Here is a 51,821-nt window from a genome sequence, read left to right as displayed (position 1 = left end):
GCGACGAACCCCTCCTCGGCCGCGCCCTCGACGCCGAAGCGAATGCGCTCTTTGGCGTCGACGAACTCGAGCGGGAGTTCGACGAACCGCTCCGCGCCGATACCGTTCGTCGGCGCACAGACGACCACCGAGACGTCCTTGATGTCTTTGCAGCGCTCGTAGTAGGCCGCGCTCGGCGAGAACAACACCACCGTCTCGATCCCTTCGACGAGTTCGCCGACAAGCCCGCGTACGTTCGCCATTCGTACTCGATAGCGCTCTCCCGGACCGCAAAAAGGTTGTGACACCGGCGTTCGTCTCGCCTATCACTAGTCCGAGCAGCCGCCGTGCCTGCCAATTTTCACCATCGTCCACAGGCTTTTGAGCGCCGCGTGTGAGTTCGGGGCATGCAACGACGCCGAGTGCTCGCCGGCGTGGGCAGCGGCTGCGTGGGACTTTTGGCCGGCTGTCTCGGCGCTGGCGAGGGAAAATATGCACGCCGCATCGCGGTCAACGGAACCCCGAACGGCTCGGGCGGGATCGATACCGCCGGCGACCCGCCGACGAGTCAGGGACTCCGCCTGCTCGACCACGAGTTCTACCGAAGCGGGTCGGGCGGCGTCCGTGGTCGCGCCGCGAACCGCGGCGATGTGGACCTCGACTTCATCGCGGCGTACGCCCGGTTTTTCGACCGCTCTGGCACCGACATCGGTCACGCCTCCGACAGCGAGAGCAACTTCGAGGTGGGCCAGACCTGGAAGTTCGACGCACAGGCGCTCGAAACAGCCCCCTCGAAGGTCGCACAGTATCAGCTCGTCCTCATCGACCAGCGCTCCTCGGAGGTCGACCCGTTCGCCGGCACGACCTGAATCGGAGTAGGATAGGGAGTAGCAAAAGTATCCATATATTCTCCGTGTCGGTTAATTCTGCGCCCTCGTTTCCAAAAGGACAATTCCGAGAAATTTTACTAATCCCTATATAAGGGGCCGCGATGACCCCGCCGAAGGCTTTTGGCTCGATGACTGGGTCATCGAGTATGGCTGCCCGTTCGCGCCTCGCCGCGCTCGGCTCGCGGCTCTCGCCGAGCATCGACATGACCGCGGTCGAGGGCGTCGTCATCGGCGGACTGTTCGGCGCGCTGCAGGCCGGTCTCGTCATGAGTCTCTATCGAACGGAGATGGTCTACGAGATCGGCGGTATCGTCGGTCTCTACTCGCTCAACGGCGGCTGGTACGTCCTGTTGGCGCTCGGGATCCTCTTCGGGATCCCGTTCGTCGCGTTCGTCTCCGGCTCCATCAACTCCTTTGCGAACACGGTCATCATGCTCTCGTCGCGGAGTTCGGCGCTCCAGAAACTGCTCGTGCCGCTGCTCAAGCGCTCGGCGCTCGGCGTCACCTGTGCCGGGGTGGGCCAACTGTACGGAGTGGGCGTCGGCGTGCTCTTCCAACTCGTCGCCCTGCCGGTCTGGCTGCGGTTCGTGATGGGGCTGTCGGTACCCGTCCCCTACCTGACGGTCGGTGGCGTCGTCGGCGTCGTGGCGTGGGCGCTCTACGGCGGGGCGATGGGACTGGTCTACGGGCTGATTCTCGAAAACTCCACAGGATGATCAGGCGAGGCGATTGCGTACCCAGCGGAGTGCGCTGCCGACCACACCGCCGATAGCGCCGTCGAAGCCCACGAGCGCCGGAAGAATCACAACGGTAGCAACGAGCACGAGCAGCGGTTGGCGCGAGAACACCGCCGAGATCGGGGGTGTGAACTGCCCGATTATCGTCGGCGTCTCGATGAAGACGAACCCCAAGAGGAGTGCCTGCCCCACGCCCAGACCGGCGAGGACGACCCCACCGATGACCGCCGCGACGACGCCGTGGACGGTCCCGCGCACCAACCCGCCGGCGGCGTAGGCCGCGATGAACCCGCCGACGACACCACCGGTGATAAATCCGAAAAACGGGATGATGGGGACGACCAGCGAGAGTAAGCCTACCAGAAACGTGGCGGCGATACCGGCGTAGAGCGCCTTCTCGTCGATGGTGCCCGCGAGCGCCTCGATGCGTTCCTCGACGGTGACTCTGGCCGTTTCGACGCGCCCGCTCATCCGTGTCCGGATGCTCATAATCCTCCCTACGACTCCCGAAGCATAACCGTCGTGACGGCGTGACAGGGGTTTTTAAGTCTATTTCGAGGCGAGAATTGGACCCCGCTCGAACGTCGAGAGATCGAAATGTTTCCCACCGCGGATCCAGTCGAATCCCATGAACGCGAGCGACCCGCCGCCGGCCACGGCACAGATGACGAGAAGAATGCCTTCGGTGCTGCCGTAGGGCGATGTTCCGTACACAATCGGCAGCAAGTACGAGGCGGTCATCCCGAGACCGATCAAGACGTCACCAGCGCCGACGAACTGATACCATCTACCCTGTGGCTGCACGCCCGCGCCGCCGATGGCCATCAGGACACCACCGAGAACGAGCACACTGTTCATCGCAGCGGTCGCTGGGTTGTCGAGAACCGTCGTATCGAAAGCGAAGAGAAATCCCAGATTGCTCACGATGATTCCGAAGCCAAGTATCAGGAACCAGCGCCGCTTCATACGAACGAATTTTACTACGATAACAAGTAGCTTACGCTGAGCGATTTCGTGCCGATTTCGATGGCCTGCTGCACGCGGGTGGCTGTTTGCGGGTGAGTTTACAGAACCGCGAACGAGCGCAGCGAGTGAGCGGGCCAAGGAACCCCGGAGGGGTGACGCCGGCTTTTTCCCCACGTTTTTGCAAGCGGGGGCGAAGCGACTGAGCGCAGCAAAAAGTGGATGCGCGGGACCGGATTTGAACCGGCGGACCCCTACGGGACAGCGTCCTAAGCGCTGCGCCGTTTCCAAGCTTGGCTACCCGCGCGCGGCCTGACTTCCGGCGAGTCGAAAAAGAACCTGTCGTTTACTGGCCCGTCAGCCGGCTCTTGATGGCGTCGGCCACGTCTTCGCCGTCGGTCTCGCCGAGCACTTCGAGTTCGTCGCCGACGCGGAGTTCGCCACCCCCGACGACGCTGACGCAGATGCCACCACGGTGATTTTTGAGTGCGCGGGCGACGCCCGACTCGTCGGCGACCTGCTCGACGTGGGCACACGGCGGGCGCGGGCGCGTTCCCTCGAAGGTCGCCTCGCCGATGCGGAACTCCTGGTCGAGCAGGTCCTGGACCGAGACGCCGCGCGTGACGATGTTGCGCCGGTGGCGACCGTCCGAGAGATCGATGTCGTAGTCGTCTCGAATCTCCTCGATGGCCTCGCTCTCGATGAGCGTCACCTCGCACTCGTCCATGCCCGAGTAGTAGCCCGTGCCCTTCATGTAGCGGTCGCCGCGCAGGCCTTGGCGTTCGACCGCCTCGATCCCCTCGACGGTCTCCATCGGCGCTGACCCCTCCGGCGTGGTGTATATCGTCTCGACGGCAGCCATGCCTCGGGTTGGCGAGCGCGCTGGATAATCCTTCGGCTCCGTACCCTGGTGGTTGAGTTCGGCGTCGATCGCATCGAGGGCGGACCGCGAACCCCTTTGTCGCCGGGCGTCCAAGGCGTAGTATGGACCACGACGCCGATAGACCTCGTGGCGTCCTCTCGCCGGCTGATCGGGCGTTCCTCCGCGGCGAGACCGAGATGACACACGACCAGTCGCGCCGGAACGCCGAGGCACGCATCCGCAAGCGCGTCGTCAACGCCATCCAGGACTTCACGCTGCTCGTCCATGCGCTCAAACCGAAAGACAGAGCGGGGATCTTCGACACCGTCGACGACCCGGCATTCGTCGACGGCGTGCTCTCGATGCTCTCGTTTACCTATCTCGGCCTGAAGGAGAGCGGAATGGACTTCGAGCGCGTGCTCGTCCCCGCCGTGCGCCGTGCCGAGGAAGTCCACGCCGCCGACACGCTCGGCAGCACCGCCGAGGTCGCCGTCGATTTCGACGTTCGCGCCGAGTACGGGACCTCCGTGGCCGATACCGCCGACCGCATCCGCTCGGACACGCCCGTGACCCCCGAAGAACTGTTCGCCGTCGCGATGGCCGACGACCCCGTCATCGGGGAGGTGGAGACGATTCCCGTCCGACTCCCCCACGGCACCGAAGCCGACGACGGCGTCCTCGAACGGCTCGCAACCTACCTCGATGCCGACGTTACCCACCGACCCCCGAACCGCGTCGAGCTGAATCTATAATCCATTTCAGATTATCACGTCGTCCATTTTTGCGATAGGCTTATACTGGTTGCGGGACAAGGGGTGGTATGTTCGTTGCAGCGAACCGATTCACGGTCGCGGACGGCTACGGAGACGAACTCGTCGAGCGCTTCACCGAGAGTTCCGAGGACATCGCCGAACAGCCGGGGTTCGTCCGGTTCGACTTCCTCGTGCCGCCCGAGGACGGCAACATCTACGTCGCACAGACCTACTGGGAATCGGAAGACGACTTCGAGGCGTGGACCGACAGCGAGCAGTTCCGGAACGCCCACGGCGGCGACGCGCCGACGGAGATGTTCGAGGGCCACCCGACCCTCGAAACCTACGAGACGGCCATCACCCACGAGTGAGCGGGCATGGCCGACGAAACCGACGGCGAATCGGGTAGCATCGATCGGCGACGGGCCATCGCCACGCTGTTTCTCGTCGTCTTCATCGACCTGCTTGGCTTCGGCATCCTCATCCCGGTCATCCCGCTGTACGCCAAATTCTTCGGAGCCAACGAGTTCATCGGCAGCCTGCTCATCGCCACCTACTCGCTGTTTCAGTTCGTCGGCGCGCCAGTCCTCGGACGACTCTCCGACGACCACGGGCGGCGGCCGATTCTCCTGCTCTCGCTGCTCGGAAGCGTCGTCGCGTGGACGCTGTTCGGCGTCGCGGGCGAACTCGGGCCGCTGCTCGGCGCGGCGAACGGACTCGTCGTGCTGTTCGTCGCGCGGGCGTTCGCCGGCGCGATGGGCGGCAACATCGCCACCGCCAACGCCTACATCGCGGACATCACGCCGCCCGAAGACCGTGCCCGCGGCATCGGGATTCTTGGCGCGGCGTTCGGTCTCGGGTTCGTCTTCGGCCCGGCCATCTCGGGCGTGATGTCGAGTTCGTTCGCGCTGTCGTTTTTCGAGGGTGTGCTCCCGGCGTTCGTGCCGGTCTCGCAGTTCACGATGCCCTCCTTCGCCGCGGCCGTCCTCTCGCTTTTGAATCTCGGACTCGCGTTCGTCGTCCTCCCCGAACCATCGCGCCGCAAGACAACCACGGAAGCGACCGCCGGTTCGCGGCTGCGCGGGCTGTACGAGGCGGTCACGTCGCCGGCCATCGGACCGCTCGTCGTCGCCTTCTTCCTCGCCTCCTTTGCCTTCTCGGCGTTCGAGAGCGAGTTCATCTTCCTCACCAACGACCGACTCGGGCTGGGCACCGCCGGCAACGCCGTCCTCCTCACGTACATCGGCGTCGTCATCGCGGTCGTGCAGGGTGGTCTCATCGGCCCGCTGACCGATCGCTTCGGCGAGCACCGCCTCGCGCTGGCCGGCGCGGCCATCCAGCTCGTCACGCTGGCGCTCGTCCCGTTCTCGATTTCGTGGTCGTTCGTGCCCTCTCTTGGACCAATCGGGTCGGGGACGGTGGGACTGGCGCTCGTTGCGACGCCGCTCGCACTCGGCAACGCGTTCACGAACGTTTCGCTGAACGCGCTGGTCTCGTTGAACGCCGATGCGGACGCACAGGGCGGGGCCTTCGGGCTCACCCAGTCGGCGGGCAGTCTCGCGCGGACGTTCGGCCCGGCCGCCGCCGGACTCCTCTACGTGGCGGTCGCCTACTGGTCGCCGTTCGTCGTCGCGGGGCTGCTCTTCGTGCCCATCCTCGCGCTGCTCTGGCGGATGGGTCGCGGAAGCGCCAGCGCCGTTCCGGGCTGACGCCAACGTTTAGTTCACGCCGTCCGTCCGGACGGTCGTGTACCGGGCGCGCGACGAATTCGCGAACGAGGAGTGGCTCGCCGAACTCGAAGCGGCAGCCACGGACCTCGCCCTCGACGCGGCGGCGCGCGAGCGCGCGGCCGACCTGTTCCTCTCGACGGTCCCCGACGAGGAGCGCTCGAAGCGGGCGGCGCTCGCGGCGAGTCTGTACGCCGGCGCGCTCATCGCCGGCGACCGGCGCTCCCAGTCGGCGGTCGCCGAGGCGGTCGGCGTCGCCCGACTCACGGTCCAGAATCGGTGGCGGGACGCGCTCGAAGAAGCAGGTCTCGAACCGCCGGCGTGGTGATCACTCCGGATGCGGGCGACCCTCGCGTTCGGGCGTGAGATTGCCGTGTTCGTCGATCTCGCCGTTGACGATGCGCGTACTGGAGACGATGCCGCCGTCGGCCGCGGTGAGGTGGTCGACGACCTCGATGTCGAGCGGGTCGAGATCGCGCTCGCGGCGGCGCTCGTTCACCCGCTGGCCGCCGTTTTCGGTCTCGGGTGAAACGACGAGGACGTCGAAATCCTCCTCGGCAGCGATGCCGGTCGGTTCCGTGAGTTCACGGATCTCGTACTCGCGGTCGTATTCCTCGGCGAGGGTTGCGAGTTCGCCGTCGAGGTCCGCCCGGCGCTCCGCGAACGGGCGGACGTAGCGCTCCTCGTGTCTGGTCTCCTGTGCCAAGGAATCGCTCGTCAGCCCCACGGTGACGTCGCCGCGCTCGAAAGCACGTTCGAACAGCCGTCGATGGCCGTCGTGAATCGGATCGAACGTGCCGCCGAGCGCGACCTTCATACCCGCCACAGACCCGCCCGTGGCTTAGTGGTGTCGCTCCGCAGCCGTTATCGTTCTTCCTCGACGGGTATCGTCACCGGTTCGGTGCGCTCGCCCCGGGACGACCGGCCGGTGTGGCGACGCGGGCTGAACATCTCTTCGAGTTCGTCGCGCAGTCGCCCGCTGGCGATGTCGAGGAGTTCGTCCGGTCGTGCGGCGGTGTACGTCGGGTCGTCCGTGCCGCGGCGCTCGACGACCCGCTCGTCGTGGAGGTCGTCGAGAACCCGACGGACGGCACCCGGATACAGCCCCGTTCCTTCCGCGATCTCCTCGACGGTCGAGTGCGGTCGGCGGCGGAGGAAGACGTACACCCGCGTGCGCGTGTCGGTGTCGAGCGCCCGTGAGAGCAGGTCGACGAGACCACCGTCCATCGGCTCGTCCCCGGCGTCCGCTCGCTGGCGGTCGAGTTCCTCGCGCACGTCGGCCGGTTCGACATCGTCGGCGTCGTCCATATCCATACCAATCGGTCGCCGGGCAAAAGCCTTCCTCACAGCACGAGCGCCGCACAGAGCGCGTCGAGACCCTCCTCCCGAAGCAGGCGGCGCTGCCGGGTCGCACCGCTCTCTGCATCCGCGACCGCACGGATCCCCTCGATACCGAGGCGCTCGCACTCACGTTCGACGACCTCCATCAGTTCGATCGTGTCGGTGCCCTCGCGGTCGATGAACGACGCCTCGTGGCCATACCTGAGCGCGCGCCACTTGTTCTCGTCGAGGAACTCCCGGCGCAGTCCATCCCCCTGTCCGGAGCGATACGCCGCCCACGGCTCCGAGCGCTCCTCGTAGCGCTCGGCGAAATCCATCACGAGCGCGTGGACATACTCGACGAACGCGAACACGTAGTCAGGATTCGACTGACCGTCGGGCGCGCGCACCTCGACGGTGCCGTGACCGGTGTGTGGGCGCACGTCGTACCAGAGCGCGCCGCGGTCGTCGATGGAGTCCAACTCAACCATCCGCCGCTCGAAGCGCCGGAACTCGTCGAAGCCACCGAACGCCGTCGGCATCCCCGTGTTGGGGAGGTTCTCGAATATTTTCGCGCGCGCGGAGGCGAGTTCGGTGTCGAACCCGTTCCAGAAGGGTGAGTTCGCCGACAGTGCGAGCAGGATGGGCAGAAACCAGCGGAGTTCGTTCGCTATCCACGTCGCTTTCTCGGCGTCGTCGACGCCGACGTGGACGTGAATCCCCGCGGTCGTGTTCCGATGCTGTGGATACCGAATACGGTCGAGTTGGGAACGGTACCGTGGCTTCTCGGCATGTTCGAGTTCGCGCCACCGGGCGGCGGGATGGAGACCGGCCGCCGCGATACCGTAGCCGTGGACGGCGGCGTGGTCGGCAAGCGCCTCGCGGACGGCGACGAACTGCTCGCGGGCCTCCGCCAATCCCTCGCAGACGGGCGTCTGCGTCTCGATGATGAACTTGAACAGTTCGTGGTCGAGTCGCTCGTCGAGGATTTCGGGTGGATCGGTCTCGTAGACGAGTTCGTCGGTACCCGCCGTGGGCCGGCCCGCGTCGTCGACGACGTAAAACTCCTCCTCCACTCCGAGAGTGCCCATCCGCGTGAAGCTGTCGGCCGAACCCACGTCCATTGCGCCGCGATACCCGCTCGCGCGATTAAAACCCACAGGTTTGCGCCGGCCGTGACCGGCGGTGGGTCCCGATGGACGAAGGGCGAGGCTGCGGAGTGGCCGGGCTTCGGCGGTGCGGTCGCGGCGAGTGACTGCTGTCCGCGCGCGATGTCGTTCGAGACGGCGAAACCGTCCCGTGAAGGCGAAAATCCCCGACGGAGGTTTTCAAACTCTCCCGAAGTGAAAAGCGAGCTACCGCGTCACGACCTCTATCTCGTGACCGTCGGGGTCTTTCGTGAAGGCGTACTGATGGTCGCAGGATTCGGGGTCGCGGTAGTCCGCAGCGCCGCGGGTCATCAGAGTGTCCCACGCCTCGTCGAGGTCAGAACACCGAACCGCGACGTGGCCCCACGCGTCGCCCAGGTCGTACGAGCGGTCGTCGTAGTTGTAGGTGAGTTCGACGCTCATCGCCTCGTCGGCAGCGCCGCTTGGCTCGACGAAGTAGTTCGCGAAGTCGTCCGATTCCCAGCGGCCCGCGGGGCGTTCGTCGTACTCGAACTTCCGGGTCCAGAAGCCGATGTGCGCGTCGGCGTCGGTGACACGCATCATCGTGTGGTCGATGCTCCAGCGCGCGCCGTGGTCGCGCTGGACGATCTCGATCTCGTGGCCGTCGGGGTCCTTCACGAAGGCGTAGCGCCCGCCGCAGGATTCGGGGTCGCGATAGTCCTCGACACCCTCGTCCATCAGTTCGTCGTAGGCGGCTTCGAGTTCGCCCTCGGGGACTCGAACGGCGATGTGGCCCCACGCATCGCCCATCTCGTAGGAGCGCCCGTCGTGGTTGTAGGTGAGTTCGAGCAGCGCGCCCTCGTCGTGAATCCCCTCGGGACCCATGAAGACGTTCGTGAAGCTATCGGCCTCCATGCGCCCTTTCTCCTCGTAGTCGAGGTGGTCTGCGTACCACTCGGTCGCCTCGTCCAGATCCTCGACACGCATCATCGTGTGGTCGAGCGTCGCGTCCATACCCGTCGTACTCCGTCCGGGAGCAAAAGCCTACGGAACCGTCCGGCGGATGGCCGGCCAGTACAGCCACCACGCGAGCGCGAACGCGAACAGCGACCCGAGCGGAACCGCCAGCCGACCCATGCGGAGGAAGCCGACCGCGAGACCCGCGTGGGCGAGGCCGGCGAGCACGAGCAGTCCACCGGTCACACGCCGGTCCTCGCGACCCATCACACCCCCGAACGCGCTGCCGAGCGCGCCGAGATAGAGCAACACGCTCGTCGGCCACGCCTGCAGGAAACTCGGGAGTGCGGCGAACCCGCCGGTGTAGCGGAGGTAATCGACGAGCGGTGTGAGATGCAACGGCGTCGTGTTCACGAGACCGAACGGGAAGACGAGCGTGAGTACACCCCCGGAGAGGAGCGTCCACGGCACGAGTGCCAGCACGAGAACGGCGAGCAGCCGTCGCCGGACCGAGAGACCCCTCATCACCGGCGCGCGACGATACGGAGCACGTCCTCGTCGCGGAGCTGGTGGTCCTTGCCCACCTGTTGGTCGTCGTGTTTCGCGCTCGGACCCGACACACGGGCGAAGCGGAATCGGTCTTCCAACTCCCCGCCGAGTTTCTCGCAGGCGTCGCCCACGGTTTGACCTGCCCGAAGCATCAGCGGCTCCTCGTAGTCGGTGCCACGACCGGGTTTGTCCATGTAGATGCGGATGAGTTCGAGCTCCTCCCAGATACGGTCGGTGAGCGCGTCGAGACCCTTCTCCACTTCGGCACTGATGAAGATCGCCCTCTCGGGGTCGATGTCCTGCTCGCGGAGATCCTCGTTGACGGTATCGAGATAGTCGCGCTCGATGAGGTCGGCCTTGTTCACGGTGACGAGCGACGGCAGATACACCCGGTTGTCGAGAATCCCGTCGAGGAGTCCGTCGAGGTCCACCGACTCGGTGATGGCGACGTCGGCGTTGACGTAGCCGCGCTCGCGAAGCACCTGCCGAACCGTGTCGTCTTCGAGGTCGACCTCGGGACCGGTCGTGACGTCGATACCGCCCTTTCCTTTGGGCGTGATGCGGACCTTCGGGGGTTCGGTATCGAGGCGGACCTTGTTCTCGTAGAGTTCCCGCGCGAGCGGTTCGTACTTATCGATTTCGAACACCGAGAGCACGAACACCACGAGGTCAGCGGTCCGAATCACCGAGAGCACCTCTCGCCCGCCACCGCGCCCGCCCGCCGCACCTTCGATCAGGCCAGGGACGTCGAGCAGTTGGATGTTCGCCCCCTTGTGTTTGAGCATGCCGGGATTGACGTCGAGCGTCGTGAACTCGTAGGAACCGACCTCGCTTTCGGCGTTCGTGAGGGCGTTGAGGAGTGTGGATTTCCCCGCACTCGGCATCCCCACGAGCGCCACGGTCGCGTCGCCGGTCTGTTCGACCGAGTAGCCCTGACCGCCGCCGGCGGAGGACTGGTTTTCGAGTTTCTCTTTCTTCTCGGCGAGTTTCGACTTCAGTCGGCCGATGTGGGCCTCCGTGGACTTGTTGTATGGCGTCTCCGCTATCTCCTCGCGGAGGTCTTCGATTTCGTCTTCAAGCCCCATCGGGTGAGTGTGAGAGGTGGGCGTCGAAAAGTCCTTCACATCCACTCGCTGATACTGGCGGTCGGAACTCGCGTGGCACTTTCACGACAACCGAGAGACAGCGAAACGCTCGCGCAGCAGAGTGGGAGATACTGCCGACCGACAGTAGAAAAGTAATCCTTAACCTCGCGGCGACGATTTGCCATTTCATGGCTGGAACCATCGAAGCACTCGTTCCCGGCGGGGAGGCGGACCCCGGTCCGCCGCTCGGCCCGGAACTCGGCCCGACGCCGGTGAACGTCCAGGAGGTCGTCGCCGAGATCAACGACCAGACCGAAGCCTTCGACGGGATGGAAGTCCCCGTCACAGTCGAATACGACGACGACGGCGCGTTCTCCATCTCCGTTGGTGTACCGCCGACCGCGGCACTCGTCAAGGACACCGCGGGCTTCGAGACGGGCAGCGGCGAGCCACAGAAGGACTTCGTCGCCGATATCACGGTCGAGGAGGTCAAACAGGTCGCCGAACAGAAAGGTCCCGACCTGCTCGCCTACGACACGAAAAACGCCGCCAAGGAGGTCGCCGGCACCTGTGTGACCCTCGGCGTGACCATCGATGGCGAGGACGCGCGCACCTTCGGCGAGCGCGTCGACGACGGTCAGTACGACGACGTGCTCGCCGAGGAAGCCGCCGCGTAGAGCGGTTAACCGGTTCTCGACGGCGTATCACACTATCGAACGGTACCGGTAGGTTTAGGGATTGCTCCGGAGTAGCCCCGTTGGCATGTCCGAAGAATACGAGAGCGAACAGGAGTTGAGCCGTGCGGCGATCGCCGACGTCTTCGAGAGTTTCGCCGAGGAGCTGCGCAGCGAGGGTGAACTCACCCTCGCGGTCGGCGGCGAGCACGTCTACATCGACCCGACCGACCCTTGCGAGTTCGAAGTCGAGGTCGAGGAGGAGTCGTCGCGATTCGGCTCGACCGAGCGAAGCGTCGAGTTCGAGTTGGAGTGGGACCGCCAAGACAGCGAGCGCGACCTCGTCGAGTAGTCGGTTCGCTTCGACGGGTTTAAACACACACGGCGGTGGTTTTAGGCCGAGACAGGCGTCGCCTGTTTCACGCCGTAGCAGCCGCGAAGGCGTACTACGGAGGTGGATAATGGCAGATCAGGACATAGAGGAGGCCGTGACACGCGCACTCGACGAGGCCCCACCGCGAAACTTCGGTGAGACGGTGGACCTCGCGGTCAACCTGCGCGATCTCGACCTCAACGACCCATCGAACCGCGTCGACGAAAGCATCGTTCTTCCAGCCGGCACGGGCCAAGAGACCCGTATCGTCGTGTTCGCCGAGGGCGAGACCGCCCTCCGCGCCGAGGAGGTCGCCGACGACGTGCTCGACGGCGACGACCTCGAAGAACTCGGCGATGACGACGACGAGGCGAAGGACCTCGCGGGCGAGACGAACTTCTTCATCGCCGAAGCCGGCATGATGCAGGACATCGGTCGCTACCTTGGTACTGTGCTGGGGCCGCGCGGGAAGATGCCCACGCCGCTCCAGCCCGACGACGACGTCGTCGAGACCATCAACCGGATGAAGAATACCGTGCAGCTCAGGAGCCGCGACCGACGGACCTTCCACACGCGGGTGGGGGCGGCCGACATGAGCGCCGACGAGATCGCCGACAACATCGACGTCATCGTCCGGCGACTCGAAGCCGACCTCGAAAAAGGTCCCCTCAACATCGACACGGTGTACGTGAAGACGACGATGGGACCGGCCGTGGAGGTGGCCTGATGGCCGCCGAGGGCGAAGCCGGCGACCATCGCACCGAGACGATTCCCGAGTGGAAACGACAAGAAGTCGCCGACCTCGCGGACCTCATCGGCGAGTTCGAGAGCGTCGGCGTCGTCTCCATCGCGGGCATTCCGAGCCGCCAGTTGCAGGCGATGCGTCGCGACCTCCGTGGCTCGGCTGAACTCCGCGTCGCGCGCAACACGCTGCTGGTGCGCGCGCTCGAAGACGCCGACGGCGGCGTTGAGGACCTCGTCGACGAGGTCGACGGGCAGGTCGGACTCATCGGAGCCGACGCCAACCCGTTCGGTCTCTACCGACAGTTGGAGGCCTCGAAGACGCCGGCCCCGATCAACGCCGGCGAGATCGCGCCGAACCCGATCGTGATTCCCGAGGGCGACACCGGCATCGACCCCGGTCCGTTCGTCGGCGAACTCCAACAGGTCGGCGCGGCCGCGCGCATCATGGACGGGTCGATTCACGTCACCGAGGATTCCACAGTCTTAGAGGAGGGCGAGGAGGTCTCACAGACCCTCGCGAACGTCCTCGGTGAACTCGAAATCGAACCCAAGGAAGTGGGTCTCGATCTCAGAACCGTGTACGCCGACGGCATCCTGTTCGAGCCCGACGAGCTAGCCATCGACATCGACGAGTACCGCGCAGACGTCGCGGCGGCGGCCGCTGCCGGGAGGAACCTCTCGGTCAACGCGGCCTACCCGACCGCACAGACCGCCGGGACGCTGCTCGGCAAGGGCAGTACGGAAGCCAAGAGCCTCGGGTTAGAGGCAGCCATCGCCAGCCCGGCCCTCGCCGACGACCTCGTGAACCGCGCGGACGCGCAGATGCGTGCGCTCGCGGCCAACATCGACGACGAGGAGGCCCTGCCCGAGGAGCTCCGCGGCGTCGAGGTCCCCACAGAAGCAGGCGACGAGGACGAATCGAACGACGACCAATCGGCCGACACCGAGACCGAAACCGAACCCAAGGAGGACGAGGACGACGATGATGACGACGCGGGCGGCGAGGGTCTCGGCGCGATGTTCGGCTAACGACTATCAGCGACTACCAACCCAACAACAATGGAATACGTTTACGCAGCACTCATCCTGAACGAGACGGGCGAAGAGATCAACGAAGAGAACGTCACGGACATCCTCGAAGCGGCCGGTGCGGACGTCGAGGAGTCCCGTGTGAAGGCGCTCGTGGCCGCCCTCGAAGACGTCGACATCGAGGAGGCCGTCGAGCAGGCCGCCGCGGTGCCCGCGAGCGGTGCTGGCGGCGCGGCAGCCGGCGGCGAGGCCGACACCGGCGCGGACGAGGCCGACGAAGCCGAGGCCGAAGAGGAAGCGGAAGCCGAGGAAGAAGACGACGATGACGACGACGCAGGCGGCGAGGGTCTCGGCGAGCTGTTCGGCTGAGCAGCCACCTCCCGACCCATCCAATTCTCGATTTATTTTTCGCGGAGAGCGGTGCGAGCGTTTACGTTGGATGACGCAGCCACCTCGTGATGGATGGTGTCGCTGACCGAGAGCGTGGTGTTCGCCCCGGAGTCGGGACTCGTTGCGCTCGGGTTCGTTCTCGGTGGGATCGTGCTCGGAACGGTGAGCGGTCTCGTTCCCGGCCTGCACGCGAACAACTTCGCGCTGTTGTTGGCGGCGGCCGCGCCGGGGGTTCCGGGTCCGGCGCTGTTCGTCGGGGCGGCGATGCTCGCCGCGGGCGTCACGCACACGTTTCTGGACGTCGTGCCGGCGCTTGCACTCGGTGTCCCGGACGCGGCGATGGCCGCCTCGGCGTTGCCGGGCCATCGGCTCGTCGTCGCGGGCCGCGGGCGCGAGGCGCTGCGGCTGTCGGCGCTCGGGAGCGCGCTCGCCGTGGTGCTGGCCGTGCCGCTCGCGCTCCCGATGACGGAGCTGATGATCGCGGTGTATCCGGCGGTGCGGGCGCGACTGCCGCTCGTGTTGGGTGGCGTCGCGCTCTTCTTGATACTCACCGAGCGCTCGAACCCGGCGCGTTTCGGAGGTCTGGTCGCCTTCCTTCTGAGCGCGGGACTCGGCTGGCTCACCCTCGACATTGAGCCGAGCGCGCCGCTCGCAAGCGGTGGGATGTTGATGCCGCTGTTCGCGGGACTGTTCGGTGCTCCTGTCCTCATCGAGGCCATCGACGGAGCAGGTGTACCGGAACAGGCCGATGCGGCGGTGACGACGCCCCGGCGGACGGTCGGGCTGACGGCGCTCGCGGGCACGCTGTCGGGTGCGGTCGTCGGCTACCTGCCGGGCGTGTCGGCGGCCGTCGCGGCGACGGTGACGCTGCCCGCAGTCCCGAACGACGATGGCGCACGCGGGTTTCTGGTCGCGACGAGCGGCGTCAACACCTCTAATACGATTTTCGCGCTCTTTGCACTCGTGGCGCTCGGGTCGCCCCGAACTGGTGTACTGGTCGCGCTCGATTCGACCGGCGTGCCGCTCGACCTTCCGTTGCTACTGTCGGGAGTCGTCCTCGCGGCCGGTGTCGGGTTCGTGCTCGTGCCGGTCGTCGGCGACCGCTATCTGCGGACGGTGGGGCGGGTCGATTACACGTTCCTCTCGGTGGGCGTGCTCTGCCTGCTGCTCGCGCTCGCGTACCTCTTTTCGGGATTCATCGGTGTTGGCGCGTTCTGTGCGAGCGCGCTGGTCGGGTTGGTGCCGGCAAAACTGGGTGCGCGTCGCGTGCATCTGATGGGCGTGCTGATGGGGCCGCTGATATTGGGAATTTGAGCGGTGCTGTCGGCCGTTTGCAGTATGGTGGCTGTGCGGTGTGGTTGCGGTGGCGGGTGGTGCGGGCGGTAGTTGCTCGGTAGGAGTGCCACGCGGCTGCGATGACGGTCATCGCAGCCGCACGGGGAGGGATGGGGGCTTGAGCGCGTGCCGGGCCACGCGCCCGGCGCGCGCAATGTGGTGCTGTGCGGGCCTGGTGGACATTGAAAGGGCGAGCGAGCGCGTCAGCGCGAGCCGAGGGCTTTCAGGGGAAGCGCCCGTTCTTCTCGGCGGCGTCGAGCACGCGCTGGATGGCGATGACGTAGGCGGCGGTGCGCAGGCTCGGGAGGTCGCGGTCCTCGAAGGTGTCGATGAGCGCCGCGAAGGCGTCCTCGATGACGGTTTCGAGTTCGTCGTTGACCCGTTCTTCGGACCAGTGGAAGCGCTGGCGGTTCTGCACCCATTCGAAGTAGGAGACCGTGACGCCGCCGGCGTTGGCGAGGATGTCGGGCAGGACGTAGACGTCGCGCTCCGCGAGCACGTCGTCGGCGGCGGGTGTGAGCGGGCCGTTGGCGGCCTCGATGACGAAGTCGGCTGCGAGCTGTTCGGCGATTTCCTCGTCGATGGCGTTTTCGAGCGCCGCCGGAATCAGGAGGTCAACGTCGAGGGTCAGCAGCTCCTCGTCGGTGAGGTCGTCGGTGTGTGGGTAGCCCGTGACACTGCCGGTCTCGGTCTTGTGGTCGCCGACCGCCTCGGTGTCGAGTCCGTTGGGGTCGTAGATCGCGCCGCTGGAGTCGGAGATGGCGACGATGGTCGCGCCGCGGTCTTCGAGCAGGCGGGCGGCGATCGCGCCGGCGTTGCCGTAGCCCTGTACGGCGACCGTCGCGCCGTCCATTTCGACGTCGAAGTACTCGAATGCCTCGCGGGCGGTGAGCATCACCGATCGTCCCGTCGCTTCGACGCGACCCTCGCTGCCGCCGACGGCGATGGCCTTGCCGGTGACGACGCCGGGGGCGGTCGTGTCTTCGAGCAGTTCGTAGGTGTCCTTGATCCAGTTCATCTCGCGCTGGCCGGTGTTGACGTCCGGTGCCGGAACGTCGCGTTCGGGTCCGACCAGCGGCCGGAGTTCGGCGGCGTACGCCCGCGTGATGGCTTCGAGTTCGGTTTCGGAGTAGTCGTGCGGGTCGATGACGATACCGCCCTTCCCCCCGCCGAAGGGAACGTCGACGAGCGCACACTTGTAGGCCATCCAGCCCGACAGCGCCTTCACCTCGTCGCGTGAGACGTTCGGGTGGTAGCGAATCCCCCCTTTGTAGGGACCGCGGTCGCCGTTGAACTGCGAGCGGAAGGCTTCGAGTGTCGCCAGCGAGCCGTCGTCGCGCTCGACCGAGAGAGTGGTTTCGAGCACGCGTTCGGGGTGTTTGAGCCGGTCGAGTTCGCCCTCCGAAATATCGAGAAATTCCGCGGCCGCGTCGAGTTGGGCCTGGAGGCTCTCGAAGGGGTTGACTGTCTCTGACATACCCCCACTTACTCAGACGGCAGTTAAGACCGTCGCATTTCACCGTTCCGGTCGATTTATCGTGAACTATCGCCAGCACGGGCATGGTCGAGGACGCGCTCGGCCTGCGTGATCAGTGGTGCATCGATCATCTCGCCGTCGACGCGGAAGACGCCCCGTTCCTCGCCGTCGGCTTCGCCTTTCGCGTCGAGCACGCGCTCGGCCCACGCGATGCGCTCGTCGTCGGGCGTGTAGGCGTCGTTGATGACCGCGACCTGTGCGGGATGGATGGCCAGTTTGCCGTCGTAGCCGAGTTCGATGGCGAATCCGGTGTCGTCACGGAGCCGCTCGGTCGCCTCAATGTCGGTCACGAGCGTGTCGATGGCGTCGACGCCGGCCGCGCTTGCCGCGAGCACCGTCTGTTCGCGCGCGTAGAGCACTTCCGTTCCCTCCTCGGTTCGCCGTGCGCCGACGTCGGCCGCGAGGTCCTCGGCCCCGAAACAGACCGCAGTCGTTGCCTCGGCCGCGGCGATCTCCTCGGCGTTGAGCACGCCTCGCGCCGTCTCGATCAGCGCGAACACCGGGTAGCTCGCGTCGCGTGTGGCGAGCGAATCCGCGAGCGCGGTGACGTCCTCGCTCGCCTCGGCTTTCGGGAGCATCAGCGCGTCGAGGCGTGGTTCGCCGTCGAGGAGCACGTCGAGGTCCGTGTGGAAGTCCCGACCGACGCGAACACAGACTTCGCAGTCGGGATCGAACTCGCCCGAGAGCACCTCGGAGACGGCTTCGCGCGCTTCGTCCTTTCTGGCGGGCGCGATCGCGTCTTCGAGATCGAACACGACGACATCGGCTCCGCTGTCGGGGGCTTTTCGCATCATCTCGGGCCGGTCGCCGGGCGTGAAGAGGACGCTTCGTCTGGCCATAGCGGGCAAAAAGCGGCGGGCGGCTTGAATCTACGGCCAGAGACCGCGGACCTCGTGGGCCTTGGCGACGCGGGTCAGACCGACGATGTAGGCCGCTTCGCGCCACGTCACGTCGTCGTAGGCGTTGTACGCCCCGCGGACGTCGTTCCACGCCGAGAGCATCTCGTCTTCCAACTCCTCGTTGACCTCTTCGAGCGTCCACGCGCGGCGATTGATGTCTTGGAGCCACTCGAAATACGAGACCGTGACGCCGCCGGCGTTGGCGAGGATGTCCGGAATCACCGGGATCTCGCGCTCGGCGAAGATCTCGTCGGCGCGCGTCGTCGTCGGGCCGTTCGCGCCCTCGACGATGAAGTCCGCCTGGATGTTGTCGGCGTTATCGACCGTGAGAACGTTGCCGATGGCGGCGGGGATCACGACGTCGACGTCGAGTTCGAGCAGGTCGGCGTTCGAGAGGTTGTCGGGGGCGTCGTAGCCCGAGACCATGCCCGGTTCCTCCTCGTGGGAGAGCACGTCGCGCGTGTCGAGACCGTCCGGGTCACGGATGGCCCCCTCGACGTCGGCGACGGCGACGACGTTCGCGCCGAGTTCGTCGAGCAGGCGGGCGGCGTTCGCGCCGACGCTGCCGAAGCCCTGAATCGCGACCGTCGTCTCCTCGACGTCCTTGCCGTAGTAATCGAGCGCCTCGCGGGTGATGATGGCCGTGCTCCGACCGGGAGCCTCCTCGCGGCCGTAGCTCCCGCCGATGACGGGCGGCTTGCCCGTGACGACGCCGGGGTGGCTCTCACCCTCCTGCATCGAGTAGGCGTCCATGAACCACGCCATCGTCTGGGCGTTGGTCCCCATGTCGGGGGCTGGAATGTCCCTCATCGGCCCGATGACGTCGCGCAGTTCCTCGGCGAGGCGGCGGGTGAGCCGTTCGTTTTCCTTCTCACTCAGTCCCTTCGGGTCGGCGACGACGCCACCCTTGCCGCCGCCGAAGGGGATGTCCATCACCGCACACTTCCACGTCATCCACATCGAGAGCCCCACACACTCCTCTTGGGTCACGCCGGGGTGGTAGCGCAGTCCACCCTTGAACGGCCCGCGTGCGCTGTCGTGGTGGGCGCGATACCCAGTAAAGATCTCCATCTCGCCGCTGTCGCGTTCGACCGGGATGGAGACTTGATGGACCGACTTGGGATGTTTGAGTCGCTCGACGACGCCGGGGTCGACGTCGATATGCGACGCCGCCCGGTCGAGCTGGTGGCGGGCGATCTCGGCGGCGGTCTCGGGCGGGTCCTCGGTTTCGGTTGGGGCTGTCGTCGTCATGATGATGGGATGTTCGGCGCTCGCCCCGCGACGGGACGGAGCGTCATCGACCGTGCCGTGCTGTTTGCACGCCCGGCCCTATAGGTATTGTTATAACCGTATCGGCGTCGCCATCATTTGCGAACCGCGACCGATGGCTTTTGGCCCCGGCGTGCGAGCGTCCGTCCATGACCGGACGCTACTACGAGGAATTCGAGGAGGGCGAGACCATCGACCACGACAAACGACGGACGATAAGCGAAAGCGACAATCAAGATTTCTGTGACATGACGATGAACCAGCAACCGCTGCATCTCGACGGCGAGTTCGCCGCCGAGACCGAGTTCGGCGAGCGCCTCGTCAACGGGCTCTACACGCTCTCGCTGGCCGTAGGGCTGACGATTCCCGACACCTCCGATGGGACCATCGTCGCTAACCTCTCGTACGACGACGTCGAGCACCCCAATCCCGTGTTCCACGGCGACACGATACGCGCGCGCTCGACGGTCGTCGAAAAGCGCGAGACCAGCGACGGTGAGCGCGGCGTCGTCACGATGCACGTCGAGGCGCACAACCAGAACGACGACCTCGTCTGCGAGTTCCACAGAACTATCCTCTCGCTGAAACGCCCCGAGGAATGAGTTCGGGGCGGTAGCACCAAAAAGAATATATCACGCTGGTGTATCGTATCCATCGACGACGAACGGAGCGACGGCGGTGGTGCCGGCGGACGGTTCGACGACCGAATCGCCGCCGACCCGCCCCGTCACACGACATACGAGAAACAATGACACAGGACACGACATATCGGAGCGTCGGTCTCGCCGCGCTGGTGGTGCTCGCCGCCGTCATCGGCAGCGTCGCCGCCGCGGGCACGGTCGCCGCACAGGACGCCGGCGAGAACACCTCCAACGAGAGCGCGAGCGAAGGGGACTTCTACAGTCCATCGGACGAAGAGCCGCTGAACGTCCGCTTCAGGGACGGCGCGGCGAACACCGTCGAGTCGGTCGCCGAGGGCGTGCTCAACCTCAACATCGTCTACGGGGCGTTCGACGGACCATACGACGTCGAGATCACTACGCCCGGTCTCAGTGAAGAACAGATCGAGGACAGCACCTTCGACGGCGAGGGATACGACACGGAGGACCTCGACCGGACGGCGATCGTCGGCATGGACTTCAGCGACGTGCCGGCCGGCGAGTACGAGTTCACCGTGAGCGTCGTCGGCGGCGACGCCGAGCGGACGGTCCCGCTCGAAGTCACCGGCGAGGGTGACGAAGGCGCGATGGGCAACGAAACGAACGCGACGACCGACACCGCCGACAACGAAACCGCCGCGAACGAGACGGAAACGACCACGACCGCCGCGAACGAGACGGAAACGACCAACGAGACCACCGAACAGACGACGAACGCGACCGCCGCGAACGAAACGACGGCCAACGAGACCGAGATGGGTAACGGCACGGCCGAGACCGCCACGCCGAACGGGACGGCGGCGAACGGGACGGCGGCGAACGGGACGGCCGGCAACGCTTCCATCGTGGCGACGCCCGCCGCTGCGGGCGCGAGCGCGAACTACACGGTCACGATCCCCGTCGACGAGGGATCGGCCGGCAATCTGAGCGCGGTTTCGGTCGACTACACCGGCTCGAACGCTACCGTCTCGCTCGGTCCGAGCATGGTCACCGCGGCGAACGTCTCCGGCGAGAACGTCTCCGGAAACGTCACCTCGGCCGGACTCGGTGCGGCGGGCGAAAGCGCACTCATCAGTTTCGACGGGACGCGAACGGTCGAGGCGGGCGACACCGTCACGCTCACCTTCGGTGGCATCACCAATCCCACCGAAGCGGGCGAGTACGAGGTCGGCATGGACGTCAACCCGGAGAACGGCTCCGGCGCGACCAACGCAACCCTCTCGATAACCGAAGCCACCGAGACGACCGGCACCGCCGCCACCGCGACGACCGGCGGCGAGACGGCGGCTGGTAGTGAGACGACGGCCGGCGGCGAAACCGCGGCCGGAACCGACGGCGGTGCGGGGACGAACGCGAGCGGACAGGGAACCGAGGCGGGCGGACCCGGCTTCGGCATCGCCGTCGCAGTCGTCGCACTGCTCGGCGCGGCGCTGCTCGCGACGCGACGCAGCTAATTACCACGATTTCTTTCGCAGAACGGTTTATCGGCGCAGCGACGGACGAACGACGAAGCTTCGAGTTTCGAGGCGCGTACCGCGTTTATCGAGGCCCGTGGCCGTCGACGAACACCGATTCGTGAAGGCGGCGCGTGACGGTGTCCAGCAGCGATTTGAGGTTCACCGTATCGGCACGATTGTACGCGACCAGCGTTTCGAGCGATTCCCGGTCGCCGCGTTCGTACTCGTGCCAGAGCCGGACCGCGTCCCGCCCGGAAATGTCTGGCCGGTCGCGCTCGATGCCGAGCGCCCGTTCGATGGGCTTCAGCCCACCCGTCAGGTCGAGTTGGCGACAGGGGTACATGGCGTCGAGATGCGGGTGGCCGATATCGAGGTCGAACGAGCGTTCGAGGAAGGGCACGTCGAAGCGCTTGCCATTAAAGGAGACCAGCAGGTCGGCCGCGTCGAGTTCGCGCGCGATGGCGTCGCGCGTGAGGTCCTCGCCGCGGACGAGCGTCGTCGTCTCGCCGGCACGGTGGAAACTCACGGTCGTGACCTCGCTGTGGCGGGCGTCGAGTCCCGTGGTCTCGATATCGAAAAAGCAGGCGTTCTCCCGGAAGTTCTCGTAGAGCCGCCAGCGACTGCCCGACGGGAAGGCACGGTCGAAGAAGGCACTGTCGTTCGCCGCGAGGCGGTCGCGGGCGCGCTCGATGTAGTCGTCGATGTTCTCGCCCTGCACCCGTCCGACGTGTGACGGCTCGAAGTCGTCCCAGTGAGTGATGCCCTCGTTCCAGAGTCGGCGTTCGGTCTTCTCACCGACGCCGCGCACGGGGACGAAGCTGTTCTCGATGCGCACGAGTAAAGCAGGTGACGACCGAACCTAAACGTTGCTTACGGCGACTTCGGCAAATGGGCCGGCAGTGTGTATTTCCGTCCGGCCCACCAATCGGAGGTGATGTCACACACGAAGGTGAACTACGACGAGACCGAGACCACGTACGGCATGCACTTCCTCCGAGACCCGCTCGACTGCGAGGACCACGGCGTCACCGTCGTCGACGCCGACCCGGGCTGGGAGGGTCCAGAACACGAACACGACGACGAGGACCACGAGGAAGTGTATCTGCTCGTCGACGGCGAAGCCTCGATGACCGTCGAGGGCGAGGAGCTGTCGCTCGAAAGCGGTGACGCGGTCCGAGTTGCGCCCGGCGCGACCCGACAGGTCACGAATGGCGACACCGAGAGCACGTTCGTCATCACCGGCGCGCCGTAGCGTCCATCGGAATCGGTATCGTCGGTCGGAACCGTCCTCGACCGTGAACGAGACGCACTTTCGCAAACTGGAGCGGATGTATCGGCGCGCGCCCATCAACGAAGACGAGGGGACGACTCTCACCGTCACCGAGGGCGCGGCGACGCTCGACGTCCCCATCTCGCCGGAGAGCTACCATCCGCTCGGAGCGGTCCACGGCGCGGTGTACTTCAAGGCGCTCGACGACGCAGCCTTCTTCGCGGCCAATTCGCTGGTCGAGGGCGTCTTCGTGCTCACGACGAACTTCAACCTCCATCTCGAACGCCCGGTTTCGGAAGGCACGATCCACGCCGAGGGCCGGGTCGTCAACGACAATCCGAACCAGTTGATCGCCGAGGCGGTCGCCCGCGACGACGCAGGCAATGAACTCGCGCGTGGCTCGGGCACCTTCCAGAAGAGCAGCGCCGAACTCACCGCCGACATCGGCTACGAGTGACCGAGTGGCAGGCGAGGCGGCTCAGAGTATCGTGCCGTGTTTCTTGTCGGGCAGCGATTTCTCGATGTCCTCGTAGAACTCGAATCGAGCGGCGAGTTCGTCGCGCAGTTCGCTCGGCGGCACGATGTCGTCGATGACGACTTCGCTCGCCATCCGGTGGGCGTCGATGTCCTCGCGGTACTCCTCGCGGAGTTCGGCCTCGCGTGCGGCGCGCTCGTCGTCGTCTGCGATGTCGTCGAGCCGGTTCCGATAGACGGCGTTGATGGCCGCCTCGGGACCCATGATGGCGATCTCGCCTGACGGGAGCGCGAGCGTCGATTCGGGGTCGTAGGCCGGCCCGGACATGGCGTAGATACCCGCGCCGTAGGCCTTCCGGACGACGACACACTGCTTTGGCACTGTCGCCGAGGAAGTGGCGTAGATCATCTTCTTGCCCTGTTCGAGGATGCCCTCCTTTTCGACCCCCGAACCGGCCATAAATCCCGGTGTGTCGCAGAGATACAGGAGTGGAATGTTGTATGCGTCGCAGGTCCAGATGAACTCGGCGGCCTTCTCGGCGGCGTCGGGGAAAATCGCTCCTGCTCGGTGGGCCGGCTGGTTCGCCACGATGCCCACCGGTCGGCCGTCGATCCGCGAGAACGCCGTGACGATTTCGGGACCGTACTGCTCGCGGAGTTCGAGCACCGAGCCTTGGTCAGCGACGCGCTCGATGAGGTCGTGCATGTCGTAGCCACGGTTCGGCCGCTCGGGCACCACCGAGTCGATACCGGCGGGCGAGCGCGACGGCGGGCGCGAGTCGGCTCGCGGAGGTTTCTCGTCGGCGTTGTCGGGGAGGTAGGTGACGAGTTGGGCAACGAGTTCGCGGGCGTGTTCTTCGTCTTCGGCCACGAGGTCGGCACTGCCGGATTCGGCGGCGTGGACCTGTGGTCCCCCGAGGTCCTGGAGGTCGATCTCCTCGCCGGTCACCATCTTCACCATCCGCGGGGAGGCGATGGCCATCGCCGACATTCCCTCGACCATCACGGTGAAATCGGCGAACACAGGCGTGTAGGCCGCGCCAGCGATGCAGGGCCCGTAGAGCACGCAGATTTGCGGGACGCGCCCCGAGAGCATCGAGTGGTTGTAGTAGTATTTCCCGATGCCCTCGCGGTTGGCGAAAAAGCCCGTCTGTTGGTCGATTCTGCCACCCGACGAGTCCATCAGATAGAGGACCGGGCGGCCGGTCTTGAGCGCGCGCTGTTGCATGCGGAGGAACTTCTCGACGCCCTTGCCGGCCATCGATCCGGCCTTCACCGTGAAGTCGTTGGCCATCGCGTGCAGCGTGCGGCCCTCGAACTCGGCGGCCCCAGTCAGGAGTCCATCGGCCGGTAGCCGGTCGTCGCTGTCGAAGTTGGCGAACTTGCCGTCCTCGAAGGCGAACCCGTCGTCGAACCAGAGGTCGAGGCGGTCGCGGACGAACAGTTTGCCCTGCTCGCTCAGGCGATCCTTGTACTTCTCGGGACCGCCCTGCTCGATGTCGGTGATCTCCTCGCGGAGCAACTCCTCGCGCTCGGTCGGTCCGAGTTCGGTCTCCGACCCCGGCGACTCGGTTGGCTGGTCCGCCGCGGACGGTTCGGCGTCTTCCGGTGGTTCGGCGGTCGCCGCGGGCGCGTCGTCGCCGCCGACGTACACCTCGATCTCCTCGCCAGTGTGTTCCGCGAGCGCGCTCCCGATGACGTGGGCCTCCTCCTCGCTCGCCCCCTCGCCGATACGGATTTGCATACCGATACTGCGCAATAATTGCTGAAAGACTTTTCCATGTGCTCGGCAGTACGGACAGCAGGGTAGATCCGTGCTGTCCGAACGGTTTTGTCGTCCGCCGACCGAGAAGTGATAAATGACGGCGCGAAAACACGCCATCAGGCGGGCGTACGACGACGTCTCCGCGGACTATCACGCACAGCGCTCCGAGGAACCAGCGGCAGTCGCCCACATCGACGACCTTGCGAAGCGCCTCCCTACCGATGCGCGCGTGCTCGACGCCGGCTGTGGGAGCGGCGTTCCCGGGGCGAAACGACTAGTCGAGACACACGAGGTGATCGGTGTCGATTTTTCGATCGAGCAGGTCCGTCGCGCCCGCGAGAACGTCCCACGAGCACGATCCGTACAGGGGGACATGAGTTCGCTTCCGTTCGCCACGAACACCTTCGGTGGACTCTGTGCGCTCTTTTCGCTGCTTCACGTCCCGTTGGACGAGCACCCACGCGTTGCGGCGGAGTTCTCTCGTGTGCTTCGGCCCGGTGGGATGGCGTTGCTCACCGTTGGTAACGAAGAGTGGAAAGGCAACAACCCGAACTGGCTCGACACCGGCGTCGAGATGCGCTGGAGCTTTCCCGATACCGAGACGAGCGTTCGCCACCTCACGGAGGTGGGTTTCGAGGTGCTCGAACGTGACACCGTCGATGACGAGTTCGGTGGCTCGTTTCCGTTCCTCCTCGTGGAAAAAGAGGAGGGCTAACCGTCGGTGGAATCGTCCCGCCGACTGCGCCCGCGGATGGCGCGATAGGTCTCGATACCGAGTGCCACCACGCCGACCGCCAGCGCACCGAGCGCAAGGAGCCACGGTCCCCGCTGGTCCGTTTGGTCGTCCATCACTACTCGTCGAGCGCCGTTTCCAATCGGTCGATCAACCCTGTGTTCCCGACGTAGACCGGCACCCGTCCGTGAAGTCCGTCGGGGTCGACGGCGAGCAGTGACCTATTCCCATCCGAGGAGCGTCCGCCGGCCGACTCGACGATGTACCCGATCGGGTTGCCCTCGAACTGGAGGCGGAGCTTGCCCTCGGGAGCGGATTCGAGCGCTGGATAGGCGAAGACACCGCCGTAGGTGAGCACCTGATTCACGTCACCGATCATCGCGCCGCCGTAGCGGAGTTTGAGCGACGAATCGGATTCGATCTCGCGGGCGTAGTCGGTGAACCCGTCGGGCCAGTCGGGTACACGCCCGCCGAAGCCGTATACCGTCGGGTCGTCGGGGAGCGTTACGTCCTCGGTCACCGTGTGGCGCTCGCCGTCCTCGACGACGGATTCGGTCACGGTGTCATCGACGGCGGTCATCATCGTCGTGATCGGCCCGTAGAGCGTGTAGGCTGCCCCAACGAGGTCGTGCCCGCCGGCCGGGAGCGCGGCGTCGTAGATCCCCACGATGGTGCCCATCGTGTTGTTCGGCTTGATGTTCGATGAACCGTCGAGCGGGTCGACCGCGACCGACAATCCAGAGCCGTCGCCGACGATCTCCTCGCGTTCCTCGCTCGCGTAGCTGCCGACGCCGTCGACCGCGAGCAGGCGTTCTTCGAGCAGTTGGTCGGCGTGGACGTCCGCCGCGAGCTGTTCCTCGCCGCTCGGGTTCTCGCCCTCCTGGTATTCGCGCCGGCCGACGAGTCCCTCCCGAATTTCGGGGGCCGTCTCCGCGAGCACCGCGAAGACCGCGTCGATGGTGTCCATCACGAGAGCGCGGCGTCGACGGACGCGCCCTCGTGGATGACCGCTTCGAGCGCGTCGAGTAGCTGAGTGGGGTTCTCGCGCTGCCAGACGTTCCGTCCGACGGCGAGTCCCGCACCGCCGGCGTCCATCACGGCCTTCACGTTCTTGAGGAAGTCCTCGTCGGACGTCTTCGACCCGCCGGACATGACGACCTTCGCGCCGTTCTCCCCGCCGGCGGCCTGGACGGTGTGTTCCATCGCCTCGCGGCTGCCGGGGTATTTGACCTTCGCCACGTCGGCACCGAGTTCGAGCGCCTCGCGGGCGGCGTAGGCGATCGTGTCGGGGCTGGTGTCGTTCTTGAGTCCCTGTCCTCTGGGGTACGACCACATCACCATCGGGAGGTCGTGGGCACGGGCCGACTCCTGGGCGTCGCGGAACTCCTCGGCCATCTCGATTTCGTTGTTCGACCCGCCATAGAGAGTGAATCCCACGGCGTCGGCACCGATGTCGGCGGCGTAGTCGACCGTGCAGTTCACGGAACTGTCGGGTTCGCCCATCCAGAGGTTCGAGGTGCCATTCAGTTTCGTCAGCAGCGAGACGTCGTCCTCGTAGGAGGGATAATACCCCTCAGCGAGGCCCTTCTGGACGGCGACCGAGGTGACGGCGTCGTGGGTCGCCACGTCGAAGACCGTCTCGGGGGCCATCCGTTCTGGATGCTCGGTGAAATCGGTGGGACCGTGTTCGAGACCGTGGTCGTAGGCGAGAATCAGGATCTTGCCGTCGCGTGCGAGCGGTGAGTCTTCGAGCGAGAGCATATCTCCATGTCCGTCGACAGCGACTAATAGTTTGCGTGAGCGCTCGCCGCCGACCCCGAAAGCGGCGAGAACGGACAGATTATAAGTCTCCCTGTCCCAGAACGGACGGACAATGAGCACCGGCATCACGATGGCCTCGATGTCCACCTATGCGATCCTAGGCTGTGGTAGCGTGGGCTACGCCGTCGCCGAGGAACTCGTCGACGAGGGCAAGGACGTCCTCATCGTCGACGTCGACGAGGGTCGCGTCGAGGCCCTGCGTGACCAGGACATGAACGCCAAGACCGCCGACATCGCGGACGAAGGGGTGCCCGAGGCGGTCGCGGATAGGGATGTGCTCCTCGTGCTCTCGACGGACATCGAGGCCAACGAGGCGGCCATCGAGAACGTCCGCGCACGCGGCGACGAGCAGTTCGTCATCGCGCGTGCCTCGGACCCGGTGACCGCCGACGAACTCCGCGAGGCGGGAGCCGATGCCGTGGTCAACCCCTCGGAGGTCATCGCCGACGCCGCGCTGCGCGCGCTCGAAACCGGCGAACTCGAACACAAGGCCGGCCTGCTCGCGGACGTACTCGACGACACCGAGAAGAGACTCGCCATCCTCGCTAACGACAACCCCGGCCCGGACTCGATCGCGAGCGCGGTCGCACTCAGAGCCATCGCCGAGGCGCGCGGGATCGAGGCGGACATCCTCTACGAGGGCGAGATCGGTCATCAGGAAGATCGCGCGTTCGTCAACCTCATCGGCGTCGAACTGCAGGCGCGTGCCGACGTCGATTTCGACGATTACGACACGCTCGCGCTCGTCGACCACGCCCAATCGATGGAGGAGACCATCGAACGGCCCATCGACGTGCTCATCGATCACCACGAACCGGAAGAGGGCTACGAGGCGACGTTCTCGGACGTGCGCGCGAACGTCTCGTCGACGTCGACGATCCTGACGAAATACGTCCAGGAGTTCGACCTGAGCCTCGACGACACCGTCGCGACCGCGCTGCTCTACGGTATCCGTGCCGAAACACTCGATTTCAAGCGTGATACCACCCCGGCGGACCTGACCGCCGCCTCGTATCTCTACCCGTTCGCCGACCACGACACCTTAGAACAGGTCGAGTCGCCATCGATGTCGCCCGAGACGCTCGACGTGCTCGCCGAGGCCATCGGCAACCGCGAGGTGAACGGCTCGTATCTCGTCTCGAACGCCGGCTACATCCACGACCGCGACGCGCTCGCACAGGCCGCCCAGCACCTCCTGAATCTGGAGGGCGTGAGCACGACCGCCGTCTTCGCCATCGACGACGAGCGGATCACCCTTTCGGCGCGCTCGAAGGACATCCGCATCAACATCCGCAACGTGCTCGAAAACGCCTTCGAGGAACACGGCGAGACCGTCGGCCACTCGACGGACGCGACCGTCTCGATTCCACTGGGAATCTTCACCGGCATCGAGACGACCGACGACAACCGCGAGACGCTGCTCGAACTCACCAAACAGGCCGTCCGGCGAAAGCTCTTCGACGCACTCGGCGTCGACGACAACGGGAATTAGACTGTGGCTTCGCTTTCGGACTCCTCGTCGGGTTCGCGCAGGCGCTCGACGGCCTCGTTGACGAGGACGATATCGCCGACCGAGCGCACCCAGCGGAAGGGAACGATGACGCCGCGAGCGCCGCGTGCGCGCCCGGCGAGCAACTCACGGTTCAACCCGCCGACCGCCAAGCCAGTGACGAGTTCGCGGTCGAGATCGAGGCGGACGTCCTCGATTTCGCCGACGAACCTCCCGTTGTTCGAGTAGACCTCGCGGCCGACGAGCGAGTCGATTTCGGCTTCCGTCGCATCCATACGCGAACGTACGCCGACGGGGACTTAACTGTTGGCGAGTTCGCCCGACTACCCCTCGAGGGGGTTGTACGAGCCGTTGATGTCCCACTCGTGGATGCAGTGTTGGGAACCGCTCTCGACGACGTGCCAGTTGTCGGCGTCCCAGACGTCCCGACGGCCACACAGTTCGCATTCACGCTCGGCGGGTGGGGTGAGCGTCTCGCCCATACCCTCCGTTCGGTGCCGGGGACATTAACCGCTCGGCCGACTCTCAAAAATCGGGCAGGTCGTCGGGAGCCTCGTAGTCGGCTTCCCAATCGATGTAGTCGTCTTTGAGCACCTCACAGACGAGCTGGCCGAGTTCGGTGAGTCCGGCGTTGATCGAGGAGACGGCCCCCCACGAATCGAGGTCGGGGTGAATCTCGCGCTCCTTCCAGTCTTCGGGCAATCCGGGAGCGTGATAGCCCACCCGATCGGCGAAGTCGTCCCAGAAGAAGTCGAAGCGGTCGACGAGGCCGAGATCGCGGACGATGGCGAACTCGCGGTCGGTCATCGCCGTCTCCGTGGCCCAGCGCTCGAACGCCTCGTCCCACGCACCTGCTTCGAGGAACGCTTCGAGTTCGTCGCGGCGGTACTCGTCGCCGCCCACGTCGGCGTCTTCGTAGGCGTCGGCGTCGACGCCGGCTTCGAGCGTCGGCGGTGGCGGCGTCTCGACGGAAAGGCCCATGCAACGGGATGGCAGCCGTGGCTGCTAAAGCGTTTCCCGGGGCGACGAAACGACCGACCGTCGCGACGGTTGCCACGAGCCCGCAATCTTTTGCCCGGGCGGCCACAACCGGAAGCGATGAGCGAGACGGCCGATGGAGACGACCGACCGAGCGTCGCGGTGCTCGCGCCCGACGGCGAGGCGGCCGACGTCGCCGAGACGGTTCGGGCTGCCGGCGGCGACGCCGCAACCGGCATCGACGCCGTTGGCGGTGCGGACCTCGCGGTGGCGCTCGGAAGCGCCGCACTCGCCGACCTCGCCGCCAGCGATGTCTCCACAGCCGTCTTCCCGGCCAGCGGCGAGATCGAGCTACGGGACATCGGGCGAATCCTCGACGGGCGATACACCGTCGAGGAGCGTCCGCTCGTGGCCGTCTCGACGGCCGGCGAATCGGTTCACGCGCTGTACGAGATCACTCTCACGACCGCCGAGACGGCCACTATCTCGGAGTTCTCGCTCGACAGAGATGGGGGCTCGTCGGTCGCACGGTTCCGTGCCGACGGCGTGACCGTCACGACGCCGGCCGGCAGTCGTGGCTACGCACACGCCGTCGGTGGGCCGGTCGTCGCCCCCGGCAGCGACGTTCTCGCCGTGGTACCGATCTCACCCTTCGCGACCGATCCCGACCACTGGGTGCTCCCGCTGACCGAGCTCTCGCTGACGGTCGAGCGCGACGACGCCGACGTAGAACTGCTGGCCGACGGGCAGGTGATCGAAACGGTCGAACCGAAGTCGGCGGTGCGGCTGACGCGGGCGGGAACGCTACCGGTCGCCTCGCTCCCCGAATCGGGCCGGGAATGAGAAACCTTCTAATGGAGTCGCTTCGGACGGTAGCCCATGTACCCGCTCTCGCTGTTCGGTCCAGTCGACGCCGTGCTCGGTAGCGGCGAGCCGCCGCTCATCGTGTACGTGCTCGTCGTCCTCGCCGTGGCGAACGTCATCACGCGCATGATTTCACACCGTTCGAACGTCAACCAGGCACGCGACGGTGCCGACGCCATCGAACAGCATCCCGCACACATCGCCACTACAATACTCCTCATCCTCGGCTCGTTCTACCTCGGGACCGTCGAACTCCACTCGGGGATGGTGCTGTCGGTGCTCGTCGTCGGGATGTTCGTCACCGACTTCTTCGAACTCGAAGCCAGACGGGTCGAGGCCAGAAACGACCGCGCCATCGGCCGGCCCAACGGGGCCATCGCCGCCTCGGTGCTCGTCGTGCTCTATGCGGCCTACCTCAGCGTCTTCTTCGTCGTCGCCCCGCTCTGGAACGCGATCGTCTGAACGCCAGACGACAGCCGATACGTCAGAGAGCCGTTCCGACGACCATCGAACCATCCTTTCGTCCCGAGTGGCTGCGGTGGCGCGCGAGAGTGCACGAAGCGCACGACTCGTGCGAAGGGATGAACGAGCGAACGGAGTGAGTGAAGCGAATCGGTTGGAGAAGTTTGTGGGCGGTTGCGGTTCTCAGTCGAATCGGGATTCGCTGCTCGTTGCCCTCATACCCGACCGGTGATGAATCGCGCAGAGGAGAGACACGCGAAAGTGTTGAGGCGTGAAGTTCACGAGAAATCCGGCCGCTACCGATTCAGTTCGACGAGCGCCGGTCGCGCCACGCGGCGCGGGCCTGTCTGCCCGCCGGGATGAGCACCCAGAAGGTGATCGCACCGAAGATGGCGAACCAAAAGAGCGCCTCACGGATGGTGAGTGCGATGTTGCCGTAGATCGCAGGGTCCGATGGGGCTTCCCCGATGAGTTGATTTGTCGATTCGAAGCTCTCAGTGGTGTACCAGCCCGAAAAGACCATCCAGCCGAACAGCCCGCCACAGAGGGCGACGAGACCTTTGGCGAATTCGTCACTCATTACTCGAATCTTCCCCGCTGTCGTCTTGAGCCTTTCCCATCCCTTCGGTACGAAAGCGCGTGCCGAGGACGTAGATGCCGGCTCCGAGCGCGATGAAGCCGATGCCGACGAGCGCGCTCACGAGCGCGAAGGCACTGCCGCCGGCGTCGGCGAGCCCGATGGTCTCGAACAGTACCGAGAGCGGGCCCGCGCCGCCGGTGGCAGCGTCGAGAAAGCCAAAGCCGAGGATGACCGCAACGATCGCGAGCAGCGTCGAAAAGACCGTTATCGCCTTGTACGCGCGCAGCGGAACGACGATTTCGCGCGACCCGCTCCCCTCGTTGTCGTCGGCCACGTCAGCGCGGCGGGCGCAGCCGGTAGTACCGTCTGTTGAGTTCGAACATGTACCCCTCGCGCATCGCCTTCAGAATACCGTAGGTGATGAACCCGGCCACGAAGGGCAACAGGAGCGTCATGTCGAACAGCAGGTGGACGTCTACCCATGCCGGTACGAGGTTCTTCATCGACAGTGCGCTAATCATCACGGCGAAGACGACGCCGAAGACGCCGACGGCCGACCAGAACGGCTGCTCGACGGGCCGGCGCGCGCTGCCCTTGTTCAGGAAGGGTACGATGGCAATGATACCCACGACGACGAGGTTCGCGAGCACGCCGTAGGTCGAATCACCCATGAGCTTCTCGCCACCGAGGATGGCGAGTTCGGGGTTCAGCGGCCCGAGTTTCAGCAGCCCGAACGACCAGTAGAGATACCAGTCGGGCAGGATGATCGCCGGCGTCGTCGACGGATCGGCCGGCGCGCCGAGATGTGGCGGCAGCGTGGCCGCCAGAAAGAGGATCAGGCCGACGAAGAAGCTCGTCAGCGAGAGATTCCGAATCATCTCGTGGGGCCACGTCGGGAACGCGAGCACGTCGCGTTCGACGTAGCTCGATTCGGTTCTGAGATCCTGATCCTCGCGCCGGGAGCGCTCGAAGTACTCGTAGGTGAGCCGCGAGAGCCCCTGGCGGCGCTCCTTGCGTTCGCGCCACGTCGGCGTCTCGTCGTCCGGCGCGACGATACCCGCGCCGTCGGCGGCGACCTCGGTGGCGTCCGTGTCGTCGGTGTCGGTGGTGTCAGTCATTGTCTTAGTGTGGCTCCGCGATCCCCTGCATCCAAACGATGCCGATGTGGACGGCGATCAGCGACGTCACGACGAACGGCAACAAGAAGACGTGTAACAGATACATCCGCATGAGCGTCGCCTGTCCGAGCGCGAACCCACCGAAGATGAGTTGGGCGACCCACTCGCCGATGAGCGGGATCGAGAGGCTCATCTCGACACCGATCTGGCCCGCCCAGTAGGCGAGCTGGTCCCACGTCAGCAGGTAGCCCGTGTAGCCGAAGACCATCGTCAGGCTGATCAGGACGATGCCGAGGATCCAGTTGAGTTCACGCGGCTCCTTGTACGCGCCGGTGAAGTAGACCCGCAGCATGTGCAAGAAGACGGCGGCAGTCATCACCTGCGCCGACCACCGGTGGAGACTCCGGAGGAAGAACCCGAAGTTGAGGTCGACCATAATCATCGTCAGCGCGTTGTAGGCCGCCGACGGGTCGCCGGCGGTCGACGGCGCGTAGTAAAAGCCGAGCAGTGCGCCCGAGAGCGCCGCGACGACGTAGGCGATGGTCGAGAAACTCCCGAGCGCGTAGAGGGGATACCAGTACCAGAACTTGTTGTCGAGATTGTACTGTTCGGTGTGGCTCTTGGGCATCTGGAGGTTGACCTTGTAGTAGAGGTTCTCCAGGACTTCGAGGTAGTCGACGATGCGCAGGCGCTTGTCGAGCCACATCAACACCGTGAGATACGTGCTCTCGACCGGTGTCAGCTCCTTCTGTTCCATCCAGCCGCCGTGGTCGTGTTCGTCGGGGCGTTCGAGGCTCATGAGCTGCTCTCACCGCCGCTGCTGCTCTCGCTGCCGAGGTCGTCCGGCCGCGGAAGCGACGTGAACTGGAGTTTGACGGGATTGAACGGGTCGTACACCGACTGGTGGCAGGGGCAGTAGACGTCGTTCGACCCGCCGAACTTCGCGCTCTGAGCAGACGACTTGAATCCCGGCACGCAGCAGAAGTGCGTACACTTGTTCAGCCACGCGATGAACCCGTCCTTGGTGCTCGCCTTGACCCACTCGGGGTGCTCGCTCTCCTTGGCCAACTCCTCGATGCGCGTGCTTCTGAGCACCTGTATCGGCATCGTCTCCTGTGGCGGGAGGTCCTCCGAACGCCACCGCCCCATCGCCGGCTTGCCAAGGCCGGACTTGCCGATGTCGTTGCCCCACGACTCGTAGTCCTTGAAATCGCTGACCTTGAGTTTGTCGCCGGCGCTCAGGTCGCTCATCCAGTCGTAGGTGGTCGAAGCCGACTCCGAGACGCGAAAGAAGTTGTCCTGGTCGGCATCGGGCGCGATGCCGGCGTAGGTCTGGACGCCACAGTACTGGAACCACTCGCTCGAGTAGGTGATGCCACCGAGTTTCATCTGTGCGACCTTCACCTCCTCGTTGTTGACCGTCTTTGTCGATACCTCCGGCCAGACGCCCTTCAGATACCCATCGGAATCGATCTCGATGGGGATCTGGGGCATCCCGCGCGGGGCCGGTCCAGCGATGTTCTCGATGCCGAAATACTGCGTCGCCCCGCCACCGGCCCCCGAGGAGGTGGTGGCGTACTTGATGGCGGTCGCGCCCGTCACGCCGGTCGCGCCGAGCGCCGACGCACCGACGACGCCCTTGACGAACCGCCTGCGTCCCGATTCGGCCGGATAGCTGTCTTCGTCTTCTGGCATTGTTATTTCTTGTAGTACGGATAGACTGCTCGTTTCACGCTGTCCCACGCGCCGGCCCCACCCATGCTGGTGCCCTCCATCTGCTCTTCGCGGATGTAGAGGTCTTCCCACTTGCGCCGGCGTTTCTTGACGATCATCACGTCCGGGAGGAATTCCTTGCGGTAGAGCAGGAGGACGAACGCGAGGTCGATGAAGATTATCGCCAACACCGTGCCAAGATACATGTTGCCGACTTCCTCGGTCCCCCAGCCGTTGATCAGCCCGAAGGCGAACAGGCCGACGAACACCACCTCGACGATGGTGAGCAACACGATGGCGACGGCCGCGGCGGTGCTCTCTCTCGCCGGCTCGTATCGGTGAATATCGCCGTAGGTACTGCCTGACGTGGACATCTAATCTCCCCCCTTCGCGTTCGGCGACTCGCCGTATTTCACGAGGAAGAAGGTGTACACCAACGACAACACCATCATTAGCAGGGTGGCGATGCCGACGAAGTGTGCTTGGAACGGCACGCCCATCTCCTCGGGGCTCGGCTCTTCCTCCTCGCCGCCACCACCGCCGCTCGAACCGACCTGGATGGTCCCGACCATCCCCGCCGACTCGTGTGGTGTGCAGACGTACTCCTGTGCACCGGACTGCTGGAACGGTGGCGTCGTGTAGCTGAAGCCCTTGTCCTCGATTGGCTGGTGGCCCCAATTGCCGCTGCTCGGACTCACGTTGTGGCCGCTCGACTCCCAGACGAACTTCACTTTGCCACCCGTCGGGAGCGAGAGCTCTGCAGGTTCGAACGTGAGCGCGCCGCCGGGACCGACTTTCACCGTCTTCGTGGGGCCACCGCCGCCCCCGCCACCCGCACCGCCGGCGCTCTGGTTCCCACCGCCGCCACTCGCGTTGCCACCGCCACCGGAGGCGTTGCCGCCACCCCCGCCGGAAGCGTTCCCGCCGCCACCGCCGGACCCGTTGCCCTGCTGTGCGGCGGCGGTCCCGCTGGCGGCGGCCGAACCCCCCGCAGCGGCACTCGCTGCCAGCAGAAAATCCCGCCTGTTCATGTGTATCCACACTCTGGACTGCCCTCGCATAAGTCCACCGGATGCGGGTATCTGGCGCTACGCCGAGGGTGTCGACTCGTCCGGTTCGCCCTGTTCGTCGGGTTCCGCTTCCGCCGCGAGACTGCCGGTCGGCTCGCGGTAGCGCTCGGGCAGAAAGTCGGGGCGTTCGTCGGAGCCGATGCCGACCGCCCGGAGGCGATTGCGGTACTCCTCCGAACGGAACTTGTCGGAGAGCCGCGCGTTCGCCACCTGCACGAACAGGAGGAGCGCGAAGAGGACGAACACGAGACCTGCGACCGGTGCGAACAGCGTCTCGACCGAGAAGAACGCCCACGCGACGATGAGACCGAGACCGGCCAAAAGCTGTGCGGCGGCGACGAACTGGAGCATCCAGTTGCCGAGTTCGCCGCCACCCTCCGGGACCGCCTCCGGTTCGGGCAGCAGTTCGCCCTCGGGTGGCTCCGCGACGTCGTATTCGTCCATCGAACAGAGCGCGACGGTCGGTTTGACGTCCCTGAGGACGGTCCCGCGACCCTCGACGCTGCCGTCGGGGTGGACCACGGCGTACCCTTCGTCCGAATACGCGAGCAGGCCGTCCTCGACGCCTTCGAGTCTGGCGAACACGTCGCGCTCGGCGATGCGGTTTCTGAGGTCGGCCTCGACGCGCGCGAGCAGTTCGTCGCCGGTGATCCACGAATCGGCGTCGAAGGCGGCCTCCCACTCTTCGGCGCTCATCTGTGCCATGTCCGCCGGCCCGAAATCGTCGAAATCGTAGGTCTCCTCGACCTGCCGGCGGAGCTGGTCGGTCGATTCCGCCGTTTCGGATGGGGTCGCGCCAGCGGCCGCGCTCTCGCCGTCGGCACTCCCCGCGCGCTCGTCTCCCTCGTCCGCCGTGGGTCGGGAGTCGGCCATCGCGTCCCGTAGGCCGCCGACCGGGTTAGGCTTTCCGACCGCCCACGCGCGGGTTTCGGCAGCCTTTAGCGCCCGCGCGGCCGAGTTCTCGCATGTTCGGGCTGGCCGACGCGACGGTGGCGACGGTCGTCGCGCTGTTGGTCACGGCGAGTTTTCCGCTCTTTCTCTACGGTGCGTGGATCATGATCGACACCGAGGACGTGACGTGGGGCGTGCTCGTCTACCACCTGAAGTTCATCTTCACCGGGCTCGCGCTCACCACGATTCCACTCCTGTTCTGGATGGTGCCCCGCCTGTTCGGCCAGCTCGGCGGTGCGTCCGCCCTTCACGCCTTTCTCGGATTACAGGCCTACGCGCTGCTCGCCTTCGCCTTTACAGGAATAATCCGCATCTTTCGGGCGAAACGCAGACACAACCTCTATCACGACTACGACGAGGACGTGCTCCTCGACGAGATCGGCTCCGAGCGGATGGATCACTGGCGCTCCCGACTGCGTATCGGCGTCTTCGGCTACGTGATCTTCTGGCTGCTGGCCTACCTCGTGGGTATCGCCCGGTACGTCGGCCAGTATCTCGGCTGAGAACGAAAGCGCCCGGCCGGAGGGCCGGACGGCGAATGCCACGCGCAGCAGTGCAGCCCGCCGGCTGCGTGCAGGGCGACACACGTCTGTATAAAAATCCCCGGCGACCGTTCGCCCATTTCACGGTGAAACGGGGCGAAATCGTCCAGAACGACTCAACTCCACTCCTCGCCGCTGGCGAGATCGGTGGACGAATCGAGCTTCGACGACGGACAGATGTCTTCGAGGATACAATCCCCACACTCGGGATTGCGAGCCGTGCAGGTCGCTCTTCCATGTGAGATGAACAGATGAGTGAAAGCCTGCCAACGCTCTTCGGGAACGAACCCCATCAAATCTTCCTCGATGTTCTCGGGTCGTTCTTCCTCGGTGAGTCCGAGCCGTCGCGTCAATCGCTGGACGTGTGTGTCGACGACGATTCCGTCCACGATGTCGTGGCCGTGCTGGAGCACGACGTTCGCAGTCTTGCGCCCGACACCCGGAAGGTCGGTGAGGTCGTCCATCGTATCGGGCACCCGGCCATCGTGCTCCTCGACGACGATTCGTGCCGATTCGCGGATGTAGCTCGCTTTATTGTTGTAGTAGGTGATCGAGTTCAACCGTTCGGCGAGTTCGTCTTGTGGGGCCTCCGCGAACGCCTCGGGCGAGTCGTAGGTCTCGAACAGGTCGTCGGTGGTGGCGTTCACCCGCTCGTCGGTGCACTGTGCCGACAGGACGACGGCGACGAGCAGTTCGAACCGATCCTCGAAATCGAGTGAGATGGTCGCGTCGGGATACTCGGCGTCGAGGCGGTCGATGACCGCGGTGGCCTGTGCCTCGCGCGAGTCGAGCGGCGTGCCCATGCGCGGCGTCCGGGCGAGCGACCTTTGAGCGGTTCGGTCGGCGGGGCGGACAACGGGGCGGTCAGAAGAGCACGACCGGCCAGACGAACCGGAACAGCAGGTATATCAAGACGGTGAGAACGGCCGTCATCAACACGTTGAGGACCATGCCGGCCCGGAGCATGTGCGACTGTTTCATCCGGCCGCTGCCGAAGACGATGGCGTTCGGCGGCGTCGCCACCGGGAGCGCAAAGGCAAAGCTCGCCGCGATGGCCCCGCCGACCGCGAGGACGATACCGGTCTCGACCGGAGAAATGCCGAAAGTCGACGCGAACACGCCACCCGTACCGATGAGCAGCGGAACGATGATCGTCGAAGTCGCGGTGTTACTCGTCATCTCGGTGAGGAAGATCACGAGCACGACGACGGCGCCGAGGACGAGGACGGCGGGCTGGTTCGCCAGCGAACCGAAGATGGTGTCGGCGAGCCACTCGGTCGCGCCGGTCTCGGCGAACGCATCCGCGAGCGAGATACCGCCGCCAAAGAGGAGAATCGTTCCCCAGTCGATGTCCACGAGGTCGTCCCATTCGACCGTGTCGGCGAGCACGAGCGCCGGAATCGCGTACATCCCGACCATCACGTAATACAGCAGTCCCTGATGGCCCGAAACGCCGAATATCGTCGGGCCGTCACCACCAAATAGCGTCGTGAACACGCGCGGCGGGAGCACACCCTCGAAGAGGATGTCGAGACCACCGACGACCCACAGCCCGGCAGTGAGCGCGAAGATCCACGCCACGCGCCGCCCGCGCGTTCTCAGCGCACCCTCCCCTTCGAGATACCGTTCGGCCTGTGCTCTGGCCTCGCTCACGTCCGAGACTTCCGGTGGGTAGAGCACGAACGTGAGGACGTACCAGACGATCGGCAGCGTGACGATCACGACCGGCATGCCGACGAGCAGCCAGTCGAAGAAGGTGAGGCTGTAGTTCGACAGCGCCGCGAGCTGGGCGGCGACCACCGCGTTCGGCGGCGTCCCGATGAGCGTGCCGACGCCGCCGACACTCGCCCCGTAGGCCGTTCCCAGGAGGGTGGCGATCTGCATGTTCGAGAACTCGGCCGCCGCGTCGTCTTGTTCTTGGATCTCGTCACGGCCGATGACCTGTGCGAGCACGCCGAGCGCGATGGGCGTCATCATGGCCGTCGTCGCCGTGTTCGAGACCCACATCGAGAGGAAGGCGGTGGCGAGCATGATGGCGAGGATCAGGAGTCGCGCCGAAGAACCGAGGCGTGCCATCATCCAGAGCGCAATCCGGCGGTCGATGTTGTACTTCTGGAGGGCGTTGGCGATCATGAAGCCCGCGATGAAGAGGAAGATGAGGTGGTCGGCAAAGCCCGTGAGCGCCGGGTCGATATCGTCGTAGACCCCGAAGGCGGTGAGTAGAACGGGTATCGAGAGCGCCGTCACGGGTAATGGAAGCGCACCGCTTACCCAGAGCGTGCCCGCGAAGAAGGTAGTGGCGATGGCGTACTGGCCGCGAATCGAGAGCCCGGCCGGCGACGGCGCGCTGGCGATGACCGCCGTGCCGAGAAGGGCGAGCGCAAAGAGAGCGAGCCGTCCGGTGGGGTCGTTCCGCGAAGGAAGGTTCACAGCGCACCCAGTCAGACTTCCCCCTTAATGGTTTTTCACGCCGACCGTTCTGTTTATCTTGCCGACAGTCGTGGCGGACACGAAGACGTGACCAACCGTCGAGCGCAGCGCTTATTCGCACGTCGCTCGCCGCATGGGTATGAAAGCCACCGCGCGCGCACACCCGATTCAGGGTCTCGTGAAGTATCACGGGATGCGCGACGACGAACTCAGGCTTCCGTATCACGACTCCATCAGCGTCTGTACCGCCCCGAGCAGCACCACTACCACGGTGGAGTTCGACGATGCGCTCGCCGGGGACGAGTACGTCGTCGACGGCGAAACGGTCGACGGCCGGGGCCGCGAGCGCATCGAAGCGGTCGTCGCACACGTGCGCGAGCGCGCGGGTATCGACATGCCGGTGCGCTTCGTCAGCGAGAACGACTTCCCGACGAACGTGGGCTTTGGCTCGTCGTCGTCGGGCTTCGCAGCGGCGGCGCGGGCGCTCTGTGCGGCGGCGGGTCTCGACCTCTCGCTGCCCGAGATCTCGACGATCGCGCGGCGCGGGTCGGCCTCGGCCGCACGCGCCGTCACGGGCGGGTTCTCGGACCTGCACGCCGGCCTGAACGACGCGGACTGTCGCTCCGAGCGCATCGACACAGGATTGGAAGACGACCTGCGCATCGTGAGCGCGCTCGTGCCCGCGTACAAGGAAACCGAGGAGGCCCACCGCGAGGCCGAGGCGAGCCACATGTTCGAGGCGCGTCTCGCACACGTTCACGAACAGCTCGCGGAGATGCGCGACGCGCTCCGAAAGGGTGATTTCGAGCGGACCTTCGAACTCGCCGAGCACGACTCGCTCTCGCTGGCCGCGACCACGATGACCGGTCCCTCCGGCTGGGTCTACTGGCAGCCCGCGACGCTCGAAATCCTCGAGACAGTACGCGAGTTGCGAGAATCGGGCGTTCCGACCTACTTCTCGACCGATACGGGCGCGAGCGTCTACGTCAACACCACGGTCGAACACGCAGAGCGTGTCGAGAGCGCCGTCGCCGACTGCGGCGTCGAAACTCGAACGTGGGAAGTCGGTGGCCCTGCGCGCGTGCTCGACGAATCGGAAGCCCTGTTCTGAACTATCGAGTCAGAGTTGTACTTGCGGTGGCGCGCGGGAGCGCCGTAGGCGCGACTCGCGCGAGGGATGAGCGAGTGACCGAAGGGAGCGAGCGAATCGGCTGGGGAGGGTGTGGCCTGCGGTTCTCGTTTGTAACGTGCAAGTGTGGGACGCTACTGTAGCGGACTAATCAAAATTCGAGACGATTCCGACGAACGAGAATACACTTCGAGCGAAACGACAACCCGAAGAGCCGCATTCTCAAGCCATTTAACCGACTGGTCCCTACGATGAGCGATGCGAATCGCCGTTCTCGGGGCCGGCTACGCCGGTCTCACGCTCGCCCGTCGGTTGGAGAAGAAACTCCCGGAATCGGCCGACCTCGTCGTCGTCAACGACCGACCGGATCACCTCGTGCAACACGAACTCCACCGGGTGGTTCGCCGGCCGGCGCTCGCCGACGAGATCACCGTCGCGCTCGACGACGCCCTCGACCGTGCGACCGTCCGCGTCGCGCGCGTCACGGACGTCGACCACGAGCAGGGTGTCGCCGAACTCGACGATGGCCGGCTGGAGTACGACGTCGCGGCGGTCTGTCTCGGTGCCGAGACGGCCTTTCACGGCCTGCCCGGCATCGAAGAGTACGCCACGCCCCTGAAACGACTGCCCGACGCCGCCCGCATCCGCGAGGAGTTCCTGAATCTCGATGCCGGTGGACGGGTCGTCGTCGGCGGTGCGGGCCTCTCGGGCGTGCAGGTGGCGGGCGAGTTGACCGCGCTCGCACGCGAGGAGAGTCTCGACCGCGAGGTGCTCTTGCTCGAACGGCTCGATAGCGTCGCCCCGAGCTTCCCGGCGAACTTCCAGGAGGCGGTCCGCGAGGAACTCGAATCACGGAACGTCGTCGTCGAAACCGGACGGACGGTCGAGCGCGCCACCGACACGACGGTCGAGTGCGAACAAGGGAGAATCGACTACGACCAGTTCCTCTGGACCGGTGGCATCCGCGGGCCGGACGCACTCTCCGGCGAGCGCCCGGTGGTCCCTGACACACTCCAGCTCGGGGGGAACACGTTCGTCGTCGGCGACGCCGGGCGGGTCACCGACGCCGACGGGGCGGCGGTGCCCGCGAGCGCTGCGGCCGCCGTCCGCGAGGCGCACAGCGTCGCGGCCACCATCGTCGAACTCGCCGAACACGACGAGGGGAGTGACGTTTTCGGACCGCGACCGGAGCGATTCAGGTTCGACGCGCCGGGCTGGCTGGTCAGCATCGGTGACGGCGCGGTGGCACAGGTCGGTCCGACGGTGTTTCGGGGGCGAGCGGCGAAGGCGCTGAAGACCACTGTCGGCGCAGGCTATCTCTCCTCGGTCGGCGCGATCGAGAACGCCGCCGACCTCGTCCGCGAGGAGTTGGCGGGCGACTGAGAGCCGGGGCGTCGATGGCCCTCCGGGATTCGTACGGGACGACCCCCAGCGGACGAAACGGTCGGCGCCTGAAAACAACTATCGAGGGTATTATGGTCCGCACGCCGGCTGGTTGAGGCATGAGCAGACGATCCGTGATAGCCGTGTTGCTCGTGGCGCTCCTCGTGAGCGCGGGCTGTTCGCAGCTCGCGTCGGCCCCGGGCGAGGGGACGCAGACGGCCACCGCGCAGTCGAACGCGAGCACGAGCGGCGCGGCCGAGACGACACAAGCGTCGACGGCGACGCAAGCACCGACCGCAACGGTCCAAGGGCAAGTCACGACCACCGCAACGGCAACGGCGACGAACACGCCGACGCCGACCGCGACGGCGACACCGACCGCAACCCCGACAGCCACCACGACCACGACCGACACACCGACCACGACTGCGACGCCAACGCCGACCGCGACGGACACACCGACGCCGACCGCGACCGACACGCAAACGGCGACGGCGACCCCGAAGCCGAAATACGTCGTCATCGTCGGCGGCGATCCGGACGAGAAAGTCAACTACCGCATGAGCGTCACGGGGTCGATAGAGCGCCGCGGGCAGAGCTACGGCGCCCCCATCGACGACGCCGACGTGACCGAGGACCCGGACCTCGACGTCATCTCCGGGTCGACCGTCGCCGGACGGCTCGGTGGCGGCGGCGACGCCTACCGCATCACCGGCGAGATAACGGGCTTCGAGAGCGAAGAGGACGTCTCGGTCTACGTCGACGGCGAGGAGACCGACCTCGGGGAATAACCGTCGGCCGACTCCGGGATCGGTAGTTGCGCTGCTGTCTGGGGAATTTTTGACGGTAGATACGTCGCGCTGTCAGTCGATGAACAGAGAGACGGACGGCCCGGGATCGCCCGGCGTTCCGGCGCGGGGAAACCCGCGTGCCTCCTCCACCCCGCGACCCGTCGAGCGACGGCTGTCCGGCGGTCCGCTGCTCGCTTCCGCGCCTGACGGACTGCCGCCGATCAATCGCGGTCGGTCGTCCCTGCAGACGAGCGACCGCGAACCGCCGCCCCCGACGGACGAGGCTTCGACGTTGGCTTGCGGGGCCCGCGCCGGTCTGTCCGGACGCACCCGGGGTTCGGTCCCCGCTGAAGACCGTAGTGCGGGAAGTGAGCAGGGCCTAACTGCCCGACCTAGTCCATCTTTGAGTAGCTAATTCCGGCATAAGGACTTTTCGCTATACGAGCGCGAGTGCACGGGCGTACCACACGCCGCTGACCGGAATCACGAGCGAAACGAGCGCCAGCACCCAGCGATGGATCTCGATGAGCGACGTGGTCGCAAGCTGGAAGACGATGCTCTCGGGGACCGTCAAGCTCCACGCGAGCGACACGCCCACGACGAGGACGCCGAAGACGAGCGCGACACCGGCGGCGGTCGCGGGGTCGGTTCGGCCCGCCCGCCCGGCGGCGAGGACGATCACCGTCACCGCCGCGAACAGGCCGCCGACGAGCGGGTTGAGCGCGCCGGCCGCGTAGTAGGTCCCGACCGCCCCGCCACCGAGACCGAGATACGGGGCGAGAAGCGTTAGCAAAACGAGGCCACAGCCGACGATACCGACCAGTGGAGCGACCCGCGACCCGTCCATAGCTCCACCTCGGCCGGCGGCGTCTTAATCGCCCCGTTCGGGCGGAACACAAAAGCCACGTAGCTCCGCGCGCAGTCACGAACATGGGACTCGGCAACACGGCGAAAAAGCTCCAGCGGGTGGCCGACATGGCCGAAACGCTCTACCAGAAGGTCGACGAACTTCGCTCGCAGGTCAACGACGTCAAAGCCCACGTCGAGACCACGAGCCGGAAGGTCGACCGCATCGAGCGCGACCTCGACGACCAGCGCGCGGTCCTCGACGCACTGGCGCGCGAACAGGACATCGACGTCGACTCGCTACTCGCGGAGGCGGCCATCGAGGAGGCCGAGCCCACCGACATCGCCGACGCCGAACCGCCGGCCGACGGAACGGACGGGACGGCCTCGCCGGGCGAGTAGCGCCCGGACACACCCGATCAGCAGAGGCGCTGGTGTTCGACCTTCATACAGCGGTCCTCGACAACCCGATGACCGTCCGCCTCGGCGCGGTCGGTGGCGTCACCGTCGCGGATGCCGAGTTGCGTCCAGATCACCGGGGAGTCCTCGCGGTCGAGCGCCGCATCGACGATTCCACTCACTTCGTCGCTCGGCCGGAACACGTCCACGATGTCGACGTCCTCCTCGACGTCCGCGAGCGAGTCGTACGCTTGCCGGTCGAGGATTTCGTCGGCGTACGGATTGACCGGAATCACGTCGTAGCCGTGCTCACGGAGGTACTGCGGGATCTCGTGGGCGTCCTTGCCCGGCGTCGACGAGCAGCCCACCACGGCCACCGTCTCGCCGTCGAGGATTTCACGAAGCTCGTCGTCGTCAGTGACTGGCATGACCGAAGTACGTCGGCAGCGATGAAAAGAACACCGCCTACACGGCGACCGCGAGCCGGCCGACGACGAACGCGCCGCCGGCGAGGAACATCGCGTAGCTCAGGTGTTCCTGACCCGCGGTCGGGTCGGAAAAGCTCTCGACGGCGGCGACGGCCATCACGAGGTCGGCGACCGCGACGACGGCGAGATACGGCCAGCCGAACGTCTCTTGGAGGTAGGGAAGCGGGCTGGCGAGCAGCGCGACCGCGAGCAGGCCGGCGGCGAGCCAGAGCGCCGGGCGCTCGCCGATGGCGATGGGGAGGGTGTTCAACCCCTCGCGACGGTCGCCCGCGACGTCCTCGACGTCCTTGACGATCTCGCGGGCGACCGTCGAGAGCGCCGCGAGCGCGAACAGCACGACGACCGCCGCGGTGATCCGCCCGACGGCCGCCGCGCCGAACAGGAACGTGCTACCGCCGAGATAGCCGACGACCGCGTTGCCGACGCCGGGTAGTCCCTTGAACAGTTCCGTGTAGGCAACGAGCGCGAGGAGGTTGACGACGGCGATGGCGATAGCAGGCACAGGAAGAGCGAGCGCGAACACGACCGCGCCGGCGAACAGCAGCCCACTGAACCCGAGCGCCGTCCGGGGCGCGACCGCACCGCGGGGAATCGGGCGATCGGGCTGGTTGATGCCGTCTATCTCGCGGTCGAAGTAGTCGTTCATCGCGTTGCCCGCGGCGGTGGCGAGCACGGTCGCGCCGACGGCCGCGCCGACCGCCACCCACATATCGAGACCGCCGGCGACGAACGCACCGATGAACGTGAGCATCCCCGCGGCGACGGCGTTGACGGGTCTCGTGAGCTCGAGCAGGCCGCGAGCACGCTCGCCGGACATGACCATCCTCCCGCCGGTGAGCGGATAAAGGGCGCGAAACGCGCCGATCGGGGGATTTAACTGCGACTCGGCGTAATCGGTGGCTACGGGCGCTTAGCTCAGTTTGGACAGAGTACTTGGCTTCGGACCAAGCTGTCGCGGGTTCAAATCCTGCAGCGCCCATTTCTGCGAACGATACGGAAAGAAGCGTGAGCCGTGGAGGTTCAGTCGAGAGCGGAGAGAGGAACGTCGCCGATTCAGTAGCTGTCGTAGACGGTCTTGATGATGGTGAAGTAGTCCATCCCCTCCTCGCCCTGCTCGCGGTAGGTCTCGCTCGACGAGGCGTTCATCCCGCCGAAGGGCACGTGGAGTTCCAATCCTGTGGTGGCCTCGTTGACCTTCACGATGCCGAAGTCGACCTCGTCGACGAATCGGTTTGCCTCCGAGTGGTCGTCGGTGACGATCCCCGCCGAAAGCCCGTACTCGACGTCGTTTGCGAGTTCGATGGCTTCGTCCAGATCGGAGAAGGTCATGACGCCGGCAAACGGGCCGAAAACCTCTTCCTGCATCACGGTCGCGTCCGAATCCAATCCCGTCACGACCGTTGGTTCGACGAAGTGGCCGTCCTCGTACTCGCTACCCTCGGGCTGGCCGCCACCGTACTCGACCGTTGCACCTTCGTTCTGTGCGGTCTCGATGTAGTCGAGGGTGGTTTCGAGTTCGCTCTCGGAGACCTTCGGTCCCATTCCGGGGTCCTCGACGGAGTGACCGATCTCGACACCCTCGGCGTAGTCGACCAGCGCGTCGACGAACTCGTCTTCGACCGACTCGTGGACGAGCACGCGCTCGGTCGCCGTACAGGCCTGCCCTGTGACCCCGAACGTGCCGCTGCCGACGATTTCGGCCGCTTGCTCGATGTCGGCGTTGTCGGTCACGACCGTCGGGTTCTTCGAGCCGAGTTCGGTCTGGACGCGCTTGTGCGCGTTGGTGGCCTGCTCGTAGATCATGTCGCCGACCTGCCGGCTCCCCGTAAAGGAGACCGCATCGACGTCCTCGTGGGTGACGATCGGCTGGCCGACCTCCTCGCCGCTCCCGGTGAGGACGTTGACGACGCCGTCGGGGACGCCGGCCGCGTCGGCAGCCTCGTCCATGCACTCGACGACCTTCAGATAGACCGTCGGAGCCTCGCCCGAGAGCTTACAGACCACCGTGTTGCCCGTCGCGAGCGCCGGGGCCATCTTCCAAGCAGGGATCGCGATGGGGTAGTTCCATGGAGTGATGAGTCCAGCGACACCCATCGGCTCGCGCACGGTGTAGAGGTTCTGTCCCTGTGCGCTTGGGTTGTAGCTCTCGCCGGCGTAGTCCATCGCGCGCTCGGCGAAGTAGTAGAAGATGTTGACCGCGCGACCCACTTCTCCGGCGGCCTCCGAGAGCGTCTTCCCCTCCTCGCTCGCCAAAGTCTCGGCGAGTTCGTCGCGGCGCTGGTCCATCCGTTTTGCCGTCTCGCGGAGGAACTTGCCGCGTGCGGGACCGGGCGTGTCGGCCCACTCGTCCTGTGCGGCCGCGGCCGCTTCGACGGCCCCGTTGGCGTCGGCCTCGCTCGATTGCTGGACCTCGGCGACGACCTGGGTCGTGTCCGACGGATTGAGCACCTCGAAGGTCTCCCCCGTCTCGCTCGCACGCCACTCGCCGTCGACGTAGTTCTGGTAAGTATCTGCCATCGCCAGTCTGATACGAGGTCGGGACATACCCTTCTTTCGGCTTCGATGGCAAGCCCACCCCGTGGGACTTTGTGCGCGGCCCACGTTCGTCCGGTATGCGCTACTATCGCACGATCGAGGACGGCACGGCGCGACTCGTCGCCCGCGACGGCGAGAAAGCCTACGACCTCACGGCCGCCCGCGAGGGTCTCGACTCGTTCGCCGCGCTGGCGAACGTCGCCGACGTGCTCGGGACGGGCATCGACGGCGTCGTGGAGGGGCTGACCGCCGACGCGCCGCTGCTTGACGCCGAATCGGTCGTCGCGCGCGCGGCGATGCCAGCCGTCCCCGACGAGGTGTGGGCCGCCGGCGTCACCTATCAGGTCAGCAGCGACGCCCGCGAGGAGGAGAGCGGCCGCGGTGAGATCTATCAGGGCGTCTTCGAGGGCGACCGCCCCGAAATATTCTTCAAAGCCACCGCATCCCGGACGGTGGGACCGGGCGAGAAAGTGGGAATCCGCGGCGATTCCGACTGGGACGTGCCCGAACCCGAACTCGCCGTCGTCGTCCACCGCGGCGATATCGTCGGCTACACCGTCGGCAACGACATGAGCAGCCGCTCGATCGAGGGTGATAATCCACTGTATCTCCCGCAGGCCAAGATTTACGACCGCTGCTGTGCCATCGGGCCCGCGATCGCCTCGCCCGCAACCGTCGGCGATCCCCAGAACGTGGAACTCTCGATGCGAATCGAACGCGACGGCGAAACGATGTTCGACGACAGCACCTCGACGTCCAATCTCGTGCGCTCGCCCGAGGAGCTGGTCTCGTATCTGAATCGCCACAACGAGACGCCCGAACTCGCCGTCCTGCTCACGGGCACGTCGCTGGTTCCCGAGGAATTCACGCTCGCGGAGGGCGACGAGATCGCTATCGGGATCGAAAACGTCGGTCGACTCGAAAACAGGGTGACGACGGTTTAGCTCAGAACGAGACCGTCTCGACGTCCTCGCTGGTTCCGAGATAGACGTCGTCGACCATGTCGAGGAAGATGCCGTGTTCGAGCACACCGGGGATCTTCTCGATGTCGCGGGCCGTACCTGCAGTATCGTCGAGCCCGCCGAAGTCGCAGTCGATGACGAGGTTGCCGTTCGCGGTGAACAGGGGCCCGTCCTTGCGCTCGGCCATCCGGAGTTCGGGGTCACCACCCACCGCTCGAAGGTCCTCGGCGACGACTTCGCGCGCGTCGGGCATCACTTCTACTGGTACGGGATAGTCGAGCGGATCGGTGGCCTTCTCCTCGTCGGTGGCGATAACTAGGCGATCCGCCATCGCGTCGATGATCTTCTCGCGGGCGTGCGCGCCGCCGCCACCCTTGATCACCGTTGGCTCCTCCTCGGAATACTGGTCCGCGCCGTCGATCGTCACGTCGAGTTCGGTCACTTCGTCGAGGTTGACGAGCGGGATGCCGACTTCTTTGGCGAGTTCGTGGCTCTGGAGCGACGTGGCGACGCCACGGACGTCCTCCAGTTCGCCCGCACGGAGCAGGCGACCGATCTCGGCGACTGCCCACGCGGTCGTGCTGCCGGTGCCGAGTCCGACGTCCATCCCGCTCTCGACGACCTCTTGTGCTGTGCGCTCGCCACCTCGCCGCCGGCGCTCGTCGAAGACGCCGTCCGTCCCGCTCTTGATGCGCCGTGGCGACGGAATTACCGCTATCTGCTCACGGATTGCCGATTCGTCCATTTCGACGCCCGCGGCGTCGAGTTCCTCGTGGGCGTTTTCGACTACCTCGTCCTCGGTTTCAGCCCAAACGTGAATGTCGTTCTCGTCGTCGGTGAATTCCTTTGCCATAGTTCATTCCTCCTCGTCGGCGAGCGGCCCCACAGGATCGACGTCGCCCTCGTCGCGGAGGTCGTGGCGCGCCTCGTTGTCGACCCGCCCGTGCAGGCGTTCGCTCCTGATGGCCTCGTCCTCGCCGAAGGGATGCTCGCCGAAGCCGTGGCGCATCAGCGCGATGGCCTTGTAGGCGTGGCGTTGGTTGCCACGGGATTTGAACAGTTCGGTGACCGACTGGCTGATGACGGGGATGGGCGTTTCGCCCTTGTACGCCTCGCTCACGAGCCAGTTGACCTCGCCGGTGTCCTCGATGTAGTTTGGGATGTCGTCAAAATCCGGCGCGTCCTCCTGCTGGTCCTCGTGGCGAAGGCCCTTCTCCATCAGTTCGACGAGCCAGCTCTCGATGACCGCGCCGTTCGACCAGTTGTGGAAGACGTCGGCCATATCGAGGTCGAACTGGCCCGCTTCGAGGAGTTCGACACCCTCGGCGATCGACTGAAGCATGCCGAACTCGATACCATTGTGGACGAGTTTCGTGAAGTGGCCGCTGCCCGGCGGCCCAGTGTGGAGGAGTCCGCCCTCGACCGAAAGCAGGTCGAGGTACGGCTCGGCGATGTCGAAGCCTTCCTGTTTGCCGCCGACCATGAAGCAGGCTCCTTCGCTCGCGCGCGGCGGGCCGCCGCTGGTGCCCGTATCGAGATAGTAGATCCCCTGGTCCCACGCGCGCTCCTCGCGGTGGATCGAGTCGCGCCAGAATGAGTTGCCGCCGTCCATCACGACGTCGCCCTCTTCCAGATGGTCCAGCAAGTCGTCGAGTTCCTCGTCGACGAGCGGGCCGGCGGGCAGCGAGAGATACACCACCCGCGGCGCGTCGAGTTCGTCGACGAGCGTATCGTACTCGCTATCGCCGTGTACTTCGACGCCCTTGTCCTGTAACTCCGGTTTCTCCTGGGTATCGAAACCAACGACGCGAACGTCCTTTTCGACGGCCTGTTTGGCGAGGTTACCGCCGATCTTTCCGAGTCCGACGATGCCGAGTTCGAGGTCTGTGTCTGACATGTGATAATTCTGTGTGGTGAGTCGCTGTCGTCCGTCCCGTCACTCTTCGTCCGCGCAGTCGCTCACCGTTCGTTTGCCCGTCGAAGCACGAGTGCATAGTAGTGTCGCCTGCATTCGTCAGCACCGGTGTTCACTCGGTGTACTCGGCATAGACGTCCCACGACGGGTCGGCCGGGGGCGGCTCGATCCGCTCGCCGTCGACGTACGCCCCGCTCCCCGCCGAAACCTCCCCGACGACGGCGGCGGTCGTGTCGCGGTCGGCGAGCGCATCGAGAACGGGGTCGACCCCCGCAGAATCGACCGCGAGCAGGAGCGAACCGGCGCTGGTCGCCGCCCACGGATCGATGTCGAGGTACTCACAGACGGGTTCGACGCTGGGGCGCATCGGCACGCGCTCGCGCTCGATATCGAAGCGCACACCCGTGCTCGCGGCTATCTCACAGAGCGCGCCCCGCAGGCCACCCTCGGTCACGTCGTGCATCGCCGTCACCGGGCCGGCGGCCACGGCCGCGAGCGCATCGTACACGGCCCGCGCGTCGTCGAGGCGCTCGCGGGCCGTCTCGATCGTCTCTTCTGGGAGGTCCATCTCGTCGCCGAACAGCGTCGTCAACAATCCGACCGCCTCGACGGCCGGCCCGGTCGTCAGAACGAGTGAATCACCGGGTCGCGCGCCGTCCGGGCGAACGATTTCGTCCGCGCTACCGACGCCCAGCACCGTCGCGCCGCCGATCCACGGGTACGAACAGCCCTCGTAGCGGGCGGTGTGACCCGCGACGATGCTCGCGCCCAACTCGCTCGCTTCGCGGTCGATGGCCCGCCAGAGCGTGGCGAACTCCGCGTCCGTCATCGCCGGCGGGAGCGTGAAGTCGAGCGAGAGATACGCCGGTGGAAGTCCCGAGACCGCGACGTCAGCACAGACGACGTCGAAGGCGAAGCGGGCGGCACGCTCGAAACCGAGTTCCGGCAGGATCGAGATCGGGTCGGTCGCCACGACCAGCGAGCGCTCGCCGATGTCGACGACCCCGAAATCGACGCCGTGCTGTGGGCCGACTCGAATTTCTTCGCGTTCCGCGCCGAGATGTGGGTAGATGTGCTCGTCGAAGAAGGTTCCGTCGACCTTGCCGTAGTTCGGCATGGCGGCGATACTCGCGCGGCGATAAAAACGGTGTTCGGATTCGGATTACGCTCCGACGTTCGTCGCCCGCTCGACGACATCGGTACCGTACAACTCTTCGAGGTCGTCGTGTTGGTCCGGACGATGTTCGTAGACGTCCTGGAACAGGGTAATGGGCGTCATGGCGGCCTGATAGGTCGCCTCGTCCCACATCCGGTCGTTCGACACACTGATTTCGACGCCGTCGATTGCGATGGTGGCAGCGCGCTCCATCGCTATCGCGCCAGTACCACCCTCTCTGGCTTCCTCGAAGCGCTCCATCGAGTCGACGATGTCGTCCATACTGGGAACGTATTCGACCATGTTCAACAGTTCCTCGCGCAACTCGTCTTCGTCGAGGTGCTGCTCGTCGCCGCCAATTCGAAGGCTGTAGCCGTCGCCACTCTCGTCGAGTGAGACACGGTCGCCCTCGTACACTTCCCTGTCGCCATCGCTTTCGAGGGCCACTTGTTGAGTGCCGTCATCCATGAGCCACCGTCCGGATTCGGGTGGCAGCGGCGATTTGTTCGCCTCCACCACTTGTCCAGGCGTCAGCGACCAGATGCCGAGCATGCCCTTGGCCTGGTTGTCGGTCATCCGCTCGCGGTAGCCCTCGACGTCCCGAATGTCGCACTACTGGCCATCGCCCGACAGCAAAACC

Annotated in this window: 64 protein-coding genes, 2 tRNA genes, 1 other RNA gene and 1 pseudogene (1 of these 68 running past the window's edge); 27 read left to right on the top strand and 41 right to left on the bottom strand. The window is 65.7% G+C overall.

The window, feature by feature from the left end; genetic code table 11:
• On the bottom strand, window positions 1–242 hold the beginning of the coding sequence (dacZ, locus tag ACP97_RS16700) for a diadenylate cyclase DacZ (RefSeq protein WP_049998977.1). It extends 571 nt beyond the left edge of the window; only the first 242 of its 813 coding nucleotides appear in the window; the start codon lies at window positions 240–242; its stop codon lies beyond the left edge, outside the window.
• A 144-nt stretch (window positions 243–386) separates the two neighbouring features.
• Between dacZ and ACP97_RS16695 the strand changes: the two genes are divergently transcribed.
• Window positions 387–848 carry an FxLYD domain-containing protein gene (locus ACP97_RS16695; RefSeq protein WP_237561226.1) on the top strand — a complete coding sequence of 154 codons (462 nt, stop codon included), beginning with the start codon at window positions 387–389 and terminating at the stop codon, window positions 846–848.
• 167 nt (window positions 849–1,015) lie between these two features.
• Window positions 1,016–1,585, top strand: coding sequence for a hypothetical protein (locus ACP97_RS16690; RefSeq protein WP_049998976.1), 570 nt, complete (start codon window positions 1,016–1,018; stop codon window positions 1,583–1,585).
• Here ACP97_RS16690 and ACP97_RS16685 read toward each other — a convergent pair whose 3' ends face one another.
• The 4 genes from ACP97_RS16685 to ACP97_RS16670 form a co-directional block, all read right to left on the bottom strand.
• On the bottom strand, window positions 1,586–2,095 hold the full coding sequence (locus ACP97_RS16685; RefSeq protein ID WP_049998975.1) for a hypothetical protein: 510 nt from the start codon (window positions 2,093–2,095) through the stop codon (window positions 1,586–1,588).
• Window positions 2,096–2,155: 60 nt separating this feature from the next.
• Window positions 2,156–2,572: a hypothetical protein gene (locus tag ACP97_RS16680; RefSeq protein ID WP_049998974.1), complete on the bottom strand. Its 417-nt coding sequence runs from the start codon at window positions 2,570–2,572 to the stop codon at window positions 2,156–2,158.
• 220 nt (window positions 2,573–2,792) lie between these two features.
• Window positions 2,793–2,876, bottom strand: a tRNA-Leu gene (locus ACP97_RS16675).
• A 39-nt stretch (window positions 2,877–2,915) separates the two neighbouring features.
• Entirely contained in the window at window positions 2,916–3,431 is a 516-nt protein-coding gene (locus ACP97_RS16670; protein WP_049998973.1) for an MOSC domain-containing protein, read from the bottom strand.
• Window positions 3,432–3,553: 122 nt separating this feature from the next.
• On the opposite strand from ACP97_RS16670, the gene ACP97_RS16665 reads away from it, so the two are divergent.
• The 4 genes from ACP97_RS16665 (at window position 3,554) to ACP97_RS16650 (ending at window position 6,238) form a co-directional block, all read left to right on the top strand.
• Window positions 3,554–4,183, top strand: a complete 630-nt coding sequence (locus ACP97_RS16665) for a hypothetical protein (RefSeq protein WP_049998972.1) — start codon at window positions 3,554–3,556, stop codon at window positions 4,181–4,183.
• Between the two features lie 68 nt (window positions 4,184–4,251).
• The gene (locus ACP97_RS16660; protein ID WP_049998971.1) at window positions 4,252–4,554 is read left to right on the top strand and encodes an antibiotic biosynthesis monooxygenase family protein; all 303 of its coding nucleotides are present in this window, start codon (window positions 4,252–4,254) and stop codon (window positions 4,552–4,554) included.
• 6 nt (window positions 4,555–4,560) lie between these two features.
• Window positions 4,561–5,892 (top strand): MFS transporter, encoded by a 1,332-nt coding sequence (locus tag ACP97_RS16655; protein WP_049998970.1) that lies wholly within the window; start codon window positions 4,561–4,563, stop codon window positions 5,890–5,892.
• A 37-nt stretch (window positions 5,893–5,929) separates the two neighbouring features.
• Complete coding sequence (locus tag ACP97_RS16650) at window positions 5,930–6,238, top strand: hypothetical protein (protein WP_049998969.1); 309 nt, start codon at window positions 5,930–5,932, stop codon at window positions 6,236–6,238.
• Here ACP97_RS16650 and ACP97_RS16645 read toward each other — a convergent pair whose 3' ends face one another.
• From ACP97_RS16645 to ACP97_RS16620, 6 genes are all read right to left on the bottom strand, one after another.
• Window positions 6,239–6,727, bottom strand: a complete 489-nt coding sequence (locus ACP97_RS16645) for a phosphopantetheine adenylyltransferase (protein ID WP_049998968.1) — start codon at window positions 6,725–6,727, stop codon at window positions 6,239–6,241.
• Window positions 6,728–6,774: 47 nt separating this feature from the next.
• Window positions 6,775–7,218, bottom strand: a complete 444-nt coding sequence (locus ACP97_RS16640; RefSeq protein ID WP_237561225.1) for a winged helix-turn-helix domain-containing protein — start codon at window positions 7,216–7,218, stop codon at window positions 6,775–6,777.
• 35 nt (window positions 7,219–7,253) lie between these two features.
• Window positions 7,254–8,354, bottom strand: coding sequence for a glutamate--cysteine ligase (locus ACP97_RS16635; RefSeq protein ID WP_049998966.1), 1,101 nt, complete (start codon window positions 8,352–8,354; stop codon window positions 7,254–7,256).
• A gap of 231 nt (window positions 8,355–8,585) precedes the next feature.
• Window positions 8,586–9,353 carry a VOC family protein gene (locus ACP97_RS16630; RefSeq protein ID WP_049998965.1) on the bottom strand — a complete coding sequence of 256 codons (768 nt, stop codon included), beginning with the start codon at window positions 9,351–9,353 and terminating at the stop codon, window positions 8,586–8,588.
• A gap of 30 nt (window positions 9,354–9,383) precedes the next feature.
• Window positions 9,384–9,821 (bottom strand): TIGR04206 family protein, encoded by a 438-nt coding sequence (locus ACP97_RS16625; RefSeq protein WP_049998964.1) that lies wholly within the window; start codon window positions 9,819–9,821, stop codon window positions 9,384–9,386.
• Window positions 9,821–10,930, bottom strand: coding sequence for an OBG GTPase family GTP-binding protein (locus tag ACP97_RS16620; RefSeq protein WP_049998963.1), 1,110 nt, complete (start codon window positions 10,928–10,930; stop codon window positions 9,821–9,823). Before ACP97_RS16620 ends, ACP97_RS16625 begins: the two co-directional genes overlap by 1 nt.
• Window positions 10,931–11,118: 188 nt before the next feature.
• On the opposite strand from ACP97_RS16620, the gene ACP97_RS16615 reads away from it, so the two are divergent.
• The 6 genes from ACP97_RS16615 (at window position 11,119) to ACP97_RS16590 (ending at window position 15,454) form a co-directional block, all read left to right on the top strand.
• Window positions 11,119–11,607 (top strand): 50S ribosomal protein L11, encoded by a 489-nt coding sequence (locus tag ACP97_RS16615; RefSeq protein ID WP_049998962.1) that lies wholly within the window; start codon window positions 11,119–11,121, stop codon window positions 11,605–11,607.
• Window positions 11,608–11,692: 85 nt separating this feature from the next.
• Window positions 11,693–11,956 (top strand): amphi-Trp domain-containing protein, encoded by a 264-nt coding sequence (locus ACP97_RS16610; protein ID WP_049998961.1) that lies wholly within the window; start codon window positions 11,693–11,695, stop codon window positions 11,954–11,956.
• 109 nt (window positions 11,957–12,065) lie between these two features.
• Complete coding sequence (locus tag ACP97_RS16605; RefSeq protein ID WP_049998960.1) at window positions 12,066–12,704, top strand: 50S ribosomal protein L1; 639 nt, start codon at window positions 12,066–12,068, stop codon at window positions 12,702–12,704.
• Window positions 12,704–13,750, top strand: coding sequence for a 50S ribosomal protein L10 (locus tag ACP97_RS16600; RefSeq protein ID WP_049998959.1), 1,047 nt, complete (start codon window positions 12,704–12,706; stop codon window positions 13,748–13,750). Before ACP97_RS16605 ends, ACP97_RS16600 begins: the two co-directional genes overlap by 1 nt.
• Window positions 13,751–13,780: 30 nt before the next feature.
• The gene (gene rpl12p, locus ACP97_RS16595) at window positions 13,781–14,119 is read left to right on the top strand and encodes a 50S ribosomal protein P1 (protein WP_049998958.1); all 339 of its coding nucleotides are present in this window, start codon (window positions 13,781–13,783) and stop codon (window positions 14,117–14,119) included.
• Window positions 14,120–14,212: 93 nt separating this feature from the next.
• A complete protein-coding gene (locus ACP97_RS16590) occupies window positions 14,213–15,454 on the top strand; it encodes a tripartite tricarboxylate transporter permease (RefSeq protein WP_049998957.1) in 1,242 nt (413 codons plus the stop codon).
• Between the two features lie 244 nt (window positions 15,455–15,698).
• Here the strand turns inward: ACP97_RS16590 and ACP97_RS16585 are convergent, their stop codons facing one another.
• From ACP97_RS16585 to gdhB, 3 genes are read right to left on the bottom strand one after another with little or no spacing between them, the layout of a single operon-like run.
• Window positions 15,699–16,952 (bottom strand): Glu/Leu/Phe/Val family dehydrogenase, encoded by a 1,254-nt coding sequence (locus ACP97_RS16585; RefSeq protein ID WP_049998956.1) that lies wholly within the window; start codon window positions 16,950–16,952, stop codon window positions 15,699–15,701.
• 56 nt (window positions 16,953–17,008) lie between these two features.
• Complete coding sequence (locus ACP97_RS16580) at window positions 17,009–17,851, bottom strand: HpcH/HpaI aldolase/citrate lyase family protein (RefSeq protein ID WP_049998955.1); 843 nt, start codon at window positions 17,849–17,851, stop codon at window positions 17,009–17,011.
• 30 nt (window positions 17,852–17,881) lie between these two features.
• Window positions 17,882–19,162, bottom strand: a complete 1,281-nt coding sequence (gdhB, locus tag ACP97_RS16575; protein ID WP_049998954.1) for a glutamate dehydrogenase GdhB — start codon at window positions 19,160–19,162, stop codon at window positions 17,882–17,884.
• Between the two features lie 167 nt (window positions 19,163–19,329).
• On the opposite strand from gdhB, the gene ACP97_RS16570 reads away from it, so the two are divergent.
• Window positions 19,330–19,782, top strand: a complete 453-nt coding sequence (locus ACP97_RS16570; RefSeq protein WP_049998953.1) for a MaoC family dehydratase — start codon at window positions 19,330–19,332, stop codon at window positions 19,780–19,782.
• A gap of 146 nt (window positions 19,783–19,928) precedes the next feature.
• Entirely contained in the window at window positions 19,929–21,293 is a 1,365-nt protein-coding gene (locus ACP97_RS16565) for a PGF-CTERM sorting domain-containing protein (protein ID WP_049998952.1), read from the top strand.
• Window positions 21,294–21,378: 85 nt separating this feature from the next.
• On the opposite strand, the gene ACP97_RS16560 is transcribed toward ACP97_RS16565, so the two are convergent.
• Window positions 21,379–22,131 carry a ribonuclease H-like domain-containing protein gene (locus ACP97_RS16560; protein WP_049998951.1) on the bottom strand — a complete coding sequence of 251 codons (753 nt, stop codon included), beginning with the start codon at window positions 22,129–22,131 and terminating at the stop codon, window positions 21,379–21,381.
• Between the two features lie 99 nt (window positions 22,132–22,230).
• Here ACP97_RS16560 and ACP97_RS16555 point away from each other — a divergent pair, with 99 nt between their 5' ends.
• Window positions 22,231–22,548: a cupin domain-containing protein gene (locus ACP97_RS16555; protein WP_049998950.1), complete on the top strand. Its 318-nt coding sequence runs from the start codon at window positions 22,231–22,233 to the stop codon at window positions 22,546–22,548.
• Between the two features lie 43 nt (window positions 22,549–22,591).
• A complete protein-coding gene (locus ACP97_RS16550; protein ID WP_237561224.1) occupies window positions 22,592–23,023 on the top strand; it encodes a PaaI family thioesterase in 432 nt (143 codons plus the stop codon).
• 21 nt (window positions 23,024–23,044) lie between these two features.
• On the opposite strand, the gene ACP97_RS16545 is transcribed toward ACP97_RS16550, so the two are convergent.
• On the bottom strand, window positions 23,045–24,784 hold the full coding sequence (locus ACP97_RS16545; protein WP_049998949.1) for an acyl-CoA carboxylase subunit beta: 1,740 nt from the start codon (window positions 24,782–24,784) through the stop codon (window positions 23,045–23,047).
• 115 nt (window positions 24,785–24,899) lie between these two features.
• Here ACP97_RS16545 and ACP97_RS16540 point away from each other — a divergent pair, with 115 nt between their 5' ends.
• Window positions 24,900–25,520, top strand: coding sequence for a class I SAM-dependent methyltransferase (locus tag ACP97_RS16540; RefSeq protein ID WP_049998948.1), 621 nt, complete (start codon window positions 24,900–24,902; stop codon window positions 25,518–25,520).
• On the opposite strand, the gene ACP97_RS20095 is transcribed toward ACP97_RS16540, so the two are convergent.
• The 3 genes from ACP97_RS20095 to ACP97_RS16530 are packed head-to-tail and all read right to left on the bottom strand — an operon-like array spanning window position 25,517 to window position 27,299.
• Entirely contained in the window at window positions 25,517–25,654 is a 138-nt protein-coding gene (locus ACP97_RS20095) for a hypothetical protein (protein ID WP_154020061.1), read from the bottom strand. The genes ACP97_RS16540 and ACP97_RS20095 overlap by 4 nt on opposite strands.
• 2 nt (window positions 25,655–25,656) lie before the next feature.
• Complete coding sequence (locus ACP97_RS16535; protein WP_049998947.1) at window positions 25,657–26,505, bottom strand: class 1 fructose-bisphosphatase; 849 nt, start codon at window positions 26,503–26,505, stop codon at window positions 25,657–25,659.
• Window positions 26,505–27,299, bottom strand: a complete 795-nt coding sequence (locus ACP97_RS16530; RefSeq protein ID WP_049998946.1) for a class I fructose-bisphosphate aldolase — start codon at window positions 27,297–27,299, stop codon at window positions 26,505–26,507. The genes ACP97_RS16535 and ACP97_RS16530 overlap by 1 nt, the downstream gene beginning before the upstream one ends.
• Before the next feature lie 112 nt (window positions 27,300–27,411).
• On the opposite strand from ACP97_RS16530, the gene ACP97_RS16525 reads away from it, so the two are divergent.
• Window positions 27,412–28,851, top strand: coding sequence for a DHH family phosphoesterase (locus tag ACP97_RS16525; protein ID WP_049998945.1), 1,440 nt, complete (start codon window positions 27,412–27,414; stop codon window positions 28,849–28,851).
• Here the strand turns inward: ACP97_RS16525 and ACP97_RS16520 are convergent.
• Genes ACP97_RS16520 through ACP97_RS16515 form a run of 3 tightly spaced genes read right to left on the bottom strand, consistent with a single transcriptional unit; the run spans window position 28,848 to window position 29,850 of the window.
• The gene (locus ACP97_RS16520; RefSeq protein ID WP_049998944.1) at window positions 28,848–29,144 is read right to left on the bottom strand and encodes a PRC-barrel domain-containing protein; all 297 of its coding nucleotides are present in this window, start codon (window positions 29,142–29,144) and stop codon (window positions 28,848–28,850) included. The two genes, ACP97_RS16525 and ACP97_RS16520, sit on opposite strands and share 4 nt — an antisense overlap.
• Before the next feature lie 48 nt (window positions 29,145–29,192).
• Entirely contained in the window at window positions 29,193–29,351 is a 159-nt protein-coding gene (locus ACP97_RS20570) for an HEWD family protein (RefSeq protein ID WP_202593652.1), read from the bottom strand.
• A 43-nt stretch (window positions 29,352–29,394) separates the two neighbouring features.
• Window positions 29,395–29,850 (bottom strand): hypothetical protein, encoded by a 456-nt coding sequence (locus ACP97_RS16515; RefSeq protein ID WP_049998943.1) that lies wholly within the window; start codon window positions 29,848–29,850, stop codon window positions 29,395–29,397.
• Between the two features lie 117 nt (window positions 29,851–29,967).
• Here ACP97_RS16515 and ACP97_RS16510 point away from each other — a divergent pair, with 117 nt between their 5' ends.
• Window positions 29,968–30,690, top strand: coding sequence for an NAD(+)/NADH kinase (locus ACP97_RS16510; RefSeq protein WP_049998942.1), 723 nt, complete (start codon window positions 29,968–29,970; stop codon window positions 30,688–30,690).
• Between the two features lie 36 nt (window positions 30,691–30,726).
• A complete protein-coding gene (locus ACP97_RS16505; RefSeq protein ID WP_049998941.1) occupies window positions 30,727–31,173 on the top strand; it encodes a DUF7313 family protein in 447 nt (148 codons plus the stop codon).
• A gap of 304 nt (window positions 31,174–31,477) precedes the next feature.
• On the opposite strand, the gene ACP97_RS16500 is transcribed toward ACP97_RS16505, so the two are convergent.
• From ACP97_RS16500 to ACP97_RS16465, 8 genes are read right to left on the bottom strand one after another with little or no spacing between them, the layout of a single operon-like run.
• The gene (locus ACP97_RS16500) at window positions 31,478–31,753 is read right to left on the bottom strand and encodes a DUF7314 family protein (protein ID WP_049998940.1); all 276 of its coding nucleotides are present in this window, start codon (window positions 31,751–31,753) and stop codon (window positions 31,478–31,480) included.
• Complete coding sequence (locus ACP97_RS16495) at window positions 31,746–32,087, bottom strand: DUF7315 family membrane protein (protein WP_049998939.1); 342 nt, start codon at window positions 32,085–32,087, stop codon at window positions 31,746–31,748. Before ACP97_RS16495 ends, ACP97_RS16500 begins: the two co-directional genes overlap by 8 nt.
• 1 nt (window position 32,088) lies before the next feature.
• On the bottom strand, window positions 32,089–32,871 hold the full coding sequence (locus ACP97_RS16490; protein ID WP_049998938.1) for a cytochrome b family protein: 783 nt from the start codon (window positions 32,869–32,871) through the stop codon (window positions 32,089–32,091).
• A 4-nt stretch (window positions 32,872–32,875) separates the two neighbouring features.
• Complete coding sequence (locus ACP97_RS16485) at window positions 32,876–33,670, bottom strand: cytochrome b (protein ID WP_049998937.1); 795 nt, start codon at window positions 33,668–33,670, stop codon at window positions 32,876–32,878.
• Window positions 33,667–34,566, bottom strand: coding sequence for a cytochrome b (locus ACP97_RS16480; RefSeq protein ID WP_049998936.1), 900 nt, complete (start codon window positions 34,564–34,566; stop codon window positions 33,667–33,669). Before ACP97_RS16480 ends, ACP97_RS16485 begins: the two co-directional genes overlap by 4 nt.
• A 2-nt stretch (window positions 34,567–34,568) precedes the next feature.
• Window positions 34,569–34,958: a DUF7318 family protein gene (locus ACP97_RS16475; RefSeq protein WP_049998935.1), complete on the bottom strand. Its 390-nt coding sequence runs from the start codon at window positions 34,956–34,958 to the stop codon at window positions 34,569–34,571.
• Window positions 34,959–35,615: a plastocyanin/azurin family copper-binding protein gene (locus ACP97_RS16470; protein ID WP_049998934.1), complete on the bottom strand. Its 657-nt coding sequence runs from the start codon at window positions 35,613–35,615 to the stop codon at window positions 34,959–34,961.
• 57 nt (window positions 35,616–35,672) lie between these two features.
• The gene (locus ACP97_RS16465) at window positions 35,673–36,527 is read right to left on the bottom strand and encodes a DUF7319 domain-containing protein (protein WP_049998933.1); all 855 of its coding nucleotides are present in this window, start codon (window positions 36,525–36,527) and stop codon (window positions 35,673–35,675) included.
• A gap of 92 nt (window positions 36,528–36,619) precedes the next feature.
• Here ACP97_RS16465 and ACP97_RS16460 point away from each other — a divergent pair, with 92 nt between their 5' ends.
• Entirely contained in the window at window positions 36,620–37,108 is a 489-nt protein-coding gene (locus ACP97_RS16460; RefSeq protein WP_049998932.1) for a DUF7321 family protein, read from the top strand.
• A 155-nt stretch (window positions 37,109–37,263) separates the two neighbouring features.
• Here ACP97_RS16460 and nth read toward each other — a convergent pair whose 3' ends face one another.
• Window positions 37,264–37,950, bottom strand: a complete 687-nt coding sequence (gene nth, locus ACP97_RS16455) for an endonuclease III (protein WP_049998931.1) — start codon at window positions 37,948–37,950, stop codon at window positions 37,264–37,266.
• 61 nt (window positions 37,951–38,011) lie between these two features.
• Complete coding sequence (locus ACP97_RS16450) at window positions 38,012–39,577, bottom strand: SLC13 family permease (RefSeq protein WP_049998930.1); 1,566 nt, start codon at window positions 39,575–39,577, stop codon at window positions 38,012–38,014.
• Window positions 39,578–39,716: 139 nt separating this feature from the next.
• Between ACP97_RS16450 and mvaD the strand changes: the two genes are divergently transcribed.
• The 3 genes from mvaD (at window position 39,717) to ACP97_RS20565 (ending at window position 42,880) form a co-directional block, all read left to right on the top strand.
• Window positions 39,717–40,688, top strand: a complete 972-nt coding sequence (gene mvaD, locus ACP97_RS16445; protein WP_049998929.1) for a phosphomevalonate decarboxylase MvaD — start codon at window positions 39,717–39,719, stop codon at window positions 40,686–40,688.
• 276 nt (window positions 40,689–40,964) lie between these two features.
• On the top strand, window positions 40,965–42,089 hold the full coding sequence (locus ACP97_RS16440; protein WP_049998928.1) for an NAD(P)/FAD-dependent oxidoreductase: 1,125 nt from the start codon (window positions 40,965–40,967) through the stop codon (window positions 42,087–42,089).
• Window positions 42,090–42,208: 119 nt separating this feature from the next.
• Window positions 42,209–42,880 (top strand): hypothetical protein, encoded by a 672-nt coding sequence (locus tag ACP97_RS20565; protein ID WP_202593651.1) that lies wholly within the window; start codon window positions 42,209–42,211, stop codon window positions 42,878–42,880.
• An 89-nt stretch (window positions 42,881–42,969) separates the two neighbouring features.
• Here ACP97_RS20565 and ffs read toward each other — a convergent pair.
• Window positions 42,970–43,283: signal recognition particle sRNA (gene ffs, locus ACP97_RS19385), an RNA gene on the bottom strand.
• A 33-nt stretch (window positions 43,284–43,316) separates the two neighbouring features.
• The gene (locus tag ACP97_RS16430; RefSeq protein WP_049998927.1) at window positions 43,317–43,727 is read right to left on the bottom strand and encodes a DUF7548 family protein; all 411 of its coding nucleotides are present in this window, start codon (window positions 43,725–43,727) and stop codon (window positions 43,317–43,319) included.
• A gap of 83 nt (window positions 43,728–43,810) precedes the next feature.
• On the opposite strand from ACP97_RS16430, the gene ACP97_RS16425 reads away from it, so the two are divergent.
• Window positions 43,811–44,128, top strand: a complete 318-nt coding sequence (locus tag ACP97_RS16425) for a DUF5798 family protein (protein ID WP_049998926.1) — start codon at window positions 43,811–43,813, stop codon at window positions 44,126–44,128.
• 17 nt (window positions 44,129–44,145) lie between these two features.
• Here the strand turns inward: ACP97_RS16425 and ACP97_RS16420 are convergent, their stop codons facing one another.
• Together ACP97_RS16420 and ACP97_RS16415 are read right to left on the bottom strand one after the other, a co-directional pair.
• On the bottom strand, window positions 44,146–44,553 hold the full coding sequence (locus ACP97_RS16420) for a CoA-binding protein (RefSeq protein WP_049998925.1): 408 nt from the start codon (window positions 44,551–44,553) through the stop codon (window positions 44,146–44,148).
• 37 nt (window positions 44,554–44,590) lie between these two features.
• Window positions 44,591–45,430, bottom strand: coding sequence for a geranylgeranylglycerol-phosphate geranylgeranyltransferase (locus tag ACP97_RS16415; protein WP_049998924.1), 840 nt, complete (start codon window positions 45,428–45,430; stop codon window positions 44,591–44,593).
• A gap of 87 nt (window positions 45,431–45,517) precedes the next feature.
• Between ACP97_RS16415 and ACP97_RS16410 the strand changes: the two genes are divergently transcribed.
• Window positions 45,518–45,592, top strand: a tRNA-Arg gene (locus ACP97_RS16410).
• Window positions 45,593–45,666: 74 nt separating this feature from the next.
• On the opposite strand, the gene xacF is transcribed toward ACP97_RS16410, so the two are convergent.
• Entirely contained in the window at window positions 45,667–47,130 is a 1,464-nt protein-coding gene (xacF, locus tag ACP97_RS16405; RefSeq protein ID WP_049998923.1) for a 2,5-dioxovalerate dehydrogenase, read from the bottom strand.
• Between the two features lie 95 nt (window positions 47,131–47,225).
• On the opposite strand from xacF, the gene ACP97_RS16400 reads away from it, so the two are divergent.
• The gene (locus tag ACP97_RS16400; RefSeq protein ID WP_049998922.1) at window positions 47,226–48,092 is read left to right on the top strand and encodes a fumarylacetoacetate hydrolase family protein; all 867 of its coding nucleotides are present in this window, start codon (window positions 47,226–47,228) and stop codon (window positions 48,090–48,092) included.
• A gap of 1 nt (window position 48,093) precedes the next feature.
• Here ACP97_RS16400 and rpiA read toward each other — a convergent pair whose 3' ends face one another.
• From rpiA to ACP97_RS16380, 4 genes and pseudogenes are all read right to left on the bottom strand, one after another.
• On the bottom strand, window positions 48,094–48,963 hold the full coding sequence (gene rpiA / locus ACP97_RS16395) for a ribose-5-phosphate isomerase RpiA (RefSeq protein WP_049998921.1): 870 nt from the start codon (window positions 48,961–48,963) through the stop codon (window positions 48,094–48,096).
• 3 nt (window positions 48,964–48,966) lie between these two features.
• Window positions 48,967–50,007, bottom strand: a complete 1,041-nt coding sequence (locus tag ACP97_RS16390) for an NADP-dependent phosphogluconate dehydrogenase (protein WP_049998920.1) — start codon at window positions 50,005–50,007, stop codon at window positions 48,967–48,969.
• A 130-nt stretch (window positions 50,008–50,137) separates the two neighbouring features.
• On the bottom strand, window positions 50,138–51,142 hold the full coding sequence (locus tag ACP97_RS16385) for an AIR synthase family protein (RefSeq protein WP_049998919.1): 1,005 nt from the start codon (window positions 51,140–51,142) through the stop codon (window positions 50,138–50,140).
• Window positions 51,143–51,187: 45 nt separating this feature from the next.
• A pseudogene (locus tag ACP97_RS16380) lies at window positions 51,188–51,790 on the bottom strand (malate synthase); the annotation flags it as partial.
• Window positions 51,791–51,821 lie beyond the last annotated feature (31 nt).

It is taken from the genome of Halococcus sediminicola, from assembly GCF_000755245.1.
Lineage (GTDB): Archaea > Halobacteriota > Halobacteria > Halobacteriales > Halococcaceae > Halococcus > Halococcus sediminicola.
Note: the sequence above shows the minus strand (reverse complement) of the source record. Positions and strands in the feature narration are given on the sequence as shown.

Excerpts from the sequence above, each read along its gene's own strand:
- ACP97_RS16695 (WP_237561226.1), top strand. The coding sequence starts at position 387 with ATGCAACGACGCCGAGTGCTCGCCGGCGTGGGCAGCGGCTGCGTGGGA.
- ACP97_RS16690 (WP_049998976.1), top strand. The coding sequence starts at position 1,016 with ATGGCTGCCCGTTCGCGCCTCGCCGCGCTCGGCTCGCGGCTCTCGCCG.
- ACP97_RS16685 (WP_049998975.1), bottom strand. The coding sequence starts at position 2,095 with ATGAGCATCCGGACACGGATGAGCGGGCGCGTCGAAACGGCCAGAGTC.
- ACP97_RS16680 (WP_049998974.1), bottom strand. The coding sequence starts at position 2,572 with ATGAAGCGGCGCTGGTTCCTGATACTTGGCTTCGGAATCATCGTGAGC.
- ACP97_RS16670 (WP_049998973.1), bottom strand. The coding sequence starts at position 3,431 with ATGGCTGCCGTCGAGACGATATACACCACGCCGGAGGGGTCAGCGCCG.
- ACP97_RS16665 (WP_049998972.1), top strand. The coding sequence starts at position 3,554 with ATGGACCACGACGCCGATAGACCTCGTGGCGTCCTCTCGCCGGCTGAT.
- ACP97_RS16660 (WP_049998971.1), top strand. The coding sequence starts at position 4,252 with ATGTTCGTTGCAGCGAACCGATTCACGGTCGCGGACGGCTACGGAGAC.
- ACP97_RS16655 (WP_049998970.1), top strand. The coding sequence starts at position 4,561 with ATGGCCGACGAAACCGACGGCGAATCGGGTAGCATCGATCGGCGACGG.
- ACP97_RS16645 (WP_049998968.1), bottom strand. The coding sequence starts at position 6,727 with ATGAAGGTCGCGCTCGGCGGCACGTTCGATCCGATTCACGACGGCCAT.
- ACP97_RS16640 (WP_237561225.1), bottom strand. The coding sequence starts at position 7,218 with ATGGACGACGCCGACGATGTCGAACCGGCCGACGTGCGCGAGGAACTC.
- ACP97_RS16635 (WP_049998966.1), bottom strand. The coding sequence starts at position 8,354 with ATGGACGTGGGTTCGGCCGACAGCTTCACGCGGATGGGCACTCTCGGA.
- ACP97_RS16630 (WP_049998965.1), bottom strand. The coding sequence starts at position 9,353 with ATGGACGCGACGCTCGACCACACGATGATGCGTGTCGAGGATCTGGAC.
- ACP97_RS16625 (WP_049998964.1), bottom strand. The coding sequence starts at position 9,821 with ATGAGGGGTCTCTCGGTCCGGCGACGGCTGCTCGCCGTTCTCGTGCTG.
- ACP97_RS16620 (WP_049998963.1), bottom strand. The coding sequence starts at position 10,930 with ATGGGGCTTGAAGACGAAATCGAAGACCTCCGCGAGGAGATAGCGGAG.
- ACP97_RS16615 (WP_049998962.1), top strand. The coding sequence starts at position 11,119 with ATGGCTGGAACCATCGAAGCACTCGTTCCCGGCGGGGAGGCGGACCCC.
- ACP97_RS16610 (WP_049998961.1), top strand. The coding sequence starts at position 11,693 with ATGTCCGAAGAATACGAGAGCGAACAGGAGTTGAGCCGTGCGGCGATC.
- ACP97_RS16605 (WP_049998960.1), top strand. The coding sequence starts at position 12,066 with ATGGCAGATCAGGACATAGAGGAGGCCGTGACACGCGCACTCGACGAG.
- ACP97_RS16600 (WP_049998959.1), top strand. The coding sequence starts at position 12,704 with ATGGCCGCCGAGGGCGAAGCCGGCGACCATCGCACCGAGACGATTCCC.
- rpl12p (WP_049998958.1), top strand. The coding sequence starts at position 13,781 with ATGGAATACGTTTACGCAGCACTCATCCTGAACGAGACGGGCGAAGAG.
- ACP97_RS16590 (WP_049998957.1), top strand. The coding sequence starts at position 14,213 with ATGGTGTCGCTGACCGAGAGCGTGGTGTTCGCCCCGGAGTCGGGACTC.
- ACP97_RS16585 (WP_049998956.1), bottom strand. The coding sequence starts at position 16,952 with ATGTCAGAGACAGTCAACCCCTTCGAGAGCCTCCAGGCCCAACTCGAC.
- ACP97_RS16580 (WP_049998955.1), bottom strand. The coding sequence starts at position 17,851 with ATGGCCAGACGAAGCGTCCTCTTCACGCCCGGCGACCGGCCCGAGATG.
- gdhB (WP_049998954.1), bottom strand. The coding sequence starts at position 19,162 with ATGACGACGACAGCCCCAACCGAAACCGAGGACCCGCCCGAGACCGCC.
- ACP97_RS16570 (WP_049998953.1), top strand. The coding sequence starts at position 19,330 with ATGACCGGACGCTACTACGAGGAATTCGAGGAGGGCGAGACCATCGAC.
- ACP97_RS16565 (WP_049998952.1), top strand. The coding sequence starts at position 19,929 with ATGACACAGGACACGACATATCGGAGCGTCGGTCTCGCCGCGCTGGTG.
- ACP97_RS16555 (WP_049998950.1), top strand. The coding sequence starts at position 22,231 with ATGTCACACACGAAGGTGAACTACGACGAGACCGAGACCACGTACGGC.
- ACP97_RS16545 (WP_049998949.1), bottom strand. The coding sequence starts at position 24,784 with ATGCAAATCCGTATCGGCGAGGGGGCGAGCGAGGAGGAGGCCCACGTC.
- ACP97_RS16540 (WP_049998948.1), top strand. The coding sequence starts at position 24,900 with ATGACGGCGCGAAAACACGCCATCAGGCGGGCGTACGACGACGTCTCC.
- ACP97_RS20095 (WP_154020061.1), bottom strand. The coding sequence starts at position 25,654 with ATGGACGACCAAACGGACCAGCGGGGACCGTGGCTCCTTGCGCTCGGT.
- ACP97_RS16535 (WP_049998947.1), bottom strand. The coding sequence starts at position 26,505 with ATGGACACCATCGACGCGGTCTTCGCGGTGCTCGCGGAGACGGCCCCC.
- ACP97_RS16530 (WP_049998946.1), bottom strand. The coding sequence starts at position 27,299 with ATGCTCTCGCTCGAAGACTCACCGCTCGCACGCGACGGCAAGATCCTG.
- ACP97_RS16525 (WP_049998945.1), top strand. The coding sequence starts at position 27,412 with ATGAGCACCGGCATCACGATGGCCTCGATGTCCACCTATGCGATCCTA.
- ACP97_RS16520 (WP_049998944.1), bottom strand. The coding sequence starts at position 29,144 with ATGGATGCGACGGAAGCCGAAATCGACTCGCTCGTCGGCCGCGAGGTC.
- ACP97_RS20570 (WP_202593652.1), bottom strand. The coding sequence starts at position 29,351 with ATGGGCGAGACGCTCACCCCACCCGCCGAGCGTGAATGCGAACTGTGT.
- ACP97_RS16515 (WP_049998943.1), bottom strand. The coding sequence starts at position 29,850 with ATGGGCCTTTCCGTCGAGACGCCGCCACCGCCGACGCTCGAAGCCGGC.
- ACP97_RS16510 (WP_049998942.1), top strand. The coding sequence starts at position 29,968 with ATGAGCGAGACGGCCGATGGAGACGACCGACCGAGCGTCGCGGTGCTC.
- ACP97_RS16505 (WP_049998941.1), top strand. The coding sequence starts at position 30,727 with ATGTACCCGCTCTCGCTGTTCGGTCCAGTCGACGCCGTGCTCGGTAGC.
- ACP97_RS16500 (WP_049998940.1), bottom strand. The coding sequence starts at position 31,753 with ATGAGTGACGAATTCGCCAAAGGTCTCGTCGCCCTCTGTGGCGGGCTG.
- ACP97_RS16490 (WP_049998938.1), bottom strand. The coding sequence starts at position 32,871 with ATGACTGACACCACCGACACCGACGACACGGACGCCACCGAGGTCGCC.
- ACP97_RS16485 (WP_049998937.1), bottom strand. The coding sequence starts at position 33,670 with ATGAGCCTCGAACGCCCCGACGAACACGACCACGGCGGCTGGATGGAA.
- ACP97_RS16480 (WP_049998936.1), bottom strand. The coding sequence starts at position 34,566 with ATGCCAGAAGACGAAGACAGCTATCCGGCCGAATCGGGACGCAGGCGG.
- ACP97_RS16475 (WP_049998935.1), bottom strand. The coding sequence starts at position 34,958 with ATGTCCACGTCAGGCAGTACCTACGGCGATATTCACCGATACGAGCCG.
- ACP97_RS16470 (WP_049998934.1), bottom strand. The coding sequence starts at position 35,615 with ATGAACAGGCGGGATTTTCTGCTGGCAGCGAGTGCCGCTGCGGGGGGT.
- ACP97_RS16465 (WP_049998933.1), bottom strand. The coding sequence starts at position 36,527 with ATGGCCGACTCCCGACCCACGGCGGACGAGGGAGACGAGCGCGCGGGG.
- ACP97_RS16460 (WP_049998932.1), top strand. The coding sequence starts at position 36,620 with ATGTTCGGGCTGGCCGACGCGACGGTGGCGACGGTCGTCGCGCTGTTG.
- nth (WP_049998931.1), bottom strand. The coding sequence starts at position 37,950 with ATGGGCACGCCGCTCGACTCGCGCGAGGCACAGGCCACCGCGGTCATC.
- mvaD (WP_049998929.1), top strand. The coding sequence starts at position 39,717 with ATGAAAGCCACCGCGCGCGCACACCCGATTCAGGGTCTCGTGAAGTAT.
- ACP97_RS16440 (WP_049998928.1), top strand. The coding sequence starts at position 40,965 with ATGCGAATCGCCGTTCTCGGGGCCGGCTACGCCGGTCTCACGCTCGCC.
- ACP97_RS20565 (WP_202593651.1), top strand. The coding sequence starts at position 42,209 with ATGAGCAGACGATCCGTGATAGCCGTGTTGCTCGTGGCGCTCCTCGTG.
- ACP97_RS16430 (WP_049998927.1), bottom strand. The coding sequence starts at position 43,727 with ATGGACGGGTCGCGGGTCGCTCCACTGGTCGGTATCGTCGGCTGTGGC.
- ACP97_RS16425 (WP_049998926.1), top strand. The coding sequence starts at position 43,811 with ATGGGACTCGGCAACACGGCGAAAAAGCTCCAGCGGGTGGCCGACATG.
- ACP97_RS16420 (WP_049998925.1), bottom strand. The coding sequence starts at position 44,553 with ATGCCAGTCACTGACGACGACGAGCTTCGTGAAATCCTCGACGGCGAG.
- ACP97_RS16415 (WP_049998924.1), bottom strand. The coding sequence starts at position 45,430 with ATGTCCGGCGAGCGTGCTCGCGGCCTGCTCGAGCTCACGAGACCCGTC.
- xacF (WP_049998923.1), bottom strand. The coding sequence starts at position 47,130 with ATGGCAGATACTTACCAGAACTACGTCGACGGCGAGTGGCGTGCGAGC.
- ACP97_RS16400 (WP_049998922.1), top strand. The coding sequence starts at position 47,226 with ATGCGCTACTATCGCACGATCGAGGACGGCACGGCGCGACTCGTCGCC.
- rpiA (WP_049998921.1), bottom strand. The coding sequence starts at position 48,963 with ATGGCAAAGGAATTCACCGACGACGAGAACGACATTCACGTTTGGGCT.
- ACP97_RS16390 (WP_049998920.1), bottom strand. The coding sequence starts at position 50,007 with ATGTCAGACACAGACCTCGAACTCGGCATCGTCGGACTCGGAAAGATC.
- ACP97_RS16385 (WP_049998919.1), bottom strand. The coding sequence starts at position 51,142 with ATGCCGAACTACGGCAAGGTCGACGGAACCTTCTTCGACGAGCACATC.